Genomic DNA, 57671 nt, shown 5'->3' with positions numbered 1-57671 from the left:
GCGATGCTGGCAATAAAGGACATCCAGCCGATCGGCAAAGAACAGCAGATGGCTTTCTTCGGGGACCAGTTCCCCTTCGATGTAATGCCCCAGGCCATTGCGCCAGTGGGTATGATGGTAGCGAACAATCCTGTTCAATGGGCGAAAAAGCGGAATTCTGCTGAGTAATTCGCTGCCAATGAGCGCATGGTTGTTATGCTCATCATCAATGTAATTAAGCGGTTCAAGACGTGATTTTTCATTTAACCCACCGACATCATGGATGAGGGCCGCAAGAATGGTTTTACGCCGCTGAGCCGGTGAGAAATGAACTAAATTAGCCAGATGTGATGCGATAAACGCTGTTCTGACATGATGCAGATTCAGCTTGGGGTTTATCATATCAATGGTATTTGCGATGCTGGCTAATGTAGGAAGTAAATGTATCGTCATGATATCGTTATAATATAAAGTTAATGAAATAAATCTTAACGAGTTATTTTTTTTCGCTCGCAGCCATATTGCGGAAACGTTTGATTGCCGAATAAAATAGTATCATCATTGACGCGGTTTATATAGATGATTCTATCATTACTTTGATCGCTAAAGAGGATTTGTTGAGCGATATCTTCAGGCGTGTTATCGATGTTATGGCGAGTTATCTTGAAGCTGGTGACATGAAAAAGATGACTGTTATCCGAATTTTTTTGTAATGTGAAAGCGATGCTGCGTGAGATAATGTATTTATTTGTATTGCTGGATAGCAATCCTTCCAGGTTGATTATGAGGTGGTCTTTTGAAAACTCTGAAGATAGCAAGCCTTGTGAGCGCAGAGTATTAGAATTTATCTGCTGAGTGAAGTCAAATTGTGATTTACAAGAAAGTGACGTAGAGCTATTGATCCGAAAGTAAAAAATTAAAAATATAATCACTATTAGTATACAGATACCAAATGCTAAGAAATATTTACGCATTTTTAATTTCCTTATAGTAGTGACTGTGGCACTGCTGACTTTTAATACTGCAGTCGAGTATGAATATATCCATGTAAATCCCCAGCCCACGCGCCTCATTAGTTTGTCGCTTGAAGAAGTAGACTTTTTTTGGTGTCGAGCAATCAAGTCCGGAAGGTAACAGTTTGTTATTGTTGATATTATCTGGTATTTCAGAACCAGAGATGACATCTGGAGTGTAAATGGTGCATTTATCTTGCGTGATGAATGATTTAGGTGATTGTTTTTTATTGAAAAAATAAAAAATAAACGCCAGAATGCCCACAGAGAAAAGTAGAGTTAAAGCAAGAGCTTTACGATGTTGCCAGATGACACTGCGCTTAGGTGGTTCAGGTGAAAGGACCGGGAGAGTGAAAGATGTGTGGTAATCACTATCGGTGGTAATAATAATTTCATTAGAAATTTTAAAACCGATTCGTGGCACGGTAATAATCATATCCTTCTCAATACCAAGGTCGGAAAGGCTACGGCGCAGCGTTGATATGTATTGATTGAGATTGCTATTAGAAGGCCTCGCACCATATTTTTCAAAAACCGTCTGAAGAATATCAACACGAGAGATAATATCCCCCCGGTATTGTAACAGGCTACTAAGAAGGCGAGTCGATGTGGCCGATAGTTCAATACAATCGCCAGTCAACAAGTTGACCAGAGAGGCCTCCTCAGTATCAAAAGTAATAAATCCCTCTATATCGAACCGCATTTTTATCTCCACTCGGAATTAAAAATTCACTCTTTACATCAGTGTTTTTATCATAAAAAAAAGTGAATTTCAGATAAATGTACTATTTAGATTGAAATTTAAAGCTAATGTTGCCGTCTTTGTGTGGTCAATCCATACTGTCGTTCGTTGAATGACAGAAGGAGCTGACGCATGAAGATTGTAACTTCATCCTGTACCCCTGATTTACATCATGGTTCTGGTGCTGCTGCTGAAGGCTTAAGGCCATTGATGACCGCCATGGGTATCAATAAATTCTCTGGAGTGAATGTACCAGAGCAGGAGTATATTCTTATCGTATTAAAAGAACATGAGCCTGAGGGGCTACTTACTCGTGAATTAGCCGATAAATGTGAAATGTCAATATATAAAGTAAGACATTTACTATTGCCTTTGGAGACGTATGGCCAGGTGATTAGAATAAAGATTAAGAAACATCATAAGTGGTATTTTTATAATAAACATATTGACATAGGAAGTTATACTAACAAGAGGTAGATATGTTTGCAATAAAGATGGCTTTTTTTAGAGGGATTTTTATTCTTTTAATGTTTTTTAATAATTAAAACCTCGCGAAGTGACGGGAATATTCTTAATGGTGCTATCATCAACTATCTTAAATAGAGCGCGTTACTCTTTAAAGAGCCAGTTAATATTCAGTTTGAGGGGAGGTGATTCTAATGAAGAAATTTAATGTGAGAAGGTTATTGACGGTAATTGACTAATTGTTAATTATGTGTTGATGTTGTTTTGTTTATGTTGCAATTTGCCGGTTTTGTAATCGAACTCAATCTGTGTATGCTGCATGTGTTATGTCAGAAAAGGTCCGGCATTATTTTTCAGACAGTGATTATTATCTAAAGGCTTTTTTTAGTTCCACTGCTTCTCCAGACGCGTTCGTCTCCCAATCTGTTTATCAATAATTTCATGCAAAGTTGTCACGATCGAGAATATCTGTGATGACAAATCACTTTTACGAAAAAATTACGTGATCCAGTTCAATAATATTCAGCGTGAGATAGGCAGTCTTCTGGTTATTTATGCTGACAACTGTGGAGTGTGAGCGCTATTAGTCATGGTAGCCTTTGCATTCCAATATACTGGACAAAATTTACATGATATTGCCGGTAAGTTAATGGGTAGAGCAAGAGGACAGGGCAATTGAGATGTTACTTGATATTGAATAATAAAGCGGCAGCGTTAATCACGTTACTGTATGACGAAATATTATTGTTATCAAACACTCAGCTTGAAGGGAGTAAGAAATGGCTTACAGAATGATTTTAAACGAAACCTCTTATTTTGGTGCGGGATCGATTAGCTGCATTGTCGATGAAGTCAAAAAGCGCGGCTTCAAAAAAGCGCTGGTGGTCACGGATAAAGATCTGATTCGCTTTAAGGTTGCGACAAAAGTATTCGATATCCTCGACAGTGCCGGATTGGCCTACAGCATCTTTGATAGCGTGATTCCCAACCCGACTATTGAGGTTGTTCAGCAGGGCGTTGAAGCGTTTAAACAATCGGGTGCAGATTACCTGATCGCCATCGGCGGTGGTTCACCGCAGGATACCTGCAAGGCGATAGGGATTATCATTAATAATCCTGAGTTCGCCGATGTTCGTAGTCTGGAAGGCGGGGCTGATACCAAAAATGCCGCCGTACCGATGATTGCTATCCCGACTACAGCCGGCACCGCTGCTGAAGTGACCATCAACTACGTGATTACCGATGTCCAGAACCGACGCAAGTTTGTTTGCTATGACCCGCACGATATCCCGGTTGTGGCGATTATCGATGCCGAAATGATGGCCAGCATGCCTGCCAGCCTGAAGGCGGCGACTGGCGTCGATGCGCTGACTCACGCGATCGAAGGTTACATCACCAAAGGTGCATGGGAATTAACCGACATGATGCACCTTAAAGCCATCGAAGTGATTGGTCGTTCACTCCGTGCCTCGGTACAGGGCGATGCGCAGGGCGCGGAAGGCATGGCGCTGGGGCAATATATTGCCGGAATGGGCTTCTCTAACGTTGGTCTGGGGCTGGTTCATGGCATGGCGCACCCGTTGGGCGCTTTCTACGGTACGCCGCATGGTGTCGCCAACGCGGTGCTGTTGCCGCATCTCATGGCTTACAACGCTGAATTTACCGGTGAGAAGTATCGCGATATTGCAGTGGCCCTGGGGAACAAGCCGGCGGCGACCTTACCGATTGCCGAAGCGCGTCAGGCGGCCGTTGAGGCCGTGGCGCAACTTAACCGCGACGTTAATATCCCGGCGCGTCTGCGTGATGTGGGTATGAAAGAGGAAGATATCGATGCCCTCGCCGCCGCCGCGCTGGCGGACGTGTGCACTGGCGGTAACCCGCGCGATACGAATCTGGAAGAGATTAAAGCGCTGTATCGGGCGATTTTCTAAGGTAGCAATCTCAACCGTAGCCGGTAGAACTGTCTATCGGCTACGGTGTTATTTAGACTGGGCGTGTACGCTATATCCGAACTCGTTTACATCCAGTCATCAATCTCTGTCTGTTTTAGCCTTAATCTTGTCAATGGCGGTGCCGTTTTCCGACATCGCTTCATTAAGGACCTTAACCGCCGTGCTGGCATCGCGATTTTTAATCGATAGATAGATACGGAGTTCGCGTGTAGAAAGAGCATCCGTTGCCCAAGCCGCACTCCTACAGTGCTACAGAGAGTAATAGGGGCGTAGAAAGGGGTGTCGCCACCCCAAAAGGTTTTATATATGACTCAGACCGGGCAGCCTTTGGCGCGCAGTAAGCTATTGAAACGTTCGGGGTCGGTAGTGCCTGAGGAGTTGTTTGCGCGGATCTCCTCTTCACGCTGTGCGTGTTTTTGCACCTTCGGTAACAGGTCTTTCAACTCGTCGTAAGGAATGGCAATCACACCGTCAACGTCGGCAACGATTAAATCGCCAGGATTGACGAGCATACCGGCGCAGGAGATGGGGATATTGACCTGGCCTGGACCGTCTTTACTTGGCCCACGCAGCGTATTACCGCGCGCATAAACGGCGATACCGCCTTCAGCCCATTCGTTCAGATCGCGGATTGCGCCATCGATCACGAAGCCGACGATCTTTTTGGTCAACGCAGAGGTGCGCATCAGTCCGCCAATTAAGGCCTGGGTGAGATCGCCTGAACCATCAACCACAATGACGTCGCCCGGCTGTGCCATCTCAATGGCTTTATGGATCATCAGATTATCACCAGGTCTGACTTTTACCGTAATGGCGGGTCCACATAGCACCACGTTGTTATCCGCGTGGTAGGCCTGCAGGCCGATAGCGCCTACGCTGCGGCCCATTGCGTCACCAATGTTGGGCACAGGCAAGCGGCTGAAAGCCTCTATGGTGGCGGAGTCAGGCACGTTGTCCCGTGAGCCGATAAAGTAGCCAGCGGGCCACTCGCTGCGAGAAGTCATTATTTACTCTCCTTATTCATAGCTTCAGGATTTACACAGGCACGGATGTTGATCCGCTGCTGTTGTAAAAAGTCGAGACACTGCTGTGCGGCAGAACGGGCCACGGCATCCAGCGCTTCGGGAGTGGTTCCACCAATGTGTGGAGTCATAACAATGTTGCTGAACTGGCGGAAAGGGTGGTCCAGAGGCAGAGGCTCTATGGCTACAGTATCAAGGCCGGCTGCGGCCAGTTTGCCGTCGGTCAGAGCCTGCGCAAGGGCCGATTCGTCAATCAACTCTCCGCGCGAAGTATTGATAACGATGGCGCGGTCTGGCAGTTGGCCCAGAGTGTCGGCGTTGAGCATCAGGCGGGTGGCTTTGTTTACCGGGCAGTGCAGGCTGATGACGTTGCTCACTTGCAGCAGCTCTTGCAAAGAGGAGTACTGGACCGCGTCGGTATTGTCGCTTCCCTGCGGGATGGCCGGGTCAAAAAATGCCGTGCGCATGCCGATAGCCTTGGCAATGTGAGCGACGCGACGGCCAATTTCACCATAACCTATCAGTCCCAGCGTTTTTCCATATAGCTCAATACCCTGGCTGCTTCGAGTCCAGCGACCTGCGGCGATCTCCTGCTGGAAGAAAGGCAGTTGGCGCGCGGCGCTCAGCATCAGGCCGATAGCCAGCTCTGCAACGGACTGTGCATTGGTTGCCGGAGTGGTTAACACAGGTATACCGTGCGCAGTGGCAGCCGCAACGTCAATATTGGTCACGCCGACACCGTGCTTACAAATGATTTTAAGTGAAGGACAGGCCTCAATGGCCTTAGCCGACAGCGACACTGTACGGGAGATGACCGCATCATAGGCACGCGTGGACATCAGCTGTTCAACTTCTTTGTCGTCGTTCGCATCCTGCAAGTAATCCACTTCGCAGCCCGCGTCCGCTAAGACCTTGCGGCCTGCGGCACCGAGAGCCGGTGCGGTCATTAAAAACTTATAGGTCATACTCTACTCCAGTGCTATTTTTACTCATATTGGCACTGTTAAAAGATAAATAATAACGCCATAATTTTATTTATTGATTCCTATGAGGAATGGAATGGAACTGAAATACCTACACTATTTACTGGCTATTCAGGATACAGGGCATCTGGGACGCGCTGCTATAACCCTTGGTATCACTCAACCTGCTCTAACAAAATGCATTCAAAGACTGGAAAAAACCTATGCCACGCGGCTGACTTTAAAGGTCGGCAGAGGGATACGTTTGACCGAAGCGGGATTGCTACTTTGTGAGCGGGCTCAAAAAATTGTGCAGGATATGGAAGTTACTCAGCGTGACATGAGCGCCCTTGCCGAAGGAACTGCGGGGTATATTCGCCTCGGTGCGGCGGCAACGGCGGCAGAATTCATGCTGCCTCAGCTTGCTAAACGTCTGCTTGAAGAGGCGCCGAGTGTGCACCTGGATGTGAAAGTCGGCATGAATGACCTGTTGCAAAGCACCATGCGTGAGAAGCAGCTCGACATTATTTTGGGTTTTTTACCCGAAACTAGCAGCGAATTCATCTCCCGCCCCCTGCTTGATGACCCGGTGGTGCTGGTGGCGAACAAGGATCATCCACTGGCCGGTATACACCCGACCTCGGAGCAGTTGGACCGTTATAACTGGCTGCTGCCTTCCCGGAAGGTTGCGATTCGCCAATGGGTGGAACAGCGACTGAAACTTGGAGGTTACCCGCCGCCGAGGATCCAGATAGAGGCGAATTCGATAGCGACACTGCATTCGGTGATTGTTGAAACCAACCTGCTTAGTTTTATTTCACGACGCGCTCTGGAGGAGAGCCAACATGCCATTCCACTGGTTGAAATTCCGATGCCTCTATTAGTGATGCCGCGAACCTTTGGTCTGCAGTTTCACTCCTGGAGCGAACTTTCACCCGTTGCGCAAAAGTTTGTGCAGATTGCCGAGAAAATCTGGAACTACCAATAGCGGATAAAAAAGTGAAAAGTGTTGCGCTTAATTTGTCCTCTGGTAAACAAATGACTCAGGAAGGTGCGAATAAGCGGGCTATGTCTTCCCAACTGATTCGTTGGTTTAAATTTCTCGTGTCTGAACTGATTTTTTCTCCCGCAAACACCTCGAATTAGCCTATTTAGGCCATTTTCGCCATTTCAGGCGTTTTTCCCGGTTTTTAGTGAGCTCTCTCCCATTGACGTATCATCTGGTCCACCCGAAACAGGTTGGCCAGAGTGAATAACATCGCCAGCTGGTTATTGTTTTTCAGCAGCCCCTTATATATGGCTTTCACGAAGCCAAACTGCCGCTTGATGATGCGAAACGGGTGTTCTACTTTGGCCCGGATGCTGGCTTTCATGTATTCGATGTTGATGGCCACCTTGTTCTTACGCGGATGCAGCTTCAGGGTTCTTACCTTGCCAGGGCGCTCAGCGATCAGCCAGTCCACATCCACCTCGGCCAATTCTTCGCGCTGCGACGCTCCCTGGTAGCCTGCATCGGCTGAGACAAATTCTTCCTCTCCATGCAGCAGGTTGCCTAACTGATTGAGATCATGCTCGTTGGCTGCGATGGTGACCAGGCTGTGAGTCAGGCCACTCCTGGCATCAACACCAATGTGGGCCTTCATACCAAAGTGCCACTGATTGTCTTTCTTGGTCTGATGAATTTCAGGGTCGCGTTACTGCCGTTTGTTCTTGGTAGAGCTGGGTGCTTCAATGATGGTGGCATCGACCAGGGTGCCCCGGGTCGTCATGACGCCTGCTTCGGCCAGCCAGTGATTGATGGTCTTGAACAATTGGCGGGCCAGCTGATGCTGCTCCAGTAGGTGGCGGAAATTCATGATGGTGGTGCGGTCCGGCAGGGCGCTATCCAGAGATAACCTGGCGAACAGTCGCATGGGGGCGATTTCATACAGAGCATCCTCCATCGCGCCATCGCTCAGGTTGTACCAATGCTGCATGCAGTGAATACGTAACATGCTTTCCAGCGGGTAGGGCCGACGACCATTACCCGCTTTGGGGTAAACTGGCTCGATGACATCCATCATGTTTTGCCACGACAGCAATTGGTCCATGCGGGAGAGGAAAATATCTTTTCGGGTCTGACGACGCTTACTGCTGAATTCACTGTCGCCGAAGGTGAGTTGATGGTTCATGATGCCCCCTGGAGTGTAGCTCCGGATGAACATCCTGATCTCATATCACAGACTTATTCGCACCTTCCTTAGGTTCATCGCGGATAAGCGTGAACCCATAGAAAACGGCGGTAAAAGTGGTTAGTTTTGTATTCGCCAAAACACTCACCAGCCACTTAACCGCCGTCTGCAACGGGAACTCAGGGAGCCTGAACGGCACACACTGCGCCGTCTGATAACGGATGAATTCGCGCTGTTTAAAGGCCATCGTTACGCCACGGTTGTGATAGATGCGGATACAAAACGGGTGCTGTGGGTTGGCGAAGATCGCAGCCGGGTGGCCTTCCGTCCGTTCTTCACCTGGCTGGGTCAGGAAGGTTGTGCCGCTATCGAATCTGTCGCGATGGACATGAACACAGCGCTGGACCTGGAGGTGAGAGCGCAGTGCCCGCAGGCGGAAGTGGTCTATGACCTGTTCTATGTTGTGGCGAAGTTCGGCCGGGAAGTTATCGACAGAGTGAGGGTCGACCTGGCGAATCAGTTGCGTGACCACAGCAAGGCACGGAAGGTCATCAAACGCAGCCGCTGGTTGTTACTGCGCAATCCGGAGAATCTGCCGGTTGGACATGAAGTAAAACTGGCCGTGTTGCTGGAGGCGAACCAGCCGTTAAATACGGTGTACGTGATGAAAACAGCGCTGAAAGAGCGGTGGTATGCGCCGGATAAGGCAGTTGCACAGCACGCTGGGATGAGTGGTACAGGCAGTCACAGGAGAGTGGCATCAGGGCATTGCAGCACTTCGCGGAAAAGCTTAAGGGTTACGTGAGTGGCATAATCGCCAGTGCCACGCATCGTCTGAATACCAGCGTACTTGAGGGAATGAATAACAGGATCAAGGTGATAAAAAGGATGGCATATGGATACCGGGATAACGACTACTTTTTTATGAAGATAAAAGCGGCGTTTCCCGGTAAAGTGCGATGAACCTTTTTTTATGGGAAGTGAAACTAGTGGCTGTTTTTCTCGGCCAGTCTGCCTTTACCCATGCCAATGGCCAGAACCAGTAGCGCTCCGGCGATACCGGCAAAGAGCGGCAAGTGGTTGATAGACGCCATCTGCAGATGCGAAATTGCCGGGTCGGTCACAAACATGCTTCCTGCAATCCAGCCAATGAGCGCGCCACCGAGCATGATGATAATCGGAAAACGGTTAATTAATGCCAGTACCAGCTTGCTGCCAGCAATGATTATCGGGATGCTTATCACCACGCCTAGCGCCACCAACCAATAGTTGCCTTTACCCGCTGCGGCAACGGCCAGCACGTTATCCAGTGACATCACTACATCTGCCACGACGATGGTCATCGACGTCTTCCACAGACTGGTGGCACTTTTAATGTCACTCTCTTCCTCTTCGTTAGCCACCAGTTTAATGCCAATCCAAAGCAGTAAAAGGCCGCCAACCAGTTTGAGGTAAGGTAAATCCAGCAGTTTAACCGCCACGATCAATAAAACTACTCGTGCAACAATTGCGCCGGCTGTACCGATAATAATCGCCTTGTTGCGTTGATGAGGCGGCAACTTTCGGCAAGCCATGGCAATCACCACCGCGTTATCGCCACCCAATAGCAGGTCGATTACGATGATTTGTAGCAGGATGAAGATGACGTCCCATTGACCCAATAACCAAGTCATAAAACACTCTATGCAGCGTAGAAAGGAAATATCCCGGTAAGAAGTGAAACGACAATCATGAGTAAACTACTTACCAGAGACCATTTAAAGGTAAAGTATTGATTCTCGGAATAATCGAGTTTCAACATACTGACCACCAGATACGTTGACGCGACCAGCGGGCTCAGAATATGCACCGGTTGCCCCATGAGTGACGCACGCGCCATTTCGATGCCACTGATGCCGTGATGTTTTGCGGTATCAGCTAACACCGGCAGTACCCCAAAATAGAACACATCGTTGGAGACCAACCAGGTCATCGGAATGCTCAGTAGCGCCGTCACTACCGCCATATAGGGACCGAGTGCATTCGGGATCACCTCCAGCAGTGCGCTGCCAACCGCGTTGACCATGCCTGTTCCGGTAAAGACTCCGGTAAATACCCCAGCGGCAAAAATCAGACTGGATACCGCAAGAATTGGCGGGGCGTGCTGCTCGAGCTGCTCTTTCTGAGCCTGCAAGGCTGGAAAGTTAACCATCAGTGCCAGACAGGCGGCAATCATGAACAGATAGCTTAATGGCAACACTTCGACACATAAACCAATAATCAACAAAATCGTTAATGACCAATTAAAAATGAAGGTTTTCGGCCCCCGTGACCGGCCCTGCTCGTCGAGGGTATTCTCGGCGTTGAAGTTCAGATTAGTCCCCAGACGTGCGCGCTCTCGGCGGCCAAAGATGTAAGCCAGAACAAATGTCCATACCGCACAGGCTATCAGGGCAGGGATCATAGGCACAAACATGGTGCCAATATCGACGTGCATTGACGTGGCGGCTCGCGCCGTTGGCCCACCCCACGGCACCATGTTTCCCAACCCTGAGACTTGCAGTAACAGGCAACATACCATGGGTAAGGAGAGGCCGAGGCGCTTGTAAATCGGTAAGAAAGCCGAGAGTACGATGATGTAGATAGTCGCGCCATCACCGTCCAGCGCCACAATAAAGGCCAGTAGCACAGTGCCGAGGAAGATCATAACCGGGTCACCTTTTACCGCTTTAATCACGCGTTTGACCAGCGGATCGAACATCCCTGCTTCGGTCATGACCATGAAATAGAGCATGGCAAAAATAATCATGACACCGTTTGGTGCAACGGTTTTGATGCCGTCCATCATGTATTTACCGAGGTGGGCGTAGAAACCGCCGATCAGGGCAAAAACAGTCGGAATAATGATCAGGGCCGTTAATGCTGAAAGCCGCTTGGTCATTAAGCAAAAGATAAAGAAAATGAGCATCAATACACTCAGGATCACCAGCATCGCTTCATTCCTCAGTAGGGGGAAGTTAAAAGAGTTTTGTTAAATCGGTGTTTTAGTTGTTTGTTTCTTTTGGCTTATTTTAAAAGATTATGTCAGCAACAGTGAGGGAAGAGTGGTATCTGGTTTTATGAATCAATTCCTGTTGGGAATGATAGGGCATAAAATTTCATTGAATTTATAAACAAAAAGCAGGGGGGAGGGCGTACAAACGGCTGCCAGCCTTGATAGTCGGGGTTTTCTGTTTCGGTGCTCTGCTTGAGCCTGGATTGAAAGTGGTGAGTAACCTTGTAAAAATAAAGGTTTTTTTCGGTGAAATTGCGTTGTGACTTTGTGAGCAAGCACAAAAAATTCAACAGACAGGAGAACATCGACGGAGCCTGTCAGTAATTCTGTGTAACTGCCAATGTATTAAAGGTGATCGCTCAGGCGCTGAGGGATCCCCATAAATCAGCGCTAATAAACCAACACCATATTCTGGTAGGTTTTGGCCAGGTGATTAAGAACGGTGCCCAGCACCGTTCGTTTTAAAATTAGCGGTGTGTGTCGTAAGACATTCTCCGCTAACGTCAGATACGAGATTACCCGGCGCGTTTTAATGCTGTTGGCCTGGTATCTAAGATGCAACCCTTTATTTTCCGCGTGATAACCAATAAGCCACAGCACTATTGTGCTCAGTGTCGCCAGTAGGCTCAGCACCAGCACTCTTCCTGCCGAACGGCTGTAACTGGCACGCAGGCCGAACCCGAACCGCTCGCTTTTTTCATCCCGGAAGTTCTGCTCGATCTGCATTCGGCGGCTGTATAACTTCATGATTTATCGCGGCTTAAAGTCATTTGTGCTACTGAATATTAACCACGGTTCTTTTGCCGCCGAGCTGGCATCTTTTATCTGTGATGATCTGGCTATACCACAGCGAGAGCGTTTATTTTTCCGTCCTTTCGGCTCTTTTTTATGCAAATAAAAATGACCATCGCATCGGGCATATTTTGATCGGGCAAGCGTTCCCGGCCCCAGATATTCCGGTTTACTACTGGCCTGCAATTCCTGACGCCGGAACCAGTATTCCCCCTTACTGTCCAGCCGCATCCGGACATTGCCTCTGATGCGTCCGATAAAATCCCAGCCGAGATATTTTATGTGCTGGAACCCGTCATTCTGGAACCCTGCGTCCGTGACGATGATGACCCTTGCTTTTGGGTTTACCGCCTCGAAAAGAGTATTAAGAAAAGCTTGCTGTACCTTTGCGTTTTGCTGTTTTTCCAAAGGAACTATCCAGCTCAGCAAGGGCATCGAACGTCCGTCGCAAATCAGGCTGGTACGGAGCACGTGATGCTTCTGAGACGGATAGCCACTCCAGTCAACAGCGATGACACAAAGAGATAGCTGGCTCGTCAGCATGGCAATAATGTTTCTGAAAATCAGTGGGATACCGCGGTGAAAAGATTCATTGTCGAGCAGTCGGTCAACGCGTTTGATTTTATTTGTGACCTGAGCCGTGCCGGGTAAATAACGCCCGATACTGGTCAGCGTCAGTGATGCGCCATTGATGAGAGCAATGGTGGCATCCAGCAAAGCATTTTGTCGGTATTTGTGAAACGGTGCTAACGCGTCACGGAAAAAACTCTGACATACCTGGCGAGCAGGCATAGAGGCGATCTCATTGAATTGGTTGCACAAATCAGTAGATCACAAAACTCTATGCCTGTCTTTTTTTACCCGCCCATTACTGGGGATCCCTCAGCGCCTGAGCGATCATCTTTAATACGATGGCAGTTACACAGATTTATTTACAGGGTCAAGTCCGGATCTATGGCTGCAATTGATGACCAGCAAACCTACCACAACATATTTATACTCGTCATACTTCAAGTTGCATGTGTGTTGGCTACGTTCGCTCACCCGAATCACTTACTGGTGTAAGCTCATCGGGATTCACTCCCTTGCCGCCGTCCTGCAACTTGAAATATTTAGAGTATAGCCTGGCAAACAGGAGGCGACCATTCCATTAACAAAGCCGTATCAATAGAAACGTAACTAACAATGCGGTTTATCATGCACAACTGATTCAGGAAAAATCAACCCGAAGGTAAGCCAGCGTTGTGAACACTCCTTCTTTAGGGATATTACCTGTGGTGCCAACCGGGTAGGCATATAACGTCACATTTGAGCGATAGCTTTCATCCAGTTTAAATGGAACAATGCTGCTGCTATTATTTGGTATTAATGGCACATTGTCTTCATTAGTAACAACGACTCCCACATCTTTATTATCAGACTGAATAGCATTAGGAATATTCGTTGACGGACTCCCCTCAATGCGCATTGTCAGATTGGCTGTTGCACTCATATCGTTACATTTAATCGGTATATTGATTTGTTTCGACGTATAGTTGTCTGGTTTCTGCCCTGCCACCTTAAAGTCAGTTGCATAGAGTGCCCCTAAATCAACAACAACTTGAGTTCCAGCGTTAATAACGCAGTTTTGAGGAACGGTGACGGTACCATTCAGATAAATATTTGTTGTCGCAACCGGCCCATGAGATGTACCGCCGGTATCACCCATATTCCAGTATGTAGATGCCACCAACACATTGTTGATAGTTGACTGTCCGACTATTGATTTTTTTAAACGGACAGAAACCTGAATAACACCCCCCGTATTGTTACCACCCAGGCTTAAGTCCATCGTAGTGTTGCAGTTATATTGATCGGTGTCGCTATAATTTTTTTTTGGACCAAAAGGAACTGAAGAGTAACCTGTACGTGTAAATATTTTTGTCGCTACCTGCATTTCTTTATTTCCTGGGATGTCATAATAAATATAATCATCCACAGTTTGTGGGTTGCTGAGGGTCGTATCCCCCCATAACCAGATATTCCTATAGGGACCACCAGAACAGGTGCATGTCATCTTTGCATTTTGAACACCAGAATTCAAGTTTCCGGTAGAGAGTGCAGTGCCAGGAATGTTCTTCTCGGGATCGGTTACACTCATATTGGAGAAGTCATAGCTGGCTGTAGATGGACCACTGGCCAGAGAGCAAAAGCCATCATCAGCATAGACTGATTTTAATGATAATATGGAAATAACTGATAATACAATGGCTATATATTTCTTCATTATTCCTTTGCTCCAAGGATTGATGGATTTTCTTGTGTGCACGCTCAAGATAACATTTATATCAACCATCTGTGCTTAGTCTATTAATAGGCTTCAATAGGTGATACATAGCACTTACTCATAAGACGCCTCTAAGCAAAGGTTGTGTCCCGACAAGAAAAATCTTCATGACCATTATTAATGGGCGGTGTTCAAGAAAACTTCCGTATAATTTTGTATATATAATACACAAAATCAGGTGAAAATGAAAGGGGGGGGAATGAAATGGTAGCGGGAATAATTGATTGAAAAACACCTAACTCAGTGTTTTAATATATTTTTTTAAATTCATTTAATATTGACATTCATTATTTCGAGTTTTGGTAGCCATCACAATATGAAAGTGGGCTTTGTTAATGGAATGGTCGCCCCCTACATCTTATGCCACAGTGGGACGATAAATCGTCACTACCTGAGCGGAGCGGCCATCATGAACGTTAAGACTATCGGCATCGATTTGGCAAAAGAGGTTTTCCAGGTCCACGGAATTGACGAACACGGCAAGCGGTTGTTCAACAAGCAACTCAAACGAGCAAAAATGCTTTCCTTTTTTGCCAACATCCCTCCATGTTTGATGTGCTTCTGCCCACTTTTGGGCCGGCAAACTCATGTCGATGGGCCATAACGTCAAGCTGATGGCTCCTCAGTTCGTCAAGCCCTATGTCAAAACCAATAAGCATGATGCTGCAGACGCAGAGGCTATTTGCGAAGCCGTCACACGACCCAACATGCGGTTCGTGCCGGTCAAGACCCCTGAGCAGCAAGCCGTATTGTCGCTTCACCGGAGTCGTCAGAGTTTCATTAAGCAACGGACCGCTCAGGCGAATCAAATTCGGGGACTATTGGCTGAATTTGGCATCGTCGTGCCCCGGGGGATCCAGCCGCTACAGCGACAGTTACCTGAGCTCCTGGAAGATGCTGATAACTCGTTGCCATCTCTGTTCCGTGTACAGCTGAGTCTGTTACAGCACCATATGACATATCTGTTCGATGTCATCGCTACGCTCGACAAGCAGATTGAGCAGTGTTACCGCCAAAATGCGCTATGCCAGCGTATCAGCAAGATCCCAGGCATTGGCCCGATCACCGCCACCGCACTAATTGCGACTATCGGCAACGCCAGCAATGTCGAAAATAGCCGACAGTTGGCAGCCTGGCCAGGGCTGGTTCCACGTCAGCATTCAAGTGGTGGCAAACACGTCTTGCTCGGGATAAGCAAACGAGGGGATATTTATTTACGAACCTTACTCATTCACGGCGCCAGGGCTGTGTTGCAGTCGGTCAAACGTAAACAGGATGCTGTATCGGGATGGGCCAGTCGACTACTGGCACGCCGGAATAACAACATTGCCTCGGTAGCATTGGCTAATAAGAATGCGCGGATTGTGTGGGCACTATTGGCAAAAGTTCAGGAGTACTATGCACCAGTGATGAACGTTTAAGTATCTGAGTCAGTAAGACGGAAACAACACCACCGATTGTTCAGGCAAGCATGACGTGATGGCAGGACAGGTCAGACCGTGATGGGGAAAACCTGGTTTATTCAACGCATGACCTGATTCTACTTATCACTTCCGCTAAAAATGGGGGATTACCGTTACAGGATTATATAACGTGCGCGTTTTAACCCGGGCAGGCTTTATCAACGGAATGCCTGTCAAAATTAGCGCAATGAAAGACTGTATTGTGATCACGCCCCAACATACTCGAGAATTATGGGGATGCCTGGAAGGGATAAGTGTGGTGAATATCAATAAACAAAAAATCGCTCAGTGGTAAAAAACATTTCCGGGGGCGTTAAATGATACAGGCGATATCCCGATGATTAAGCGCGGGTAAACGTGACTGATTCTGCGTTCATTTTATCCTGAGCCGCCTTAATACCTGATGAGTGAAGGGCGGTATAGTCGTTAAGGCTATACCGCCTGTTTCAGGTTATCGGGCAATCAAGGCAAACACCCCCCAGCCAAAGTACTCTCGTGTGTACGTGACGTGGCGTTTGGGCGCAATTGGCAGTTCTGCCCGAACCTCTTGTGCAAAGTCATCGTCAGGGTTTTCCTCCAGCCAGCGACGCAGGGTCATCCATTTTGCCGCTTCGTATCTGTCCCAGCCTTCCTGGTCTGCCAGTACCATTTCCACCAGGTCATAGCCCTGCTCGTCGAAAGAGGCGACCAGGTCGGGCAGGGTGAGAAAATCGGACACCGACGGGACGCCACAGGCCTGCGCTATCTCGTCCGTTGCCGGAAGCTGACGCCAGTAGGGTTCACCGATAAGCATGATCCCGCCCGGTTTCAGGCTTTGCGCCAGCAATTCGACCGTCCCGGCAAAACCACCGGCAATCCATGTCGCGCCGACGCAGGCGGCCACATCGCATTTTTCTTCTGCTACATATCCGGCGGCGTCGTTGTGTATGAACTGAACCCGGCTGCCGACGCCGAGTTCTTCTGCGCGGCGTCTGGCCTGCTCGCTGAACAACGGGCTCATGTCGATACCGACGCCGGTAATGGCGTGATCCCGGGCCCAGGTACAAAGCATTTCCCCCGAGCCGCTGCCGAGATCCAGAATGCGGGTATCCGGCTTCATGCGCAGCACACGGCCCAGTGTGGCGTACTTCTCTTCGGTGAACGGGTTGTGGATGCGGTGTTCGCTTTCACTGATGGTAAAAATACGTGGGATATCCAATGCGGAATTCCTTTTATTGCGTTGAGTATTAAGAGGGCGTGGCTCTGAGGTTTTTGCTTTTTCAGCCAGCAGAGCAAACAGCTTTCCTTCAAATGTGTCGCTGACTGGCCAGTCGTGGCTTGCAGGAGGAGGAAGCAGGGTAAATCCGACACTACCGAGCAGGCTGACGTACTCGTCATCGCGCCAGGCCGTCATCTGGCTGCCGAAACGGGTGGTGTGACCGTTTGCCTCTATGGCCCAGAAATGTGTCGAGCTGGTCTTCGCTTCTTCATCCCAGCCATGTTCCGTCAGCAGCAGGTGAGGGACGGCCAGAAACAGCCCGTCCGGACAGCGTTGCCAGCTTGCTTCAGCCATTCCCTGACGCTTAACTTCGTCGAAAGTATGGACTTCAGTGAGTAGCCTGCCACCCGATTCCAGCCACAGCGCGCAGCGGCTGACGAGTGAGCGCGCGTCCGCCGTGCTGAAAACATTCAGTTCCCCGAAAGTCATCATGATGAAATCGAACGATTTATCCGGCCAGTATGAGCGAATATCCTGCTGAACATAGTCGATATTCAATCCGGCATTCTGCGCCTGCTGACGGGCCCAGCTCACGGATGCCGGTGAGAAATCCACGCCGGTGCAGTGAAATCCGCGCTCCGCTAAGCGGTGGGTATAAAAGCCGGGGCCGCAGCCGAGATCGAGGACGTGTGCGCCAGGGGATAACTGACTGGCGATCCACTCGACCTGCTGCTCAATGACGCTCTGCCTGCGGCTTGCCCAGTCGTGATCCTGAGACAAATGGTTCGCCAGCATGCGCTGGCTGAAGGCTGGTTCGTCCCAGGGGATTTTACTTTCCTCCTCTGACAGCTGGATGTGCCGGGATGCGGAAATAAGGGTGCTGATATCCATCATGCTCTCCTTAGCGGTTATCGGGCCGGGCGCGAACGTTGTTCAGCCCGGTGGTGTTAATGTGGTAGGGCTGACCGTTGACGGACCTGATCAGCTTTTTGGTTTTGAGTTTTTTGAAGGTGGCGAGGGTGCAGTCGGTGAGCAACAGCCCTTCGCGGGTGTAGCATTCAACGGCGGTGATGCGGCCTGATGTATTGCGGACGTGCGCAATGCGGCCACCTTTGGCGAGAACGTGTAAGGTACGTTGTTCCTGACGGGATAAATTCATACTGAAGAACCTGTTTAATCATCATGTGCAAAACGTGCAAACACACAGCGGTGTCCGCATTCGATTTCGGCGCATTGATAATCAGTCCGGCCTGAAAAGGACGGGGAGCTGATTATCGGATGATTACATTCTCCAGCATCAAAGCCTCGGATAGAGTTGAAAGATATTTACGGGAGCAATGATAACACCTGGTTTTTGTATGTGAATACCCAAGTATGAAATGTGTGATCCCAAAGGGAGCCGGTAAGGGCTCCCTTATTGAATCGGCGAGCAGGTCAACCGGGATGTGGCCAGCCTGAAGACTTAGGCAAAATACTCTCCAGGAAAACCGGGGCGGTTCATACTGTGGAGATATCAGATAAAGCAAAGCCTGAGTCGCCGGGGGAATTTCTGGGATAACAGCCCGATGGACCGTTTTTTTAGAAGCCTGAAAACAGAATGGGTGCCGGATAATGGATACGCTAATTTTAGCGAAGCCAGCACAGCGATAACGAACTACATAACAGGTTATTACAGCCAGCTCAGACCTCATCAATATAATGGTGGTTTGACGCCGAATGAATCAGAACGATTGTTCTGGAAAAACTCTAAAATCGTAGCCAATTTTTGTTGACCACTACATTGCTGGTTTATTAAATTCAGTATAGTTTCACTGTTGGTGTAACTATACTGAATTTAATAAACTAACTTAGCCATTCTGTCATGACCTTTTCCAGTGTATCCAGCGACTGCGTGCGCTTTTCCTCCGACATCCGGCCAATATTGCGCAGCTTCCATTGAACGGCTGGCAAATTCTGAATATGGGGCTCTGGCGCTAAATTCCAGTCAGGCTCGCCGCGTTTAAATGACATCAGGAAGTCGAAATCCTGCTGAGTGAAATGTGCTTTCAATGCGCTGAGCATTCTTTCCGGGACCTCTCTTAACGCTTCCAGTGATACCTTCTCAAAAGTCATACCGCTGAATTCATTTTGAAAGGGTTCGGTAATATCCTTCCAGCGTGGGTTAAGCACTTCGGACAATGGGCGATTATGGCTGAGCAAGTAAGCGATAAAACCATTGAAAATAGCGCGGTCGATTCCTTGTGTATCAAGGAGCATTTTGACGTCGTAGAAATCTCTGGGATGCTGGCGATCTAACGCAGCACATAGCTTGCCACCGTATAAATCGGGCAGTGAGACAACCAGGATCGCGGCAAAACCAAATTCTTCCTCCACGGCTTCGACGACGTCGCGTTCTTGCGGTGGATATAGTGTTCCCCGGGCAACTGGCGAGACTTCAATTTTAATTTGCGCGTCGTCAGTGGTGACAATGATGCGCATCTCATCGGGATTATGGGTTTGCAGCACTGCACGGATCCCGGCTTGCGCTTCCAGTTCAGCGGCGATACGGGTGAGTGCTTCTCGCAGGTTAGGCAACGCGACCTCTCTGCTTTCCAGCCGGATCCAGGACAGATCGATATCAACAGACAATCGGGGAAAATCACGGATGAATAAGTTGATCGCCGTTCCGCCTTTCAGCGCAAAACAGGGCTCGTTAGCGACATAGGGTAATGCTCGCACCAGCAGGGCAACCTGGCGGTAGTAGGGAGAGGTTTTATCCATGGTTTATTCCCTTCCTGGTAAAATTTTCGGGCACAGTTATCAGGTATTGCGTGTTCAGCTTGCCATTAACAACGATTTGTCGGTTGCCCGATCCCAGGTCGATTTTGCTGGTATCTACGCGTTTGAACCATGCATGTTCATAGAAACTGGCGAAAAATAGATACAGGCGCTTGGTTTGTACGGACTGGCTGAGCGTAAGCAGCTTCTCCACTTTACGTGGGTTGAGATTGACTAGTCCCTGAAAAAGCTCGGCAGCGTGCTCAAATGAGATTTCCTGAGGTACTGCGCTTAATAGCTCGTAGGCTGCCAGTTCTGGCGTACTGGCGGTTATTCTTTTTCCTTTAACCTCAAGCTCAGTTCGGTATTTTTCACCCAATTCAGGGAGCTTCAGAGCCGATACCACCAACCACTCAACGCCGGGAAATTCTTTAAACCATTTGGGCAATATCGCTTTGTTTTCAACGCTAAGCCAGCATTGACTCTGCTTAAGCTGTAGGTAATGGGAACGGCCCTGCCAGGAGAGACTGCTCAGTCCGGCCAGATGCACCGGCGCTTCAAGCTGGTTTTGCAGACACCATAGCGCATCACTCCAGTCTGGTTCTCGTCCTGCGCGCGTATAAACGCCAGCCCGCAGTTTTATTAACCAGCCATTTTGCGCGTATTTAAAGGCCAGAGAAGGCGATATGTTGTTCCGGGTTAGCCAGGATTGCAAAACCAGGCTTCCTGGAGAGGTATTTTGCAATAGCCAGTTTATTTTTGATGCCATAGATTCACTAATGGTTTAACTATAATAAAAAAAGTAAACTATTTAGTGAGTGAAAAGTCAATGTACGGCGTCTGTCGCAGCATAAATTTGCCCGCGAGAGTTGTATCAGTCCACGTCTATTCAAGTCTAATAAAGCAAAAAATCAGTAATAGCATCGGTCCGACAGAATCATTCCTCTGGTCTATGCGATCGAGAAATGCATATCGATTTGAGTATAATGAGCTATCTCCCATGGCATGAGTTTACCAGGTGAAGAAGTTACCGGATCGGTTATCAAGGGAAAGCATCATCGAAGCCATTCGCGCCTATGATGCAGGTGTAGCTCACCAGTTCAAAGCCGCGCTGCTGTACGAAGTCGAGTTTGAGGGGCGTCGCTATCCTTCAAAGGCTATCGTGGGGATTGCCGCTTCAATGGTCACGGGCTTTGAATTTACACCTGCGGATTTCAGCGGTGGGATCAAATCAAAATGCGTCAAGCTGCTGATGGAACAAGGGTTTCGCATTGTTGAAGATCATAAAGGCGGCATTGCTGCAGATGATTCTCTGTTCCCCGATGAGCTACTGCCGCAGGGCGAGTTCGTTGAAGGTGCGGCGGTTCAGGTGATAGTAAATCGCTATGAACGGGATCGTCATGCCCGCGAGGCTGCGCTGCGCTATCATGGCTATTTATGCATGGTTTGTGCCCTCGATATGTCAAAGAAGTACGGGAACATAGCGAAAGGATTTATCCATGTTCACCATCTGACTCCTCTGTCGGCAATTAAAGATGATTATCATCTGGACCCTAAAACCGATCTTATTCCGGTTTGCCCTAATTGCCATGCTATGTTGCATCGCCGAAATCCCCCGTTTACACCGCAAGAATTAAAAAAACTGATGGATGTAAAATAATTATTTTTTTTGCCTACAAGGAACTTGAAGGTGGCACTGTATAATATTTTTGATAAAAAACTCACAGCCCTGGAAAAAACGTCTTTCACTTCAGAAGGCCTCCAGGAACGATATGATTTACAAGCAGCGATCGAGAAAAATATCGATATTATCGCGCCAGATTGCATGGTGATCGCGGAAGAGTTTTCTGACTGGGAAGATAGCCGTCGTAGAATCGATCTGTTAGCCATTGATAAGCAGGCCAATCTTGTGGTCATCGAGTTGAAGCGAGATGAGATCGGTGCGCATATGGAGCTACAGGCGCTAAGATATGCGGCAATGATTTCCACAATGAGCTTTACTAAAGCGTGTGAATGCTATCAATCCTATTTGCTGAAGCATAATAAAGAGATAAATGCCAAAGATAGCTTACTTGAATTTGTTGACCTTGATGAGAGTGAACTCGTCGATTTTGGTAAGGATATTCGCATCATTCTTGCTTCTGCAGGTTTTAGCAAAGAGCTGACGACTACCGCAATATGGTTAAGGGATAAGGGTATCGATATTCGCTGCGTTCGCCTCACGCCGTATAGCTTTAAGGGTGAAGTTTTCATTAACGCCGAACAGATCATTCCGGTGCCGGAATTAGAAGAGTACCAGGTGAGATTCCGGGAGAAGCGAACAGAGCAAATAATCAGCAGCCAAAAATCAGAAAAAGATTACTCCGAGTATAAATATAATGGCGTGATTTATAATAAACGTAAGCTGGCCCTGGCACTTTTCACTGACTGGATTAGTAAACATAATCCCCAGGATCTTAATACGCTGAAATCTAAGCTAAGCGAAATTCTGATACACAGAACGATCGTCCTGGCCGAACAAATCCCGGAAGGCAGGCAAAACAGGTATCATATGCATGAAGATGCGCTGATCGAACTCCCATCCGGCGAACTTATTGCGATATCTAATCAATGGGGAATTGGCAATATCGAAAAGGTGATTGATTTTTTGCGGCGGGATGGTTTCATCATTGAGAAGCGCTAATAGCTTAGCAACGGCAAAACCCTCTGTCTCATATGGCAGAATGCTGCTGGTTGTAATGAGGGCTTAGCATAAGCCCTCATTTGAATTAAGCATTGATTTTTACCTTATGCGAGAGCCTTCAACCTCGCTTTCCCCGCAATCACCCCAATAAACTCCCGGACCTGCTTCTGCTTCCTCGCCGACAGCTTCTCCACCCGACGCATCGCTTCTCCCAGCTCGGGTTCCGGCTCAACCGCCGTCAGCACGATACAGCCCGCCATAACCCGAACCTCTACCTTCGCACCCGTCGCGAACCCGGCCGCCTCCAGCCACTGGCCCTTCATAACGATAGCCGGAATACGGGTATAATCCGGAAAGCGGCTCGCATAGCTCACGGTAAGCTGGCGCTTATTTTTCACCGGTGCTTCTGCATCGAATGAATCTGCAATACAATCGATCTCAGTCATAATTGCTATTCCTTATAAATAGTGATTGTGATGAGCGATGCGGACGTGCTTCAACATGTTCGCATCGCGCTAAATAACACCTGTAAATTTAGCCAGTAATAAAAATAAAGTCCAGCTGATAATAAAATTGAATAAGCACCTTCTGGGTTCTATTAAGAACCAGAAATAATATTTATATATTGGGGTGGTAAATAGAATCCATGAATAAGACTGGACTGTTATTAATAATTGAATAACTCAACAGGGATATTATTATCAACCGCCGTAACCTAACGTTTGCCTCGTTACTTAACTGCCAATGAAAGCCATTTTCCTGCCGCCGAAACCCATTCTCAATCCAGCCGATAGGCTGGTCCGACTCAGCGCTGATACCAGCCGGCCACGACTTCTGCCAGATCGTCCTCGACCGTATAAAAATAGCAGGCCGGAATTTTCAACACTTCCGCCAGTCGGCAGGCCAGCGCGAAATCCGGCGTATGGATACCGCGTTCATACTGATTCATCCGCGCGCTCGCCGTCGCCTCATCAATCCCGGCGAGGATGCCTAGCTTCTGCTGGGAAAGTCCCGTTCTAACGCGCGCTTCTTTTAAACGGTGCGGCAGCATGATGATCCTGAAAGACTGGAAACAGAATCACGATTTTGGTAGCTGTTAGTTGAAAATGTACTAAGTATTACTTAGTGTAAGTGATGAGGATTTGTACGACTTCGCTAACGTAAAGGAATGAATAAGATGAACAGAACTGATATGCATCCGGCTGATATCATTGCGCAATTAAAAAAACGCAACCTGTCACTGGCGGCAGTCTCGCGCCAGGCGGGGCTGAGCTCGTCGACGTTGGCCAACACCCTGGCTCGCCCGTGGCCGAAAGGCGAGTTTCTCATTGCCCAGGCGTTGGGCATCGACCCTGCGGAAATATGGCCCAGCCGCTACTACGATCGGCAGGGCAACCTGATAGACAGGAAGAAGCTGATTCGCGCAAGGTGTGAATGATTCACCGGCGGGCGCATGACGCTGATAGCCAGCCGCACTGGTGATATAACTGGCGGCCTGCCAGGCCGATCGGCGGAGGGGCTGGAGGGAACATCCCTGTTCCCGGCCCCCCTTTAAACCAGCAGCTCTGCCTGGCCGCTCAGCAGACTTTTATGCGCCGTCTCGCAAATCCGGCTAGCCTGTAGCCCGTCGTCTGCGCTGGCGGCATACGGAGTATGGGTTTTCACCGCTTTAATAAAGTCATTAATCGGGTCAATACCAAACCCGCTGGCGACGCCATCGCGGTAGGTAATAAAGTAGCTGTTCGGGGTTTTAACCGACTGCTGGCCGAAGATCTCCAGCCCGCGGTTTTGTGAATCGGAGCGGATCCAGGCGTTGTCACACAGCACCGCCATGCGCCCGTCGTTATCTTTCGGGAAAGCGGCGGGCAGGACCCAGCTGTTTTCAATCACCCACGAACTGCCGTCCTCCATCAGGAGGGTGCTTTGCACGCTGTCCCACGTGTCCAGCCCCTTGCTCGCCAGCAGCCGTTTCTGCCCGACCGCGTAAACCGATTTCACCTCCTGCCCGCTGATATAGCGCACCAGGTCGAAGCAGTGCGAGCCAAGGAACCACACCGGCGAACTCTGTGCCGACCAGGCCAGCCATTCGGTCGGAACGGCGATCACGTCATCCATATTGATATAGCCGCGCAGGATCTTGCCGCTTTCCGCCTTCTGTACCTCCATGCGCACGCGGAGCGCCGCCGGGTCCCAGCGCTTGTGAAAATCGACGCCGACGGTCACCCCGTGCGCCACGGCGGCGGCAATAATCGCCTCGCAGTCGGCGACCGAGGTCGCCAGCGGTTTCTCAATCAGCACATGCTTACCCTCGGCAATGGCCTGCAGCGCAGGTTCCTTATGGAAAGGATCGGAAGTCGCCACGGAAATGATATCCACCTGCTGTTTATCCAGCAGCGCGGACAGGCTGGCATAGCCCGGAATGCCCAGCTCATTCACCGCGGCATGGCACCGCTCCACGTTGTTGTCACACACCGCGACCAGCTCCACGTCCGGGTTATGCAGATAGGCGTTGATATGATGTTTGCCGTAAATTCCCGCGCCGACAACGGCCACTTTTAACTTGTTCATCATGACGTTCCTTTCAGATGTATTAAAACAGTCCCAGGGAAAATACCCAGCCAATCATCACGGCCAGCGGGCCGGTTAGCTGGCGGGAAAGTAAGAAGGCCGGTACGCCGCTGGCAATGGTCTCCGGTTTGGCCTCCTGCATCGAGAGGCCGACGGGGACGAAATCACAACCCACCTGCACGTTAATGGCGAACAGAGCGGGCAGGGCGAAGGCCGGCGAGATATTCCCCAGCCCAATCTGGGTGCCAATCATCACCCCTACTACCTGGGTAATCGCCGCGCCGGGCCCGAGAATGGGCGACAGAAAGGGGATGCCGCAGATCGCTGACAGCAGCAACAATCCCCACAGCGAGTTCGCCATTGGCGTCAGGGCGTGGGCGATTACGTTGCCCAACGATGTGGCCTGCACGATAGCAATCAGCACCGACACAAAGGCCATAAATGGGATCACCGTGCGCAACGACACGTCCACCGCCTCGCGGCTGGCGGCAAACAGCAGGGCAATCACGTATCCGGTCTTGTTGCCGAGCTTTTCCACCGCCAGAATCAGCATGTTGCCGGGCGTGGGGACGGACTGGGGCCTCGTGGCAGGCGGGGAAGGCTCGACAGTCGCCGTCTGCGGCTCGCTCGCTAACGTTTCCCGGGGGATGCGGGTAATCTGCGCCTCCCGCACGTCTGAAACGTAGTTGCCGGCGTTGATAAACTGCGCCAGAGGTCCGGTCTGGCCGGTGGGCATCACGTTAATCGTTTTGATACCTTTTTTGGGATACAGCCCGCAGCGCAGCGAACCGCCACAGTTGATCACCACGCACAGCGTCTCCTCATCCGGCGGAACGGCCTGAAAGCCGTTGATCACTTCCGATTGCGTAAGCTCACCCAGCCTGCGGGCGACGGGATGGATTTCGCGCCCGGTCAGCGAGACCACCTTCAGGCCGCTGCCGATTGGCAGCACCAGCCCGGAACCGTAACCCTCGCTGCCGGGAGCAACATTGACAACGTTCATCGCGTCCCCTCCTTAACGATCATATCCCCTTGTAATGCGACGAGCGCTGGCGCGTTCCCTGCCAGATGCACGGCGCCCGAATGGCGTGGCGTGCTGGCGCCGTCAAAGATGAAGGTCAGGTGTCCGAGTTCCAGCAGAGCCTGTAGGGCATGGCTGCCAACAGCGCTGATGGTGTAGTTTTCACTGTCGATAACTAACCGATCTCCCGCCAGTAGACGGGCATGCTCGTGCCGGAAAACCGGTCTCAGAGCGAGGGCATAGTCCAGGCAGTCCGCCGGGCCGTCGGCGCGGAAGGTAATCAGTAGGTTATCCGCCAGCCCGTCCGCTACGTGGGGGCCGATGCGTTCGATATGGGCCTGATAGATCATGCTGCACCTCCCGTTGCTTTATGGCGTAAGCGCAGGAACAGATACTCGGTGATCATGCCGCGCAGCAGGCCGATTATGATGGCGGCAGCGATATAGCGTAGCGCCAGCTCGGTTACCGGTAGCCCCAGCGTCTGGATCCCTGCGGCGACGCCGAGCCAGACAAACAGCTCCGAGGGCACCACGTGGGGAAACAGGCTGGTTAGCGGATGGGCGGTGGTGCCCAGAGCGTCTTCATAACCGGGTTTACTCTTTTCGGGCAGCAGCTTGCCGAGCGTCAACGCGCCGGGGCTGCTCATAAAAAACCAGCCGAGGATCGGCAGCAGGCCATAGGTCAGAATGCGCGAGCGGCCAAGCAGCGTCGCTACCCGCTCCATGCGCTGCTGGCCTACCAGCTTCATCAGAAAGTTAATGGCGAGCAGCAGGCAGATCAGCATCGGGATTATCCCGCTCATCATGTCGAGAAAGACCTTCCCGGCGAGCTGGAAGATATCGATAAAGCTTTCAGCAAGGGTAACCAGAAACATGGCGGCCTCCTTGCGTAGGGCGAGTGAGCAGTGCGGCAGCGGTGGTGATTTTCATAAGTAAAGTTCCCTGTGTTGGTTAAGGTTACAAACGAAACTCATTGTTTTAACGGGTTTATATTTGGATTCATCTGGAAACTAAAGCAGTTGCCTTTATTATGTCCCTGAGTTACGGAACGGCCAGGATTCCTATGTTTCACGCCTAATAAATTAGCTAGCTGCTATTTTTCTTCTTTTCTTCGGTCATAGCGCGTGAGCTACCGTAATGCGCTATGTTTTTTCCTGGGGAGCGTTGGATAATAAATTATCCCATTTTGGGATATTCATGAAAGCGATCAATATTCGATTTTGGGATATAGATCGAGAAAAACAACATGCCTTCTATTTATTCTGAAGAATATCAAATGGTTATAAAATTATTGCGCACGGCAAGGAAGGAGAAGGGGTTAACTCAGGTAAAGCTTGCCCAGGCGCTGGGGCGCCCACAATCATTTGTCGCCAAAATGGAGAGTGGCGAGAGGAGATTAGATGTCGTGGAATTTGCACATATTGCTGTCTTGCTTTCTATTGATCCGGCTAATATATTAAATATTATTATGTCGAAATATGGAACATAAGAGTTGAATCATTTTTCGAATCTTAAATTATTTGTGCTGGCTGGGAAATATTTGCATATTGCTACCTTTATTTTGGTCAGGGATAAGGACCCATAATAAGAGGGCTGTTATTAAAACGGCATTGACCCGCGCGATAGAGAGACGAGGCTAAAAAATATTATTCAAGCCTAATATACAGATAGCCATTATTGTTCTGCCCGGATTAACGAAACAAACGGCGCCAGTGCGCCGTAATGGTGGGGACGGTTAATCGCGGGTTTGCACCCAGAACGCGTGAATCAGGCCGGGAATATAGCCCAGCAGCGTCAGCACAATGTTAAGAATAAATGCCCAGCCGAAGCCTTTACCCAACAGCACGCCGAGCGGCGGCAGAATAATCGTCAATACAATTCTCCAGAACCCCATATACTCTCCCTATAAGAAAAATAACCGTTTTACCTGATTAAGCTTAGTAATTCTGCCCGAGACTGCCAGTTTGCCCGGCGGTTTTACTCTCCTTTACGCTGAAGGCGGGCGGTAACCGTCGCCGGAGATGGCGTCCTTTATTTATCTTAGCGCGGGCTGTGCGCGCAGTTCCTGAGGATGATTGCCGAAGCCTTCCCCCGCAGCGCGATGCCGATAGGCACCACTTTTATCAATGGTCACAAATTCCGGTTCGTCGTGGTGGCTAATGGCCTTGCGAAAGAAACGCAGCGCGGTTGCGGCATCCCGTTTAGCCGTCAGCAGGAAATCAATGGTCTGCCCTGCTGTATCGACTGCCCGGTACAGATATTTCCATTGTGCTTTAACTTTTATACAGGTTTCGTCCATGCGCCAACGGCAACCGATTGGGCGTTTACGCAGACGAAACGTCTTATCCAGCAAAGGGACGAGGCGGATGACCCAACGGTAAAGTGTGTAATGGTCAACGAGAATACCCCGCTCTGCCATCATCTCTTCCAGGTTCCGCAAACTCAATGAATAAGCCAGGTACCAGCGAACACATTGTGCAATAACATCGACGGGATAATGCAGGCGACTGAAGGCTTTTTGGATCAGAGACATGGTCAGACAACATCACAAAAAACTATATGTTACCTGACGCCGCCTTAATACGACAGAACCAATTAAATACTGTAACTGCGATGGTATTAGTTCTTGATAATATGTATCACTTGGTTTCTCTAATCCATCTCCATAATGTTGTTCGGTTTATTTTTAATATTTCCGCTGCAGATGAATAATTACCTCCAGATTTAAGAAGTGCATCGTTGATTAAAGCGAGTTTTTTATCTCGCGATGATTTTTCTCGCAATTTATCGAGAGAAGTCAATTTATGATGGCTATGTCTTTGAGGTTGCGTTGATGAGAAAACTTTTCTGGCAACAAAGTTTTCAATTTCCCTCGCATTTCCCCTCCATTCTTTTTCATTTAATAATGATAGCTCTTCATCACTAAAATAATAATCAAATTCGTAGTTGGCTTTATGTTTAGAGAAGAAATATTTAAGGAGCATGTTAATGTCTCCTTCTCTTTCTCTAAATGGAGGTAAATATAGCGTTAAGACATTCAATCTGTAGTACAAGTCTTCACGAAAGGATTTATTTAATACCGCGTGCTCCAGGTCTTTATTAGTAGCAGCGATTATCCTTACATCAACTGGAATGTTTTTATCAGAACCGAGACGGCGTACGGTCCTTTCCTGTATGAAACGCAGGAGCCTACCTTGATTGAGATAATCGAGTTCACCAATTTCATCCAGGAAAACCGTCCCTCCATGTGCCACTTCAAATAAACCAGGTTTCCCTTCCTTACTTGCCCCGGTAAATGCACCACTGACATACCCGAAAAGTTCACTCTCAAGCATTTCTCCAGGTAACGAGGCGCAGTTTATAGCAACAAACGGGCCGCAGCATCGTTCCGTATGATTATGAATACTTTGTGCAAAAACCTCTTTGCCTGTTCCAGTTTCACCAAGAATGAGAATGTTTAGGTTGCTGGAAGAGAAGTTTTTAGCTGTTTCAATGGCCGTTTTTATTTCGTCGCTTTCTCCTATGATTGTCTCAAAACGAAACTTAGCAACGTGTCCTTTTGCAAACAATTTTCGACGAATATTTTCCTCAGTTTTTACTATTTTTCCTGCTTCCTTAAACGTCACAACGGTGCCTAAGCTTACATTTTCGTTCACAATTGGAACAATGTTGCAAACCATTTTTTTTCCTGCAACATCAAGTATCTGATCAGCAAGCATTAGACTGTTTTTATTCAAATCCTCAAGTTTTAAATCTTGTATTACTGTAGACAGATGGCAATTGACTGCAGAAGACTCTGAAATTCCGGTTAGCACCTGAGCAGAGGGATTTATAGTACGAATTACTCCTTCATTGTCAGTGGTTATTACACCTTCATACGTATTTTCCAGTACAGTAGTAATCAACAGGTTTTTTTCTTGGGTAACCATAATTGCCGCTATGACCTGAGTAGCATGGCGGATGGCTAACATTATAGACTCTTTACTGATGGAAATTATGACGCAGGGTATACCAGTTGTCTTTGCATATTTTATAGTCACACCACCACCAATAATTCCTTTACACCCCGCTAACAGCGCAGTCTGAACGGTAGATTCCACATCGTTCTCAGTTTTGAGCATATAGGTTTTTAGCGTAACCCCCAGTAAGACTCCCATCCATTCCAAATCATAAACCATGTTCTCAAAACAGATAATGGCGAAGTTATCCCCGTACTTTCTGATACTTTCGACAGACCGGATAAGGTCCAGTGGTGAAATGGGAAGTTCAACAACCGGAAGCAGCGGGAAATGCTTTTTAAGGGTTCTTGCAACTTCAGCGCGGGCAATGATTATCTCACATCCATTATAAATCATCTTTTTTGCTATCAGAACAGCATCTGAAACAAGGCCGACCTGAATATCAACGCTTACATACTTAGTCAATATTTCAGCTGCAAATTTATGGATGTCATCATCAGGCACGATTAAACCAATTCTGTTTCTCATCTCTTAACCTTTAATAACTACAAAGAATATTTCCCCGAATGTCTGAGACATCTCTAACTGCCATTGCATCATTTATGCAACGAAAATTATTTAAATGCAACATTAAGGAAACGTTATTGCGGTGAATGCAACATTCATTTTATACAAAATACATAAAATCAATAAGATACAAATATGGCATGCTGTTTGCTAAAGATTATATGAATTGGTTTTTACATGAAATTACTAATGACAGAGGCAGATAAAGATGGGGCATTACTTTTTTAACGAGACAGTGACGATCGGTTTCAACGCGATGAGTCAGTGGGTGAGTGAGATTATGCAGGGGGCTGGCATGCTTAAAGAGGATGCTGATCTTGTCGCGGATACGTTAGTTGTTGCTGATGCGAGAGGGGTGTATTCACATGGGTGTCTCCGTGTACCACTCTATGTTGAACGCATTGAAAAAAAAGCCGTAAATCCAAAAGCTAAACCAGAACTGATCACTGAATGCGGCGCGTTAGCACTAGTAGATGGTAATAATGCTGCAGGCCAGGTGGTTTCTTACTTTGCTATGCAAAAAACAATTGAACTTGCTGAAAAATTTGGTATCGCGTTTGTTACTGCTCGCAACAGTAATCACAACGGTGCGGCAGCCTACTACTCAATGATGGCTTCAGCCAAAAATATGATTGGTATATGCATGTCTATCGGAGGTGGCAACCTGATGGCACCATATGGAGGCGCCGAACGAAGAATTGGCAATAACCCTTTAAGCGTGGCTCTACCTGCCATGAATCGCGAGCCCGTCGTGCTTGATATGGCGCAAAGTGTGGTTGCAAAAGGAAAGATCATGATGGCGAGAAAAACTCACTCGCTGATTCCGGCTGAATGGGCTTTAGATTCAGATGGAATGCCAACCACAGATCCTTTTGCTGCTACAGAAGGTTTTCTTCGTACCATGGGCGACTACAAAGGTTCGGGATTATCAGTGGTAATTGGGATGCTTTCTTCTATGGTCTCTCAGGCAGCTATAGGTCCCTCATTATTGGATGTTTATGAGGATTTTAGGCCTCTTAATAAAGGTCACACTTTTATTGCCATCAAATATGATGCATTAGTGGATCCGGAAACGTTCCGGGAAAACATGGATGAACAAATTTCATTTATAAAAGATGCCAAAAAAGCCAAAGGAGTATCAGAGATTTATCTACCTGGTGAAATGGAATCAATAACTTATGCAAAGCAATCTCGTAATGGAATTGTCATGGCTGGTGAAGTTATTTCTGAGTTGGTAAGGCTGAGTGAAAAGTTTGGTGTCGATATCCCATCTCAGGATATCAAAAACAATTAAAGCTCGCGTTCTGTATTTTCTGATGTGAAAACAGATAAAATAAGCGGGATTTTATATCTTATCTCCAAGCCGGTCTTGACCGGAATAAAAAAGTACCCAGGAGAATATATGTCATCCAGAATTAATACGTCATCCGGAGTAAAATGCTCCCGTCGCCCATTCTATCGTAAAATGGGATATCAACTGATTGGTGCGATTATTATTGGTATCGCACTTGGCCATTATTATCCTTTATATGGCGAGGCCATGAAACCACTCGGCTTTGGTTTCATAAAATTAGTGAAAATGCTGATAGCACCTATCGTTTTTTGTATGGTAGTGCATGGGCTTGCCAGCGTCAGCAACATTAAACAGGTTGGAAGAATAGGAATTAAGTCATTAATTTATTTCGAGATAGTAACCACGATCGCTCTGGTTTGTGGCTTGGTAGGTATGGCTTTGCTCCGACCTGGTGATGGACTCAATATTGATGTTGCCTCAATAGATACGTCATCATTGGCTGCGATTTCTGGAACAGTTAAGAAGATGGGAGGGATCACAGACTATCTTTTTCATATAATTCCTGACACTTTCATCAGCGCGTTTGCAGAAGGTCAAATCCTTCAGGTTCTCCTTCTGGCATTGCTCTTCGCATTTGCTTTGCATGCCCTAGGAGAAAAAGGAAAACCTTTAGTTAAGGTAGTCGATCTTTTCGGTCAGACTTTATTTGGTGCGATTAATTACATAATGAAGTTGGCTCCAATTGGCGCTTTTGGTGCTATCTCATTTACAATAGGAAAGTATGGTATTGAGTCACTTGGCTCACTTGCGTACCTGATTGCTTCTTATTACATCATCGCGATTTTCTTCCTGGTTGTGGTTATGGGCCTGATTGCACGATTTGCCGGATTTAATCTGTTTAAGTTTATGCGCTATATGAAAGATGAAATCTTAGTTGTATTGAGCACTTCTTCTTCGGAAGCCGTTTTACCACGAGTTATGCTTAAGCTTGAGCAGTTAGGAGTACCTAAGTCAGTTGTGGGATTGGTGGTTCCTACAGGTTATACATTCAATCAGGACGGTACATGCATCAACATGACAGTATTAGCAATTTTTATAGCTCAGGCTACTGATACACACCTTTCTCTTGCTGGGCAATTGGGATTGCTTGCAGTGCTGTTGCTGACTTCAAAAGGGGTAGCTGCAGTTACCGGGGGGTCACTTGTCGTGTTAACCGCGACTCTGGCAAGTACAAATTTCATTCCCGTCGCCGGGGTGGCAATTATCCTTGGTATTTATCAATTCATTTCGGTTGGTGGAGCAGTGTTAAACGCAATGGGTAACTGCGTAGCTACGATTGTTATCGCGAAGTGGGAAGGTGAAATTGACATGGAATTGCTTCGAGAGCGACTTGATAACCCTAATCTCGTTAAGCCTCTGACCGAAAGTGAAGATTTCGATTTATTTGATAGACAAGAGGGTTAAGGACCGATAGACAACTAAAGAAATTTACTTTTCTTCGGTTGTCACACCTGTAAATAAATCAGTGAATTCTGCAGGCTTATTTATTCTCCTTTAAACTGAACACCAACTAGTTGATTTTTTCTGATGAAGATACTTATTTTAGCTGATGATTTAACAGGATCTGCGGATTGTGTCGCTGGATTTGTACGTTCTGGACGCTCAGTCAGACTCGGACTCGGTTCAGATATATTAATTCAATCAGCAGATATCCTGGCTCTTGATCTTGATACCCGGCGCAGAACAAAAGTTGAAGCAGGTGATGTATGTGTTCAGGCTTACAGAAAGTTAATTCAACCCGGTACAATTTTATTTAAAAAAATTGATTCACTACTTCGTGGCAACTGGTCAGATGAAGTGGCGGCGTTATGCAATGAAGCCGGTCTGGCTATCATCGCGCCTGCTTATCCACTCATGGGCAGAACCGTGGTCAACGGGAGAGTTTATGTGCATGGTCACGACTTATCCACAACAGATGACTGGAAAATTGCCAAGTCGGGAGAAGAGACTGAGATTGGGCTGATACTTCGTGCATCTCATATAGAGAGCATAAGTCTCACTGATGCTGATGTTGCTCTTTATGCTGAACATCTTACAGATAAAATCCAGGAATGGGCAGAATCTGGTGTCAAAGCATTAATCATTGACTCCAGAATATCTCAGACGCTTCACACTGTTGCCGTCGCTGCAAGCAATGTTATATCTCCAGTCTTCCTTGTTGGTTCTGCTGGGCTTGCAAATGAGCTTGCAGAAATTGCTAATCCCGTTCCTGATAGCAGTTATGCCCCTTTTTTCGCTTCAAATGGCTCGACAGTTGTTGTCGTCGGCAGCTTATCTGCCATGACTTCTTCCCAGACACAAAACCTACAGCAACTGACATCCCAGGAAGAAATAGTTGTTCCGGCTTCAGTATTGAGAACCGGCGTAAGGCATCCGGAATGGCCTTTATTTCAGCGTCGGATTATGCAGTTAATAAAATTCAGAGACGATTTTATTTTGCGTATCGGAAAGGAAGAGCACGTGGATTACAGTGAAGGTAGACTGTTATCAGAAAGACTGGCTCTACTAATTGCTCCCTATATTAAAGTACTGAAAGGAATTATTCTCACTGGCGGTGAAACTGCTCGCGCAGTAATGGACGCAGCCCATATAAATGAACTAAGCGTTAAGTGCGAAATTACCCGAGGTGTGATGGCCAGTCGGCCATGCGAAACATCTAAATTATTATTCCCCTGGGTTATTACAAAAGCCGGTTCATTTGGTGATAGCACATCTTTGCATATGGCGTGGAACTGGCTGAAACATCTTCCTGAATATTCTAATTATCGAATCAATAATTAACAATCATACCCGGAGTTAAACATGAATACATTAAATCTACCTGTAGTTGGCATTACTATGGGCGATGCAGCTGGTGTCGGCCCTGAAGTGATTGTTAAAAGCCTACGCCATCCTAAGGTCTATATGCAATGTCGACCTCTTGTTATCGGTGACGCTGAAAGGATCAATCAGGCAATCAATATCACTAATTCCAGTTTAACCATCAAAATTATTAGCTCGCCAACAGAGGCTAATTACGAACCGGGGGTTATAGACTGCCTGGATCTTAACCTTATACCAGCTGATTTGCCTTTTGGGAAACTTTCAGCGGTTGCAGGAGATGCCGCATATCATTTTATTGCCAAAGCAGTTGAGCTAGCCCGAGATGGGCTTATAGATGCAATATGTACAGCACCTTTGAACAAAGAAGCACTGCATGCCGGTGGGCATAAATACCCAGGGCATACCGAGATGCTGGCTCATCTTACAGGCACTGAAGAGGTTTCAATGATGCTGGTTGCCCCGAAACTTCGCGTAATACATGTGACAACTCATATCGGTTTAATTGATGCCATTTCTCGTATAGAACCATTGCTTGTTGAGCGTGTCATTCAACGTGGTTACGACACCCTTCTTAAATCAGGCATCACCAATCCACGTATTGGGGTATGCGGAATAAACCCTCATGCTGGAGAAAATGGGCTTTTCGGTGCGGGTGAAGAAGAGCTAAAAATTGTACCCGCTGTGACGCGATGTCTTAACAAAGGAATTGATGTAACCGGACCTCTTCCCGCTGACACGCTTTTTTATAGAGCAGGACGAGGTGATTTTGATCTTGTCGTTGCAATGTATCATGACCAGGGGCATGGCCCCATAAAAGTATTAGGTCTTGAGGCGGGTGTGAACGTTACCGTTGGCTTAGACGTTATCAGAACATCCGTGGATCATGGCACAGCTTTTGATATAGCTGGAAAAGGTATCGCCGATGAAGGAAGCATGCTTGAGGCACTCAGACAAGGGGCGGAACTGGCGATTCGACGCAATTAAGTAATCCTAAAAATTTCTAGGATTCATTATTAATGATATCCGGCTAAAAAATTTTTCAGACTTCGTGAGCCGAGCAGAGTGCCGGGGGCATGTCGCACCGGCATTATTTAATGACTCCATATGTTCTTAGTGCTCCTTAAATATTCTAAAAATAGTGCTATCTCCGGTTATCACCGCCAGATAAATGTGGAGTCAAGGGGCAACTAAAAAACTGAGCCTAATAGTAGATCACTGAAGGGAACTCAATCCGGTTTGAGCGATCTGATCAATCGCCAAACATCACAAACCCTCACAACCGGACTAATCCTACCCACGATTAGTGGACACGCGACTAAGTGAGTAAACTCTCAACCAGAGGTGATGTGATGGACGCCCCTTCCCAGCCTAAGTTCTGCCACACTTATGCTGAATGTCTATTCGCAGAGGAACAACATCATGAACTCGATAAAAGTTGTCGGGATCGATTTAGCTAAGTCTGTTTTTCAGGTATGTGTCTGGATGAGTGATGGAACTGTTGCATCCAATCGAAAAATTCCCAGAAATAAACTTTTGGATACCCTTCGCCAGTTTCCAGCTAATACGTTGATTGCAATGGAAGCTTGCGCTACTTCGCATTACTGGGGACGAACCTTCAAGTCAATCGGGCTTCTCGTTCGCCTTATCCCAACCCAACATGTTAAGGCTTTTACCCGTCATCAGAAAAATGATGCTAATGACGCACTGGCGATCTGTGAGGCTGCGCTACGCCCTGGTATCCATTTTGTGACGATAAAAACCGTCGGGCAACAGGATATTAAAGCACTTCGCAGCGCCCGCCAGCTAATAAATCAGTATTTGCATAACACTGGGCGTCCATATATGACTCATGACAAAATCAGCATCAACCCTAAAACAGCCCCGTAAACAACATACGCCTGAATTTCGCAACGAAGCCCTGAAGCTTGCTGAGCGTATCGGCGTGGCTGCCGCTTCCCGTGAATTTAATCTGTATGAATCGCAGTTTTATGCCTGGTGCAGCAAGCTCAAAAATGCACATTTCTCTTCCGAACGTGAGCAGGATATGTCCGTTATCACAGAAGCCCTTGCTCGGTGTAGCACCGGACATCTCGTATTTTACGAGGATGAAGTGGATATCGACCTGAATCCAAAAATCGGTGCTGACTGGCAAAAAAAGGCCAGCAAAAACGTATCCCTACAACCCGGGAAAAATGAAAAACATTATCTTGCCGGAGTGCTACATGCCGGGACGGGAAGAGTGGATTACGTTAGTGGGACCCGTAAAAACTCAGACTGATTTATCAGTATGTTAAATCAGTTGAAAAACACGTACCGCAGTGCAAAAACGATCACACTAATCGTTGATAATTACATCATTCACAAGAGTCAAAAGAAGCTGGCATGGCTGAAGGAAAACCAAAAATTTATTGTTATTTATCAGCCGGGTTACACACCATGGATAAATAGAATAGAACTCCTCTGGCTGGCTGGCTGGCTGGCTGGCTGGCTGGCTGGCTGGCTGGCTGGCATTGCATGAAACGGTAACGCGTAACCATCGTTGCAGGACAATGTGGCAGCTACTGAAAAATGTCAGACAGTTTATGAAAGCCGCTTCACCTTTCCCCGGTAATCAGCAGGGATTAATAAAAGTGGAGCGATAATAGGCGCAGTTATTTAGAGTAAAGGCTTTACAGAGACGTATGAGACGCATTTCTTTCAGCCTAAAATTCACTTCGTCTCATAGCTAGAGAGAGTAATCAATGAACATCAGCCATTTTGACTTAAATACGTTGCGCATGTTCGTTACGGCGGCTGACTGCAGAAGCCTGACCAGAACGGCAGAAATCTCCAGCATTACACTTTCCGCGGTTAGCAAGCGTATCACCGAGCTTGAGCGTAATGTGAATTGTCAGCTGTTTATCAGGCAGCCCCGCGGACTTGAACTCACCACCGCTGGCTTAGGGCTTCTTCGACATGCCAGGGCTCTGCTGGACAGTGTCAATTCTATGGCCAGCGAGCTGAATGACTATGCGCGAGGCGCGATCGGTCATGTCCGCGTCGCTGCAAACGTTTCTGCTGTTATTCAGTTCCTGCCCGAAGATTTGGCAGCCTTCTTCCACTCAAATCCTGGTATCAACATATACCTTGAGGAGTCGCTGAGCGACGCGGTCATTGAGTCAGTTGACTCTGGTCGTGTGGATATCGGCATTTTCGCAGATAACGTTGATGCGACTGCGCTCAAGACCTTTCCGTGGCGTCAGGACAGGCTTGTTGTGTTAGTACCAACAGCTCATCCTCTCGCCTTGAATGACGAGATCTGGTTTAAAGATACACTTGCCTGGGATTATGTTGCGCTGAATCAGGGAAGTTCGCTACTCAGACGAATAACGGATACAGCCGTTAGCGCAGGTCGTTTACTGAAGATCAGCATTCAGGTCACCAGTTTTGATGCGGTGTGCCGAATGATCCAGGCCGGGCTGGGAATAGGTATTTTACCCTTAAAAGCCATCACGCCTGCTCTCCTTGGTTCATCGCTGAAAGCCATCACGCTGAAAGACGACTGGGCGCTACGAACGCTACGAATTGGAGTTAATGCCAAAAAAAGACCCCACCCTGAAGCCATTAAGCTTCTGGAGTTTTTGATGGGTGTCTCAGATTCAGCGTTTACTGAAGCGAACTAAGCTTTCCTCTTTTAGAAGTTATTAAAAACCCTATATTTTAAATTCTTTTAAAATCATAGCATTAATAAGAAAACAAAATAATCCTTCCCTTACCCTTTCCATTAAGGAAAGGGTAAGGGAAAAAATGTGAATTCCCATATTCCTTAAGCAGAGCCATGCTTTCTTACGTTACATAAATGTTAACGGAGGAAGCATGGCTTTACCACTTGAAGGGCTGCGCGTTATTGAAATGGGTCAGCTTATTGCCGGGCCGATGGCTGGCCGAATGTTGGCTGAATTTGGTGCTGATGTCATAAAGATAGAGCCGCCTGGCAAAGGCGACCCTTTACGTAAGTGGCGCATGCTGCATAGCGGAACGTCTGTCTGGTGGGCAGCACAGTCACGCAACAAACGCTCAGTCACGCTGGACCTGAGGCAGCCAGAAGGTCAGCAGATTGCCATATCACTTCTTAACTCGGCCGATGTACTGATCGAAAACTTTCGTCCAGGAACGCTGGAGAAATGGGGGCTCAGCTGGGAAACCCTGCATATGAATAATCCCGGGCTTATCGTTTTGAGTGTCTCAGGTTATGGACAAACGGGGCCTTATCGCGATCGGCCAGGCTTTGGTGTGATTGGCGAAGCGATGGGTGGCTTACGTCATCTTTCGGGCGAACCCGGCAGAACGCCGGTGCGCGTCGGCGTGTCAATCGGTGATTCCCTTTCTGCGCTACATGGCGTCATTGGCGTATTACTAGCCCTTCGAAGCCGGGAAGCTACCGGCCAGGGGCAGCAGATAGATGTGGCGTTGTATGAATCCGTATTTAACATGATGGAAAGCCTCATCCCTGAATACTCAGTTTTTGATCATATCCGTCAGCCCGCAGGCAGCAGCCTACCCGGTATTGCTCCTACAAATGCTTACAGATGTAAAGACGGAAAATATGCGCTTGTGGCCGGAAATGGCGACTCTATCTTTCAGCGTCTGATGCAGATCATTGAACGTCCTGATCTGGCCGCCGATCCGGCACTGGCACACAATGACGGGCGTGTGAAGCAGGTCATTTTGTTAGATGCGGCGATTGAAGAATGGACCCGTCAGCGCAACCTGAATGAAGTGCTGGCCTCATTGAATGAGGGCGGCATTCCGGCCGGAAAAATCTACGATGCATCTGACATCGCTAACGATCCTCACTATAAAGCTCGCGATATGCTTTTACCCGCGCATTTACCTGACGGCACGCCAGTTATTCTGCCCGGCATCGTCCCTAAACTACTGTCTACTCCCGGCAGGGTCAGGCATGAGGCACCTGAACTGGGTCAGCACACGGGAGAAGTGTTGTCTGAACTGGGTATTAATGCAAATCAAATCATAACATTGAAGGCAAAGGGGATCGTATGACTGTCCAGTTACACTCCGGATCCAGACGCATTTTCATGCAGGAAGTCTGTCCACGGGATGGATTACAGAATGAGGCCATCTTTGTAGAAACGCAGGACAAGATTGCGTTAATCGATCGCCTCAGCATGTGCGGCTTCGCTAAGGTAGAGGTAACTTCATTTACTTCTCCTAAAGCTATACCTGCGTTGAGAGATGCTGAAGCAGTAATGCAAGGGATACGCCGTGAAACCGGTGTCGAATACAGCGTGCTGGTGCCGAACCTGCGCGGTGCTGAACGTGCCATGGCCTGCCGGATTGATGAAGCTAACCTGGTCATGTCCGCGAGCGAAAGTCATAATAATACGAATTTGCGTATGAGCAGAGAAGCCTCTTTTTCGCAGCTAAGTCTGGTGATTCAAGAACTGAGGAACACGCCTGTTGCGATTAACCTTTCTTTGTCAGCAGCTTTTGGTTGTCCGTTTGAAGGCGACGTTTCGCAAAATACGGTCCTGAATTTTGTTGACCGCTTCGCCAGCCTGGGCGTCCGCGGCGTGACGTTATGTGATACCACAGGAATGGCCTTTCCGACCCAGGTCGCCTCTCTGTGTCGAGTAGTAAAACAGCATTTCCCGCATTTAGAGATCACCCTTCACTTCCACGACACCCGTGGGCTCGCGCTGGCTAATACCGCAGCCGCGCTATCTGAAGGCATTGATCGGTTTGATTCGTCAGCAGGTGGTCTCGGTGGTTGCCCCTACGCCCCGGGTGCAAGCGGTAACGTCTGTACAGAAGATATGGTGCATATGCTTGAGCTGATGGGTTATCAAACCAACGTGGATTTGTCCGCTCTCCTCGGGATATCACGTGAGCTTGAGCCTCTCATTGGTCATAAAGTGCATGGCGCAATTGTAAACGCTGGCCAGCGCTCTGACTTACACCAGATGCCAACGTCACTGGAACAAAATTTTAAGAGCTGCAATAAAACAGTGAGTCCGACATGATTGATCATATTGACCATATTGTACTCACCACCCGGGATATTAAAGCCTGCACTGATTTTTATACGCGCATACTGGGTATGAAACTGATGCAGTTTGGTGATAACAGAATTGCTTTCACGTTCGGTCAGCAAAAAATAAATATCCATGAATACGGCAAAGAAATAGAACCAAAAGCGCATATCCCTATGCCAGGTTCACTCGATATCTGCCTGATAAGTTCTTATTCGGTTGATAAAATAAAGGCGCATTTGGAGCAATGCGGTGTGGTGATTATTGAGGGTCCGGTAACCCGTACGGGTGCATGTGGTCCTATTACTTCATTTTACCTACGTGATCCTGACCTTAATCTTATTGAGATATCACAGTATCAAAAGCAGTCACCGGAGGCGATATGAAAATTGTGACGTTGGATGCGGGGACATTGCCCGTGCAGTTAGAAAAACCTGAAAGCTGTGATAACTGGATTTATCGGGAAAGTACGCGCGAAGAGGATATTGTGTCCGTGCTGGATAATGCCGAAATCGTTATAACCAACAAAGTTCCGTTGCGTAAAGGCACTCTGGAAAAATTACCTTCTCTTCGCTTTATCTGTGTTGCTGCCACAGGCTATGACTGTATCGATACAGACTATTGCAGGGAGCGCGGGATAGTGGTCAGTAATGTTCCTGGTTATTCGACACGTAGCGTCTCAGAAAGCGTGATTGCCTCTGTCTTTGCCCTGAGGCGCAACCTTATTGAATACTGCTGCGCGTCACATACCGAGTGGAGCTCATCCTTGCATTTTTGCCTGCATAAATCGCCCATCGGTGACATTCAGGAGGCAACTTTGGGCATTATCGGGCGCGGAGATATTGGCTGTGCTGTTGCCCGTCTCGCCAGATTACTCGGTATGAACGTATTGTTTGCAGAACGTCCCGGGCAAAGCAATGTGCGTGAGGGTTACGCACTTTTTGAGGACGTCATTTCGCAAAGCGATATCCTGACTTTACATTGCCCTCTCACTCCTGAAACGTATCAGATCATCAATCGCGATGTACTGATACGGATGAAACCCAGTGCGTTGCTTATAAACACGGCAAGAGGTGCTCTCATTAATGAAAATGATCTGGCCGATGCGCTCACCAGAGGAGAAATAGCTGGAGCAGCACTAGATGTCCTGACTAAAGAACCGCCTTCTCCTGAAAATAAACTTTTCCAGATTCCGCATAAAAACCTGCTCATTACCCCTCATGTTGCCTGGGCGAGCCAGACAAGTGTCAATAACCTGGTGAAAGGCATTAATTATAATCTTGCTGGCTTTTTTGGTGGCGTAATAAAAAACCGAGTTGTCTGATAAAAAATGGCGCGCTATGACACGCCTTTTAATACCCTACAAATGCACTATCTCAACCGAGGAAATATTATGTCTCAGAACATCGCTACCTCGAATAATAATAAGAAGTGGTATAAGCATCTTTATATACAAGTCATTATTGCAATTGCTATCGGTATAGGAATTGGTCATTTTTATCCCGGCATCGGCGTAGATTTAAAACCACTAGGGGATACGTTTATAAAGCTTATCCGGCTTCTTATCGCGCCCATTATTTTTTGCACTATAGTCAGTGGCATTGCCAGCATGAAAAGCCTGAAGAGTGTCGGTCAGGTAGGCTGGAAATCGCTGGTCTATTTTGAGGTGCTGACTACGCTTGCGCTCATTATAGGGTTAATCGGAGTCAACCTGATGGAGCCTGGTAAAGGAATGCATATCGATCCTGCATCGCTGGATGGCGGGGCAATCGCTTCCTACACCCAAGCGGCGCATGAACAATCCGTAACTGGCTTTCTGACCCATATTATCCCTGAAACTGTCTTCGGTGCATTTGCTGAAGGAAATATTCTTCAGGTCCTTTTTATCTCGATCCTGTTTGCTTTTGGTCTTCAGTTATTAGGGGATTTGGGTAAGTCACTGCTTAACACCATTGATTTAATTGCTAAAACATTTTTCAACATGCTCAAGATTGTGATGTATTTTGCCCCATTAGGTGCTATGGGTGCCATGGCGTTTACCATCGGTAAGTATGGCGTGGCATCGCTCTCTTCATACGGTGCCTTGCTGGTGTGCTATTACCTGACCGGCCTATTCTTTGTCTTTGTGGTGCTTAACGTGGTGGCTAAGCTGTGCGGGTTCAGTCTGTGGCGTTTTCTGCGTTATATCCGCGAGGAATTGGCGATTGTACTGGGGACCTCATCATCAGAATCAGCTTTGCCTCGACTGATGACGAAGCTGGAAAAACTCGGTTGCGATAAACCTGTTGTGGGTCTGGTCGTTCCTTCTGGCTACTGCTTCAACCTGGATGGTAGTTGCATCAACATGACGGTACTGGTCGTGTTCATCGCTCAGGCGCTGGATATTCACCTGTCAATACCGCATCAGATTTCCCTGCTGGTCATTCTTTTACTGACCTCGAAAGGGGCGGCAAGTGTCAGTGGTGGCGCATTTATAACACTTGCCGCTACGCTGGGATCGATGCATAGCGTTCCTGCTGCGGGCCTGGTACTGGTGCTTGGCGTGTATCGCTTTATTTCAGAAGGAGGTGCGTTGATTAATGTTATTGGCAACGGGGTTGCCACTCTGGTGATTTCCCGCTGGAACGGGTCACTGGATATAGAGAAACTGAACAGCGAGTTGGGAAACTTTGATGTGAAACAGTCTCTTCCATCAGGTTACGTACCCTCAGGGACTGCACCAAAGTATTCTAAGGAAGAGCACTTATCGTGATTAACTAAACAGAGGTCTAGATTCTGGCCTCTGTTTATAAACAGCCCTATCGACCTGCTCCCCGTTGATTAGTACACCCCGATGTTAGTAATGTCTTTATAAGCCACATGAGGACATCCCCATGAAGAAGCGTTTTTCCGACCAACAGATCATCAGTATTCTCCGCGAGGCTGAAGCCGGGATTTCTGCCCGCGAACTCTGCCGCAAGCATGCCATTTCCGACGCCACGTTTACACCTGGCGTAAGAAGTATGGCGGCATGGCGGTGCCTGAGGTTAAGCGCCTGAAGTCGCTTGAGGAAGAGAACGCCAGACTCAAGAAGCTGCTTGCCGGAGCCATGCTGGATAAGGAGGCGCTTCAGGTGGCTCTTGGGCGAAAGTACTGACGACAGACCAGAAGCGCGAAGCCGTGGTGTTGATGTGTGATGCGACCGGTCTGTCGCAACGTCGTGCCTGTAGACTCACAGGTTTGTCCCTGTCGACCTGCCGCTATGACGCTCAGCGTCCAGCTGCTGATGCCCATTTATCAGGGCGCATCACTGAGCTGGCACTGGAGCGCAGGCGTTTTGGCTACCGCCGCATATGGCAGTTACTGCGCCGTGAAGGGCTTCATGTTAATCACAAGCGCGTGTACCGCCTTTATCATCTGAACGGGCTGGGCGTTAAACGCAGACGACGTCGTAAAGGGCTGGCAACAGAACGTCTGCCGCTGCTACGCCCGGCGGCGCCCAATATGACCTGGTCGATGGATTTCGTCATGGATGCGCTGGCTACCGGTCGCAGGATCAAGTGCCTTACCTGCGTCGATGGCTTCACAAAGGAATGCCTGACTGTCACTGTTGCCTTTGGGATTTCAGGTGTGCAGGTCACGTGTATTCTGGACAGCATTGCGCTGTTTCGCAGCTATCCGGCTACGATAAGAACCGATCAGGGCCCGGAATTTACCTGCCGCGCGCTCGATCAATGGGCCTTTGAGCATGGCGTGGAGCTGCGACTTACCCAGCCCGGCAAGCCGACACAGAACGGATTTATTGAGAGTTTTCACGGACGCTTTCGCGATGAATGCCTGAATGAACACTGGTTCAGTGACGTCAGTCATGCCAGGAAAACCATCAGCGAATGGCGTCAGGATTATAACGAGTGCCGCCCGCACTCCACGCTGAATTATCAGACGCCGTCTGAATTTGCGGCGGGCTGGAGAAAGGGTAATTCTGAGAATGAAGGATCCGCCATGACTAACTGAGCGTTGTATCTAATCCCGGGGGGAGGTCAATACCAGTTGCCAGGAACGGTGATTAATAAACTAGTCATTCTGGTAACCTTTTAAAAACCTTTAGGAAGGCATTAGCATCTATAATTATTTACACCAATGCTAACCTGGAAACAAGTTGATAGTCTGTCTATGGATATTGCTGAAATAAATAGATATCCCTCGCATTTTGCGTATTGCGATATGGATTTTCTCCACCGGAACATAGTTAAATTCCGTTTGTTAATCTTTATTTGATTGGTTAATATTTGCGCGAAAAAATTTCTTCATTCGCCGAATATCTAACTCACTGATTTCAAAGACACTGGTAGCTAAGGGTGTAGTAATATGGATCGCTCAGATAACATCCAAAGCTTTATTATTGGGGAGAGGGCGGCGTTCGTCCCTTCCCGGCGGGTGATTGTTGATAAGCTAAATGCAAAAGAAATTAAGCTACATCTTCCTGCGAGCTGCTGTCTGGAAAAGTTACTCCGTCACCAGGGAGAGATTGTTTCTCAGGAAGAGCTGATCCTCTGCGGATGGGGGAGCAAGCGCAATGCCGGCGTGAGCCATAACACTTATTACCAGTGTATTTTACACCTCCGAAAATCCCTTGCGGTTTTAGGGTTTTCAGACGTTATTGATACGGTGCCAAGGCACGGGTTGAGGTTTAATAATAGCGTAAAAGTAGCATATCTGTATCCGGATGAAGATATTGATCTACAAATTGACAACAGTGTAAAAACCGACGTTGACGGCAAAGAGGCCCTGGCTCCGAATAATATCGCGGATGAAATTCCTGCCCTGGCAGAGGTTGATGATACTCTGGCGGTGTTTAATAGCACGCCCGAGGTATTACACGATCCAGTGGTAGATGAAATCAAGCCAGCAGATAGTTCGGTAAATAGTGATGGCAATAACAGAAGTAAATGGTTAAGAAATGTAGGGATAGTTGTCATTGTGGCGATGGCTTTACTGAGTATTTTTAATCATCACTATAGCGCCGGCGGTGATGCTTTTGCTGACTATGTCAAAATCTCTTCCGATGGCTGTACTCTATTTTCAGCCGGCCGCAATTATTCACCCGCTGAAATTAAGGGAATCCTCAGCGCCCTGGGGTTATCCTGTGTGAATAAAGAAGTGGTTTATTTTACTGCATCGCCAATGAATACACGATTAAACTTAATGTATTGCCCCGTATACGATAAAAAAAATCAAAACTGCCGCTCGCTGACGGTAATGAAGAACATGAAGGTAAAGTAATGCGAACAAAGATACACTACCTGGCTGTTTTACTGATAGCGACTGTATTTGCGGCGGTCTATTTTTTCACTACGGATGATTCAAATAATAAAATTGTATGCCAGAGTCGTCATACCTTACTGCATGATGGTTTTCGTCTGGACTCAAATTTTGGTTTCACCCTGGGTAATGATAAAGGCGAACTCACGGTGCATGCCATCGCCGCTGAGAATGGCGTGCAGTCGCAGGTTGGCAGGGTCATTAATTTTACATACGTGAAAAATAATGATGTTTACATACTTAAAAATCAGTATGTCGAGTACCTGAGTACCGATAACAGCAAAGGCAGCAATGTGGATTTTCATTTTCCTGCATTCTTTTATGAAGCAGGAAAAGAGCTTGCGCTGAAGATTGAGTACGATAAGTATAACAATCCTGTCATCTACTTACATAATATGCCGATGTTCTACTGTAAGAAATATAATCACGGTTAAATCATCCGGCAGGAATCTGCCTGTTATGGCCGGTTACGCAAAGAGCGCCATGGCCTGAAAGGACGATGATGGCCTTAGAGAATTTTTTGCTTATGGCATACGTAGGCTGGCAAGGTTGATAATATAAATAAATAGCTGTTCTGTTGCTCAAGTATTTTCACGTAAATATCTTTTTTGGGATAAACGAAAAACAAAGATTTATATTTCTCTGGACCTGCAGGCAAACGATTTTATTCCGTTCTATACTCTAAATAATTCAAGTTGCAGGACGGCGGCAAGGGAGTGAATCCCGATGAGCTTACACCAGTAAGTGATTCGGGTGAGCGAACGTAGCCAACACACATGCAACTTGAAGTATGACGAGTATATACCGTCAATTTTGCCAATATCGACAGCGGCGGAAGTAACTACAATAAATTTAACGTGCCGGCGTGGAAACTCTCCGCCTTCAGCGATTTTTATTCGCTGGTTATGATCGGCGACGATGGCGATATTCCGTGCGGGGCCATCATTAAAGCGCTGCCGGAGCTTGAAGCCAGCCGGATTAAGGCGATCGGTGAATTATTATTAAATAATAACCCGCTGCTGGCTCTCTACCGGCAGCGAGCGCTGACCTTTGAGTATCAAAAGATCGATCCCCAGGTGAGAGAAGAGGAGATGGAGGAGCTGCTGCGGGCGCATATTCAGCATCGAACCACGAAGATGTCGCCATCAACGTGCTAGCTCCTCCTGGCAGAGTGCGCGAGGGCGCGCGGGGCGGATAGCGATCCGGCCCGCACGCCGCTCGGTTATGCCCGCTGCGCCGGGCGCCGGTGCCGGTACAGCCACATCAGCTTATAGGCTGCCGGAATGATAAACAGCGACAGCAGCGGGGCGGTGATCATTCCGCCAATCATCGGCGCGGCGATGCGGCTCATCACCTCCGAACCGGCGCCGGTACCCCATAAAATCGGCAGCAGGCCAGCGATAATCACCGCCACGGTCATCGCCTTTGGCCGTACGCGCAGCACCGCGCCGCGGTACAGCGCTTCGTCAAGCTTATCAGCGCTGAAGGTTTCCGCGTTCTCCAGCGACGGCTCCGCTTCAATGGCGTGGCGCAGGTACATCAGCATCACTACGCCAAACTCCGCCGCCACCCCGGCAAGGGCGATAAAGCCGGTACCGGTCGCCACCGACAGATGGAACCCCATCCAGTAGAGGAACCAGATGCCGCCGACCAGCGCGAACGGCACGCTGGCGACGATCAGCAGCGCTTCGCCAAAGCGACGGAAGGCCAGGTACAGCAGGACGAAAATGATCATCAGCGTCATGGGGACCATCAGCTTCAGCTTCTGGTTGGCGCGTTCGAGCAGCTCAAACTGGCCGGAGTAGGAGACGCTGGTCCCCGGCTTCAGCTTCACGCCCTGGGCGATGGCCTGCTGCAGATCGTGCACCACCGACACCATGTCGCGATCCCTGGCGTCGATATAGATCCAGCTGGTCGGGCGGGCGTTCTCGGTTTTCAGCATCGACGGGCCGGTTACCACCTTGACCTCCGCCACGTCGCCGAGGACGATTTGCTGCTTCAGCGGAGTGAGGATCGGTAGCTGGCGCAGGGCCTCCGGGCTGTCGCGGTAGCTTTGCGGGTAGCGGATGTTGATCGGGTAGCGCTCGACGCCTTCTACCGTTTCGCCCACCATCGCGCCGCCGATGGCCGAGGAGACGAACAGCTGCACGTCGCCGACGCTCATGCCGTAGCGGGCGGCCTGCTCGCGGTTGATATCGATGTTGAGATAGCGCCCGCCGACCAGCCGCTCCGCCAGCGCCGAGGTGACGCCCGGCACGGTACGCGCCACCGCTTCAATCTGCTCGGCGCTCTCGTCGATATCGGCGAGGTTAGTGCCGGAGACCTTAATGCCGATCGGGCTCTTGATCCCGGTGGAGAGCATATCGATCCGGTTGCGGATCGGCGGCACCCACAGGTTGGCGAGTCCCGGCAGGCGCACGGCTTTATCCAGCTCCTCGACGATCTTCTCCATGGTCATCCCCGGGCGCCACTGATTCTGCGGCTTGAGCTGAATGGTGGTCTCGACCATCTCCAGCGGCGCGGAATCGGTGGCGGTCTCGGCCTTACCGGTCTTGCCGAACACGCGGGCCACTTCCGGCACCGTCATGATCAGCTTATCGGTCTTCTGCAGCATATCCGCCGCCTGCGAGGCGGAAATTCCCGGCAGGGTTGACGGCATATACAGCAGATCGCCTTCGTTGATCTGCGGCAGGAACTCGCCGCCCACCCGGCTTAGCGGCCAGATGACCGTCAGGATCGTTAGCGCCGCGACCAGCAGGGTCGCTTTCGGCCAGCGCAGCACCTTCAGCAGCAGCGGGTGATAAATGCGGATCAGGAAACGGTTGAGCGGGTTGCTGCTTTCCGCCGGGATCTTGCCGCGGATCCAGAATCCCATCAGGATCGGGATCGCCACGATCGCCAGCAGCGCCGCCCCGGCCATCGACCAGGTTTTGGTAAACGCCAGCGGGCCGAACAGCTTACCTTCCTGCCCTTCGAGGGTGAAAATCGGGATAAACGACAGAGTGATAATCAGCAGGCTGATAAACAGCGCCGGGCCGACCTCCACCGAAGCGTCGGTGATGATTTTCCAGCGCGTGTCGTTATCGGGCCGCTCTCCGGGATGCTGGTGATCCCACTCCTCCAGCCGCTTGTGGGCGTTTTCTATCATCACGATGGCGGCATCGACCATTGCCCCCACCGCAATCGCAATTCCGCCCAGCGACATGATGTTGGCGTTCAACCCCTGGAAATGCATCATGATAAAGGCGAAGCACAGGCCGAGCGGGAGAGAGATAATGGCGACCAGCGCCGAACGTAGGTGCCACAGGAACAGTGCGCAGACCAGCGCGACGACGATAAACTCCTCCAGTAGCTTCATGCTGAGGTTATCGATGGCCCGGTCGATCAGCTGGCTGCGGTCATAGGTAGTGACCACTTCAACCCCTTCCGGCAGGCTGCTCTGCAGGGACGCCAGTTTAGCCCTTACGGCCGAAATCACTTCGCGGGCGTTCTTGCCGGAGCGCAGGATCACCACGCCGCCGGCCACTTCGCCTTCGCCGTTCAGTTCGGCGATGCCGCGGCGCATTTCCGGGCCGATCTGCACCCTGGCGACGTCGCGCAGATAGACCGGCACGCCGCTGTCGCCGGTTGCCAGCACGATGTTGTTAAAGTCGTCGAGGCTTTGCAGATAGCCGCTGGCGCGCACCATATATTCGGCTTCCGCCAGCTCGACGGAAGAGCCGCCGGCCTCCTGGTTGGAGGCCTCCAGCGCCGATTTCACCGCCGCCAGGGTAATGCCGTACTGGGTCAGCTTCAGCGGGTCGACCACGACCTGATACTCTTTGACCACGCCGCCCACCGAGGCCACTTCCGAAACGTCCGAAATCGTTTTTAGCTCATATTTTAAAAACCAGTCCTGCAGCGAGCGCAGCTCCGCGAGGTCGTGCCTGCCGCTGCGGTCGACCAGCGCGTACTCGTAGATCCAGCCGACGCCGGTGGCATCCGGGCCCATTTCGGCGCTGACGCCAGCCGGAAGCTTGCCCTGTACCTGGTTGAGGTACTCCAGCACCCGCGAGCGCGCCCAGTAAGGATCGGTGCCGTCGGCAAAAATCACGTAGACGTAGGAGGCGCCGAACTGCGAGAAGCCGCGCACCGTTTTGGCTCCCGGTACCGAGAGCATGGTGGTGGTCAGCGGCCAGGTGACCTGGTTTTCGACGATTTGCGGTGCCTGGCCGGGGTAGCTGGTCTTGACGATCACCTGAACGTCAGAGAGATCCGGCAGGGCATCCACCGGCGTATGGACGATGGTCCACGTCCCCCAGATGCTGAGGAACAGCGCCCCCATCATCACCAGAAAGCGGTTGGCCACCGAGCGACGGATAATCCATTCAATCATTTGTCATCTCCTCAGTGCGCATGCGCCGCGCTATTCGGCACGTTCGGCGTCGTGGCGGTCGGCCGGGCGCGCATCCGATCCAGCGCGCCGGAGATATTGGCCTCGGAATCAATCAGGAACAGACCGCTGGCGACCACCTTCTCTCCTTCGTGAATGCCGGAGCGGATCGCCGTCATATCGCCGGACTGCTGGAAGACCGCGACCCGTTTCGGCACGAAGCGGCCGTCGCCGTCCACGGTGATAACCCGCTGCTCCGTGCCGCTGTCGATCAGCGCTTTCGACGGGATCAGCAGCATCGGCTGACTCTGCGCGTTCAGCTTCAGCCAGGCGGTCATTCCCGGCTTCAGCGCCTCGTCCGGATTATCGACCTGCAGACGCAGCTGCAGCGTGCGGGTAGCCGCATCCACGCCGGGCAGCATGCTCCATTTGCTGATGGTGAAGGCTTTGTCCGGCCATGCTGGAACGGAAAGGACAAACTGCGAGGCGTCTTTAATCAGCCAGGCGATGGATTCCGGCACCGAGGCGCTAATCCACACCGGGTCCATGCCCTGAATTTTAGCCACCACGTTATCTTTGGCGATGTTCATGCCGGTGCGAAGATCAAAGGCGGTAATCACGCCGTCAATCGGCGCTTTAAGGGTGAAGCGGGTCTGAATTTTGCGCGTCGCCTTCAGGCGGCGGATATCCTCATCCGGCATGCCGGCGAGGCGCAGCCGCTCGAGGATCCCCTCCACCTGGGTGGCGGTGCCGCCGGTTTCCTGCAGCAGCAGATATTCGCTCTGCGCCTCGACCCAGTCGGGAATGGTCAGGTCGATAAGCGGGGTGCCTTTCTTTATCTTATCCCCGACGGTCAGCGGGTAGACCCTGTCGATAAAGCCCGCCGAGCGCGCCTGGACGATGACAAACTGGTATTCGTTATAGCTGACGTTGGCCGGGAAGGTTCGGGCGTAGCTTAGCGGGCCGCGAACGACGGCGGCGGTTTTAACGCCCAGATTCTGGGTCTGCGTCGGGTCGATGCGTACGCCCGGCGCGGCTGAGGGCGGCGCCTCTTCATCGGCGTATTTGGCCACCAGGTCCATATCCATAAACGGCGATTTCCCCGGCTTATCAAACCGCGTATTGGGGTACATCGGGTCATACCAGAACAGGACTTTACGCGCCTGTCCGGCGGCAGGCTCCGCGTCGCCCTCAGGATGAGCGGGCGAAAGCCCGATATAGAGGCCCGCCGCAATCATGCCCCCAAGAGACATACTGCTGATAATGAGCGCAGCGGTTTTAAGTTTTAGAGAGACCATCGTAATGCGCTCCGTGAACACCTTATTAGTTAACGTGGATATCCTGTAATAAGGAGAGGTTGCCCTGCTGAATAAAGGTGAAGGCGACCTTATCGCCGGGCTTAACCGCGTTAAGCTGGGTTTGCGGAGTGATGGTGAAGCGCATGGTCATCGGCGGCCAGTTCACCGCCGGGATGGCGTCATGGTTGATGGTGACTTTTTTACCCTCCATATCAATGATTTTGACTTCGCCGGTGGCGCTGATGGCCTGCGCCTGCCCGGCGGCGGGCGCGGCGGGCATCATTTCGCCATGCTGGTGTCCGGCGGCCTGGGCGCCGGAGGCCACGGCGGACAGAAGAAGACCAAAAATGACCGTTTTTGCGACATGATTCATGATTAACACTCCTGATATTCAATAATGGGTTATTCCAGCCAGCCGCCGCCGAGGGCGGTAAAGAGCTGAATTTCGTTCACCTGGCGGGCGTAGTTGAGATCCAGCAGGGTCTGCTGCGTGGCGAACAGCGAACGTTCGGCGTCCAGCACTTCGATATAGCTGACCGCGCCGTGCTGATAGAGCGTTCCGGCGCGCTGGCGGGTGATTTGCAGGGAGGCGAGATAGCGCTGCTGGGCGCTGATTTGATCCGCCAGGCTCTGGCGCAGGGCCAGGGCGTCGGCCACCTCTTTAAAGGCGTTCTGGATTTTCTGTTCGTAATTCACCACCGACTGCTGCTGGCGGATTTCGGAGACGTCGAGGTTGGCCTGATTTCGCCCGGCGTTGAATATCGGCAGCTCGATTTTAGGGATGAAGTTCCACATCCCGCTGGCCGGATTAAACAGGCTGGAGAGGTCGGCGCTGCTGCCGGAAAGCGAACTGGTTAGCGTAATCGACGGGAAGAAGGCCGCCCGCGCGGCGCCGATATTGGCGTTCGCCGCCCGCAGCCCGTGCTCGGCCTCTAAAATATCGGGGCGCTGGAGCAGGATCTGCGAGGAGAGGGCGGGCGGCAGCCTGACGCTGTGAAGATCCGCCGCGCCGTCGGCCGCATCGTCCGGCAGGCGCTGATAGCTGCCCAGCAGCAGCTGCAGGGCGTTGTTGGCCTGCGCCAGCTCGCCTTCCCGCCTGGCGATGTCGGCGCGGGTGCTTTCAATCACCCCGCGCGCCTGCTCCAGCGCCAGCACGCTGCTGCTGCCGGTCAGCAGCTGTTTCTCTACAAAAGCGTAGGACTGGCGGTAGTTTTTTAACGTCTCGCGGGCTACGGCGAGCTGCGCTGCGGCCAGTCGCTGGTTGAAGTAGCTTTGTGACACGTTCGAAATCAATAAGATGTGCACCGCGCGCTGGGCTTCCACGCTGGCGAAAAAGGTCTGCCGCTGCGCTTCGCTCATGTTTTTCAGGCGGCCGAAGAAGTCGAGATCGAAGCTGAGGTTCAGTCCGGCCTGATAGTCGCTGCTGGTGGTGGTATCGCCTTTAAGCTTCCCGCCGTAGGTGGTGCTGGTGGAGGCGTCGAGCTGCGGATAGCGGTCGGCATCGGTCACGCCGTACTGCGCCCGCGCCTCCTGCACTTTCAGGGTCGCCATGCGCAAGTCCCGGTTATTGACAAGGGCGGTGGCAATCAGCGCTTTAACCTGTGGGTCGGCGAAAAACGCGCGCCAGCCGGTCTCCTGATAGCCCGCAGGCGGCGCCACCAGTTTGTTCTGGCTGAGGGAGAACTGCTGCGGCACCGGCGAGGGCGGCTGGCGGTAGTCCGGGGCTAAGGAGAGACAGCCCGTCAGGATAAAAATAACGCTGAGCGAAATAAGCTTTAACTGGCGCATAGTGGCAGGTTTATCGGCTATCAGGGAATGCCCTGTACTTTACGCAACGGCGTCTGTTTGACGCGTGACGGGAAAATGACAAAGCTGTCATTTTCCTGAGAATTCATTGCTATCCGGTTGCGCTCCTCTAAAATTGAAAGCCCGCACAACCGGCGCGTGAAGGAGCAGGTGATGAAGATTTTGATCGTCGAAGATGAGATGAAAACCGGTGAGTACCTGACGAAAGGGCTGACGGAAGCCGGTTTTGTTGTCGATCTGGCGGATAACGGTCTGAACGGCTATCACCTGGCGATGACCAGCGATTATGACCTGCTGATCCTCGACATTATGCTGCCGGATGTGAACGGCTGGGATATCGTCAGAATGCTGCGATCTGCCGATAAAGGCATGCCGATCCTGCTGCTGACCGCGCTGGGGACCGTTGAGCATCGGGTGAAGGGGCTTGAGCTCGGGGCCGATGATTATCTGGTCAAGCCCTTTGCCTTTGCCGAGCTGCTGGCGCGGGTGAGGACGCTCCTGCGTCGCGGGGCGGCGACGATCGTTGAGAGCCAGTTCCAGGTGGCGGATTTAACGCTCGACCTGGTCAGCCGCAGGGTGACCCGCGCGGGCGCGCGCATCACATTGACCAGCAAAGAGTTTACGCTGCTGGAGTTCTTTATCCGCCATCAGGGGGAGGTGCTGCCCCGTTCGCTAATCGCCTCCCAGGTTTGGGATATGAATTTTGACAGCGACACCAACGCCATCGACGTGGCGGTGAAGCGGCTGCGGGGCAAAATCGATAATGACTTTGAACCTAAGCTTATCCAGACCGTGCGCGGCGTCGGCTACGTGCTCGAGGTGCCGGATGGTGATTAAGCTGCTGCGGCGGCCCTTTTCGCTGGCGACGCGGCTGACCTTTTTTATCAGCCTGGCGACGATAGTGGCCTTTTTCGCCTTCACCTGGATAATGATCCACTCGGTAAAGGCGCACTTTGAAGAGCGAGACGCCCACGACCTCAGGCAGCTAGCCACCACCCTTGAGACGGTGCTCAACCACGCCGACTATCCTCAGGCGCGGCGGCTGGAGATCTTAAAGAACGTGATCGATGGCTACGCCAACGTCTTTATTTGCCTCGATGACGGCAGCGGGCAGACCCTTTTCCAGTCACCGAACGGCCCGGATCTCAGCCATATTATGAGCACGCCGGGCATTGCCGCCAGGCTGCAGGATGGCAACGTTATCTCGTGGGTAGATCCGCATCCGCGGGCGTTAACCCATGATAACCACCAGATGCAGACCCGCTCCTGGCGGCTGATTATGCTGCCGCTTGGCCGCGCGGCGGACGGCAGGCCGGCCTACCGCCTGCTTATGGCTCTGTCGATCGATTTTCATCTCCACTATATTAACGAGCTGAAGGCGAGGCTGATTTCGGCGGCGACGATTATCAGCATCCTTATCTTCTTTATTGTGCTGTTCGTGGTCTATCACGGGCATAAGCCGATTCGCCGGGTCAGCCGACAGATTCAAAACATTACCTCCCGCGACCTCGACGTGCGCTTAAACCCGCAGTCGGTGCCGATTGAGCTGGAGCGGCTGGTGCTGTCGTTTAACCATATGCTGGAACGTATCGAGGATGTGTTTACCCGTCAGTCCAACTTTTCCGCGGATATTGCCCATGAGATCCGCACGCCGATAACCAACCTGGTGACCCAGACGGAGATCGCGCTCAGTCAGACCCGCAGTCAGAAAGAGCTGGAGGATGTGCTGTACTCCAATCTGGAAGAGTTCTCGCGGATGTCGCGGATGGTCAGCGATATGCTGTTTCTGGCGCAGGCCGACAACAATCAGCTGATCCCGGAGCTAAAAGCGCTGAATCTGGCCGATGAGGTCAGCAAGGTCTTCGATTTCTTTGAGGCCTGGGCTGAGGATCGAGAAGTGGCCCTGCACTTTAGCGGCAGCGCCTGCTGGGTGGTTGGCGACCCGCTGATGCTGCGCCGGGCGATGAGTAATTTGCTCTCTAACGCCATTCGCTATACGCCGGGCGGCCGGGCGGTCACCGTTCACCTGACGGAGGCCGATGCCCGGGTTCAGCTGATCGTTGAGAATCCGGGAGCGCCGATACCTGCAGAACATCTGTCGCGGCTTTTCGACCGCTTCTACCGCGTCGATCCCTCCCGCCAGCGTAAAGGCGAGGGGAGCGGCATTGGCCTGGCTATCGTTAAATCGATCGTCACGGCGCACCGCGGCAGCGTGGCGGTAGAGTCCGACGCGCGCTCAACCCGCTTTATTCTGACGCTGCCAAAACGGGCGTAATAAAAGCAGGTAATAAAAGCAGACCATAAAAAGAAGCCTGGCGGTGCCAGGCTTTGGGAGGCTTACTCTTCGAAGTACCAGTAACCCTGGTTGATAAGGCGCGTTAGCTCGGCGATAAAGTCCGGGTTATGCAGTCCCTTGCCCAGCTCATCTTTACTCAGCGAGGTGTAGCGGCACAGCGCGTCCAGCGCGTCGGCATCGGTGATTGCCAGCGCTTCGCTGTTCACAAAGAAGCTGTCGCCGATATGCAGGACGCGCAGGCCGCTCAGGCGGGCCAGCGTTTCGCCGCCGTTGAGGGCATCAACAATCTCTTCTTCTGTATAAGGCGGCTCGGCCGGCGCGATGTCCAGATCGTGACGCGGGGTGGTGGCAAAGCGGCCAAACCACTGGGTAAAGTCCTCCGGCTGGCTAATCATGTCGATCATCATCCCGCGCAGACGGTCGAGCTCATACTCTTCAACCCGGCCAGGATGTTCGCGACAGGTCAGGTCCGGATCGCTGTAGTGCTCGCCGCCAAGATCGTTTTCCAGCGCGTAGTCGGCAAAGCTGCTGATCAGGTCGCGACCATTCGGCCCGCGGAAGCCAACGGAGTAGTTGAGCGCCGTTTCGTGGGTGATGCCGTCGTGCGGGAATCCTGGTGGGATATAAAGGATATCGCCCGGTTCGAGATCTTCATCAATAATCGGTGGGAACGGATCGACGTGCAGCAGCGCCGGGTGCGGGCAGAACTGACGCATCGGCAGCTTGTCGCCCACGCGCCAGCGGCGGCTGCCCATACCCTGAATAATGAAGACATCATACTGGTCGATGTGCGGGCCAACGCCGCCGCCCGGGACCGAGAAGGAGATCATCAGGTCATCAAGGCGCCAGTCAGGCAGCACGCGGAACGGGCGAACCAGCTCGGCGGCAGGCATATGCCAGTGGTTGACCGCCTGCGCCAGCAGCGACCAGCCGGTTTCGCCCAGGCCATCAAAATGTTCGAACGGCCCGTTGCTGGCCTGCCACTGCTCGTTTACCAGGCTGACCAGCCGGCTGTCGACTTCCGGTTCCATGGCCAGACCCGCCAGCTCGTCCGGGGTGATCGGATCGACGAAGTTCGGGAAAGCATTCTTTAATACTACCGGCTGCTTTTGCCAGTACTTCTCTAAAAACTCGGGCCAGTTAATGTTCAGTTGATAAGCCATAGATTCACACCAGTAAGGAGAAACGGTCCTGATTATAGAAAGGTGTGAGCCGAGGACGCCTTGTCGTGAGTCAAAGCGGCTGCTTAATCCGCCGTTTATGGCTCCTCTACGCCAGCGGCTGCCGTCTGCGTGCGGGACGCCATACATTTTTTGAAAAAACCGCCTTGAGACGGAAATAGGCCGCAGGCCGCGCCAGTCCTGGATTTCAGCGGTATCAGCTATTCGTGAGATGGCTGGGAAAGTTCAAATAATGAGCGCTTGATAGGTTTTTTGTATTTTAAGGCTTGCCATACCAAAAGAACTCCCTATAATGCGCTCCCACTGACACGGAAAATGTGAACAACTTCACAGATTAAGCCGGTTCGGTTGAAGAGAAAAATCCTAAATTAAGGGTTGACTCTGAAAGAGGAAAGCGTAATATACGCCACCTCGCAACGGTGAGCGAAAGCCGCGTTGCACTGCTCTTTAACAATTTATCAGACAATCTGTGTGGGCACTCAAAGTGACATGGATTCTTAACGTCCTCGGACGAAAAATGAATACCAAGTCTCTG

48 protein-coding genes and 10 pseudogenes (1 of these 58 running past the window's edge) are annotated in these 57671 nt (G+C 50.0%); 29 read left to right on the top strand and 29 right to left on the bottom strand.

Annotated elements, in window-relative coordinates; translation table 11 throughout:
* The 3 genes in view from GVK32_RS20240 to GVK32_RS20230 are tightly spaced (at most 35 nt apart) and all read right to left on the bottom strand, a layout consistent with a single transcriptional unit that may run on beyond the window.
* Positions 1-432, bottom strand: the start of a protein-coding gene (locus tag GVK32_RS20240; RefSeq protein WP_159872611.1) for an HD-GYP domain-containing protein. It extends 765 nt beyond the left edge of the window; the window shows 432 of its 1197 coding nt (coding positions 1-432); the start codon lies at positions 430-432; its stop codon lies off the left edge, out of view.
* 35 nt (positions 433-467) lie between these two features.
* Complete coding sequence (locus tag GVK32_RS20235) at positions 468-953, bottom strand: FidL-like protein (protein WP_159872609.1); 486 nt, start codon at positions 951-953, stop codon at positions 468-470.
* Complete coding sequence (locus tag GVK32_RS20230; RefSeq protein WP_159872607.1) at positions 946-1695, bottom strand: winged helix-turn-helix domain-containing protein; 750 nt, start codon at positions 1693-1695, stop codon at positions 946-948. Before GVK32_RS20230 ends, GVK32_RS20235 begins: the two co-directional genes overlap by 8 nt.
* 171 nt (positions 1696-1866) lie before the next feature.
* Between GVK32_RS20230 and GVK32_RS20225 the strand changes: the two genes are divergently transcribed.
* Complete coding sequence (locus tag GVK32_RS20225) at positions 1867-2211, top strand: FaeA/PapI family transcriptional regulator (protein ID WP_159872605.1); 345 nt, start codon at positions 1867-1869, stop codon at positions 2209-2211.
* Between the two features lie 767 nt (positions 2212-2978).
* A complete protein-coding gene (gene fucO, locus GVK32_RS20220) occupies positions 2979-4130 on the top strand; it encodes a lactaldehyde reductase (RefSeq protein WP_159872603.1) in 1152 nt (383 codons plus the stop codon).
* Between the two features lie 332 nt (positions 4131-4462).
* On the opposite strand, the gene GVK32_RS20215 is transcribed toward fucO, so the two are convergent.
* Both GVK32_RS20215 and GVK32_RS20210 read right to left on the bottom strand, forming a co-directional pair.
* Entirely contained in the window at positions 4463-5155 is a 693-nt protein-coding gene (locus GVK32_RS20215) for an RraA family protein (protein WP_159872602.1), read from the bottom strand.
* Positions 5155-6138 (bottom strand): hydroxyacid dehydrogenase, encoded by a 984-nt coding sequence (locus GVK32_RS20210; protein ID WP_159872601.1) that lies wholly within the window; start codon positions 6136-6138, stop codon positions 5155-5157. The genes GVK32_RS20215 and GVK32_RS20210 overlap by 1 nt, the downstream gene beginning before the upstream one ends.
* A gap of 94 nt (positions 6139-6232) precedes the next feature.
* On the opposite strand from GVK32_RS20210, the gene GVK32_RS20205 reads away from it, so the two are divergent.
* On the top strand, positions 6233-7123 hold the full coding sequence (locus GVK32_RS20205; protein ID WP_159872600.1) for a LysR family transcriptional regulator: 891 nt from the start codon (positions 6233-6235) through the stop codon (positions 7121-7123).
* A 202-nt stretch (positions 7124-7325) separates the two neighbouring features.
* On the opposite strand, the pseudogene GVK32_RS20200 reads toward GVK32_RS20205, so the two are convergent.
* Together GVK32_RS20200 and GVK32_RS29565 are read right to left on the bottom strand one after the other, a co-directional pair.
* Positions 7326-8306: pseudogene (locus GVK32_RS20200) on the bottom strand (IS5 family transposase).
* A 40-nt stretch (positions 8307-8346) separates the two neighbouring features.
* Positions 8347-8553 carry a hypothetical protein gene (locus GVK32_RS29565; RefSeq protein ID WP_159943642.1) on the bottom strand — a complete coding sequence of 69 codons (207 nt, stop codon included), beginning with the start codon at positions 8551-8553 and terminating at the stop codon, positions 8347-8349.
* Here GVK32_RS29565 and GVK32_RS20195 point away from each other — a divergent pair.
* Positions 8467-9269, top strand: a pseudogene (locus GVK32_RS20195) (ISL3 family transposase); the annotation flags it as partial. The gene GVK32_RS29565 and the pseudogene GVK32_RS20195 sit on opposite strands and share 87 nt — an antisense overlap.
* A 23-nt stretch (positions 9270-9292) precedes the next feature.
* Here GVK32_RS20195 and GVK32_RS20190 read toward each other — a convergent pair.
* The 4 genes and pseudogenes from GVK32_RS20190 to GVK32_RS20175 form a co-directional block, all read right to left on the bottom strand.
* A complete protein-coding gene (locus GVK32_RS20190; RefSeq protein ID WP_159872599.1) occupies positions 9293-9979 on the bottom strand; it encodes a TerC family protein in 687 nt (228 codons plus the stop codon).
* Positions 9980-9987: 8 nt separating this feature from the next.
* Positions 9988-11277, bottom strand: a complete 1290-nt coding sequence (locus GVK32_RS20185; protein ID WP_159872598.1) for a CitMHS family transporter — start codon at positions 11275-11277, stop codon at positions 9988-9990.
* A 453-nt stretch (positions 11278-11730) separates the two neighbouring features.
* Positions 11731-12924 (bottom strand): annotated as a pseudogene (locus tag GVK32_RS20180) (IS4 family transposase).
* A gap of 418 nt (positions 12925-13342) precedes the next feature.
* Positions 13343-14398 carry a fimbrial protein gene (locus tag GVK32_RS20175; RefSeq protein WP_159872597.1) on the bottom strand — a complete coding sequence of 352 codons (1056 nt, stop codon included), beginning with the start codon at positions 14396-14398 and terminating at the stop codon, positions 13343-13345.
* Between the two features lie 469 nt (positions 14399-14867).
* On the opposite strand from GVK32_RS20175, the pseudogene GVK32_RS20170 reads away from it, so the two are divergent.
* Positions 14868-15879: pseudogene (locus GVK32_RS20170) on the top strand (IS110 family transposase).
* 181 nt (positions 15880-16060) lie between these two features.
* Positions 16061-16216, top strand: a pseudogene (locus GVK32_RS29245) (SymE family type I addiction module toxin); the annotation flags it as partial.
* 156 nt (positions 16217-16372) lie between these two features.
* On the opposite strand, the gene GVK32_RS20165 reads toward GVK32_RS29245, so the two are convergent.
* Together GVK32_RS20165 and GVK32_RS20160 are read right to left on the bottom strand one after the other, a co-directional pair.
* Positions 16373-18013, bottom strand: a complete 1641-nt coding sequence (locus GVK32_RS20165) for a class I SAM-dependent methyltransferase (protein WP_159872596.1) — start codon at positions 18011-18013, stop codon at positions 16373-16375.
* Positions 18014-18020: 7 nt separating this feature from the next.
* Positions 18021-18278 (bottom strand): YjhX family toxin, encoded by a 258-nt coding sequence (locus GVK32_RS20160; RefSeq protein ID WP_159872595.1) that lies wholly within the window; start codon positions 18276-18278, stop codon positions 18021-18023.
* Positions 18279-18612: 334 nt separating this feature from the next.
* Between GVK32_RS20160 and GVK32_RS20155 the strand changes: the two are divergent.
* Positions 18613-18891 (top strand): annotated as a pseudogene (locus GVK32_RS20155) (integrase core domain-containing protein); the annotation flags it as partial.
* 70 nt (positions 18892-18961) lie between these two features.
* On the opposite strand, the gene GVK32_RS20150 reads toward GVK32_RS20155, so the two are convergent.
* The gene (locus tag GVK32_RS20150) at positions 18962-19879 is read right to left on the bottom strand and encodes a nucleotidyl transferase AbiEii/AbiGii toxin family protein (RefSeq protein WP_159872594.1); all 918 of its coding nucleotides are present in this window, start codon (positions 19877-19879) and stop codon (positions 18962-18964) included.
* Positions 19872-20645 (bottom strand): type IV toxin-antitoxin system AbiEi family antitoxin, encoded by a 774-nt coding sequence (locus GVK32_RS20145; protein ID WP_159872592.1) that lies wholly within the window; start codon positions 20643-20645, stop codon positions 19872-19874. The genes GVK32_RS20150 and GVK32_RS20145 overlap by 8 nt, the downstream gene beginning before the upstream one ends.
* 249 nt (positions 20646-20894) lie before the next feature.
* Between GVK32_RS20145 and GVK32_RS20140 the strand changes: the two genes are divergently transcribed.
* Positions 20895-21536 (top strand): HNH endonuclease, encoded by a 642-nt coding sequence (locus GVK32_RS20140; RefSeq protein WP_159872590.1) that lies wholly within the window; start codon positions 20895-20897, stop codon positions 21534-21536.
* 30 nt (positions 21537-21566) lie between these two features.
* Complete coding sequence (locus tag GVK32_RS20135) at positions 21567-22559, top strand: hypothetical protein (protein ID WP_159872588.1); 993 nt, start codon at positions 21567-21569, stop codon at positions 22557-22559.
* Between the two features lie 104 nt (positions 22560-22663).
* Here the strand turns inward: GVK32_RS20135 and symE are convergent, their stop codons facing one another.
* Together symE and GVK32_RS20125 are read right to left on the bottom strand one after the other, a co-directional pair.
* Positions 22664-23005 (bottom strand): endoribonuclease SymE, encoded by a 342-nt coding sequence (gene symE, locus GVK32_RS20130; RefSeq protein WP_159872586.1) that lies wholly within the window; start codon positions 23003-23005, stop codon positions 22664-22666.
* Between the two features lie 359 nt (positions 23006-23364).
* A complete protein-coding gene (locus GVK32_RS20125) occupies positions 23365-23610 on the bottom strand; it encodes a helix-turn-helix transcriptional regulator (protein WP_159872584.1) in 246 nt (81 codons plus the stop codon).
* A 126-nt stretch (positions 23611-23736) separates the two neighbouring features.
* Here GVK32_RS20125 and GVK32_RS20120 point away from each other — a divergent pair, with 126 nt between their 5' ends.
* Complete coding sequence (locus GVK32_RS20120) at positions 23737-23997, top strand: helix-turn-helix transcriptional regulator (RefSeq protein ID WP_159872582.1); 261 nt, start codon at positions 23737-23739, stop codon at positions 23995-23997.
* Positions 23998-24110: 113 nt separating this feature from the next.
* On the opposite strand, the gene GVK32_RS20115 is transcribed toward GVK32_RS20120, so the two are convergent.
* From GVK32_RS20115 to GVK32_RS20100, 4 genes are read right to left on the bottom strand one after another with little or no spacing between them, the layout of a single operon-like run.
* Positions 24111-25127 carry a Gfo/Idh/MocA family protein gene (locus GVK32_RS20115; RefSeq protein WP_159872580.1) on the bottom strand — a complete coding sequence of 339 codons (1017 nt, stop codon included), beginning with the start codon at positions 25125-25127 and terminating at the stop codon, positions 24111-24113.
* Positions 25128-25149: 22 nt separating this feature from the next.
* Complete coding sequence (locus GVK32_RS20110; RefSeq protein ID WP_159872578.1) at positions 25150-26130, bottom strand: PTS glucitol/sorbitol transporter subunit IIB; 981 nt, start codon at positions 26128-26130, stop codon at positions 25150-25152.
* Positions 26127-26498 (bottom strand): PTS glucitol/sorbitol transporter subunit IIA, encoded by a 372-nt coding sequence (locus GVK32_RS20105; protein ID WP_159872576.1) that lies wholly within the window; start codon positions 26496-26498, stop codon positions 26127-26129. Before GVK32_RS20105 ends, GVK32_RS20110 begins: the two co-directional genes overlap by 4 nt.
* Positions 26495-27022: a PTS glucitol/sorbitol transporter subunit IIC gene (locus GVK32_RS20100; protein WP_159872574.1), complete on the bottom strand. Its 528-nt coding sequence runs from the start codon at positions 27020-27022 to the stop codon at positions 26495-26497. The genes GVK32_RS20105 and GVK32_RS20100 overlap by 4 nt, the downstream gene beginning before the upstream one ends.
* Positions 27023-27393: 371 nt before the next feature.
* On the opposite strand from GVK32_RS20100, the gene GVK32_RS20095 reads away from it, so the two are divergent.
* A complete protein-coding gene (locus GVK32_RS20095; protein ID WP_134525184.1) occupies positions 27394-27636 on the top strand; it encodes a helix-turn-helix domain-containing protein in 243 nt (80 codons plus the stop codon).
* Between the two features lie 246 nt (positions 27637-27882).
* Here the strand turns inward: GVK32_RS20095 and GVK32_RS20090 are convergent, their stop codons facing one another.
* The 3 genes and pseudogenes from GVK32_RS20090 to GVK32_RS20080 all read right to left on the bottom strand — a co-directional run bounded on the left by GVK32_RS20090 (position 27883) and on the right by GVK32_RS20080 (position 30634).
* Positions 27883-28041 (bottom strand): YqaE/Pmp3 family membrane protein, encoded by a 159-nt coding sequence (locus GVK32_RS20090; protein WP_015585265.1) that lies wholly within the window; start codon positions 28039-28041, stop codon positions 27883-27885.
* Between the two features lie 216 nt (positions 28042-28257).
* A pseudogene (locus GVK32_RS20085) lies at positions 28258-28680 on the bottom strand (IS6 family transposase); the annotation flags it as partial.
* Positions 28681-28786: 106 nt separating this feature from the next.
* Positions 28787-30634, bottom strand: a complete 1848-nt coding sequence (locus GVK32_RS20080) for a sigma 54-interacting transcriptional regulator (protein WP_159872572.1) — start codon at positions 30632-30634, stop codon at positions 28787-28789.
* 247 nt (positions 30635-30881) lie between these two features.
* Here GVK32_RS20080 and GVK32_RS20075 point away from each other — a divergent pair, with 247 nt between their 5' ends.
* From GVK32_RS20075 to GVK32_RS19995, 16 genes and pseudogenes are all read left to right on the top strand, one after another.
* On the top strand, positions 30882-31967 hold the full coding sequence (locus GVK32_RS20075; RefSeq protein WP_159872570.1) for an Ldh family oxidoreductase: 1086 nt from the start codon (positions 30882-30884) through the stop codon (positions 31965-31967).
* Between the two features lie 108 nt (positions 31968-32075).
* Positions 32076-33431, top strand: coding sequence for a C4-dicarboxylate transporter DctA (dctA, locus tag GVK32_RS20070; RefSeq protein ID WP_159872568.1), 1356 nt, complete (start codon positions 32076-32078; stop codon positions 33429-33431).
* A 123-nt stretch (positions 33432-33554) separates the two neighbouring features.
* Positions 33555-34808, top strand: a complete 1254-nt coding sequence (locus tag GVK32_RS20065; RefSeq protein ID WP_159872566.1) for a four-carbon acid sugar kinase family protein — start codon at positions 33555-33557, stop codon at positions 34806-34808.
* Positions 34809-34829: 21 nt separating this feature from the next.
* Positions 34830-35834, top strand: coding sequence for a 4-hydroxythreonine-4-phosphate dehydrogenase PdxA (gene pdxA / locus GVK32_RS20060; protein WP_159872564.1), 1005 nt, complete (start codon positions 34830-34832; stop codon positions 35832-35834).
* Positions 35835-36269: 435 nt separating this feature from the next.
* Positions 36270-36665, top strand: a pseudogene (locus GVK32_RS20055) (transposase); the annotation flags it as partial.
* A 34-nt stretch (positions 36666-36699) separates the two neighbouring features.
* A pseudogene (locus GVK32_RS29240) lies at positions 36700-37492 on the top strand (IS630 family transposase).
* 99 nt (positions 37493-37591) lie between these two features.
* A complete protein-coding gene (locus GVK32_RS20040; protein WP_159873943.1) occupies positions 37592-38512 on the top strand; it encodes a LysR family transcriptional regulator in 921 nt (306 codons plus the stop codon).
* 193 nt (positions 38513-38705) lie between these two features.
* Complete coding sequence (locus tag GVK32_RS20035; protein ID WP_159873941.1) at positions 38706-39893, top strand: CaiB/BaiF CoA-transferase family protein; 1188 nt, start codon at positions 38706-38708, stop codon at positions 39891-39893.
* Complete coding sequence (locus tag GVK32_RS20030; RefSeq protein WP_159873939.1) at positions 39890-40873, top strand: hydroxymethylglutaryl-CoA lyase; 984 nt, start codon at positions 39890-39892, stop codon at positions 40871-40873. Before GVK32_RS20035 ends, GVK32_RS20030 begins: the two co-directional genes overlap by 4 nt.
* A complete protein-coding gene (locus tag GVK32_RS20025) occupies positions 40870-41268 on the top strand; it encodes a VOC family protein (protein WP_159873937.1) in 399 nt (132 codons plus the stop codon). The genes GVK32_RS20030 and GVK32_RS20025 overlap by 4 nt, the downstream gene beginning before the upstream one ends.
* Entirely contained in the window at positions 41265-42206 is a 942-nt protein-coding gene (locus tag GVK32_RS20020; RefSeq protein ID WP_159873935.1) for a D-2-hydroxyacid dehydrogenase, read from the top strand. Before GVK32_RS20025 ends, GVK32_RS20020 begins: the two co-directional genes overlap by 4 nt.
* A gap of 69 nt (positions 42207-42275) precedes the next feature.
* A complete protein-coding gene (dctA, locus tag GVK32_RS20015; RefSeq protein WP_159873933.1) occupies positions 42276-43634 on the top strand; it encodes a C4-dicarboxylate transporter DctA in 1359 nt (452 codons plus the stop codon).
* A gap of 121 nt (positions 43635-43755) precedes the next feature.
* A pseudogene (locus GVK32_RS20010) lies at positions 43756-44875 on the top strand (IS3 family transposase).
* 354 nt (positions 44876-45229) lie between these two features.
* Positions 45230-46144: a transcriptional regulator gene (locus GVK32_RS20005; RefSeq protein WP_159873931.1), complete on the top strand. Its 915-nt coding sequence runs from the start codon at positions 45230-45232 to the stop codon at positions 46142-46144.
* Complete coding sequence (locus tag GVK32_RS20000) at positions 46144-46617, top strand: hypothetical protein (RefSeq protein WP_159873929.1); 474 nt, start codon at positions 46144-46146, stop codon at positions 46615-46617. The genes GVK32_RS20005 and GVK32_RS20000 overlap by 1 nt, the downstream gene beginning before the upstream one ends.
* A gap of 423 nt (positions 46618-47040) precedes the next feature.
* Entirely contained in the window at positions 47041-47340 is a 300-nt protein-coding gene (locus tag GVK32_RS19995) for a hypothetical protein (RefSeq protein ID WP_159873927.1), read from the top strand.
* A gap of 65 nt (positions 47341-47405) precedes the next feature.
* Here the strand turns inward: GVK32_RS19995 and GVK32_RS19990 are convergent, their stop codons facing one another.
* The 4 genes from GVK32_RS19990 to GVK32_RS19975 are packed head-to-tail and all read right to left on the bottom strand — an operon-like array spanning position 47406 to position 53641.
* Positions 47406-50558, bottom strand: coding sequence for a CusA/CzcA family heavy metal efflux RND transporter (locus GVK32_RS19990; RefSeq protein ID WP_159873925.1), 3153 nt, complete (start codon positions 50556-50558; stop codon positions 47406-47408).
* 11 nt (positions 50559-50569) lie between these two features.
* Entirely contained in the window at positions 50570-51853 is a 1284-nt protein-coding gene (locus GVK32_RS19985) for an efflux RND transporter periplasmic adaptor subunit (protein ID WP_159873923.1), read from the bottom strand.
* Between the two features lie 25 nt (positions 51854-51878).
* Entirely contained in the window at positions 51879-52226 is a 348-nt protein-coding gene (cusF, locus tag GVK32_RS19980; protein ID WP_159873921.1) for a cation efflux system protein CusF, read from the bottom strand.
* Between the two features lie 29 nt (positions 52227-52255).
* Positions 52256-53641 (bottom strand): Cu(I)/Ag(I) efflux RND transporter outer membrane protein, encoded by a 1386-nt coding sequence (locus GVK32_RS19975; RefSeq protein ID WP_159873919.1) that lies wholly within the window; start codon positions 53639-53641, stop codon positions 52256-52258.
* Positions 53642-53812: 171 nt separating this feature from the next.
* Between GVK32_RS19975 and GVK32_RS19970 the strand changes: the two genes are divergently transcribed.
* The gene (locus GVK32_RS19970) at positions 53813-54496 is read left to right on the top strand and encodes a copper/silver response regulator transcription factor (RefSeq protein ID WP_045853224.1); all 684 of its coding nucleotides are present in this window, start codon (positions 53813-53815) and stop codon (positions 54494-54496) included.
* Complete coding sequence (locus GVK32_RS19965; protein ID WP_159873917.1) at positions 54486-55934, top strand: Cu(+)/Ag(+) sensor histidine kinase; 1449 nt, start codon at positions 54486-54488, stop codon at positions 55932-55934. Before GVK32_RS19970 ends, GVK32_RS19965 begins: the two co-directional genes overlap by 11 nt.
* A gap of 62 nt (positions 55935-55996) precedes the next feature.
* Here the strand turns inward: GVK32_RS19965 and GVK32_RS19960 are convergent, their stop codons facing one another.
* Entirely contained in the window at positions 55997-57118 is a 1122-nt protein-coding gene (locus GVK32_RS19960) for a cupin domain-containing protein (RefSeq protein WP_159873915.1), read from the bottom strand.
* Between the last annotated feature and the right edge of the window lie 553 nt (positions 57119-57671).

Origin of the sequence: Klebsiella sp. 18074 (genome assembly GCF_902705905.1) — a bacterium.
GTDB lineage: Bacteria > Pseudomonadota > Gammaproteobacteria > Enterobacterales > Enterobacteriaceae > Klebsiella > Klebsiella terrigena.
Note: the sequence above shows the minus strand (reverse complement) of the source record. Positions and strands in the feature narration are given on the sequence as shown.

Excerpts from the sequence above, each read along its gene's own strand:
- GVK32_RS20230 (WP_159872607.1), bottom strand. The coding sequence starts at position 1,695 with ATGCGGTTCGATATAGAGGGATTTATTACTTTTGATACTGAGGAGGCC.
- GVK32_RS20175 (WP_159872597.1), bottom strand. The coding sequence starts at position 14,398 with ATGAAGAAATATATAGCCATTGTATTATCAGTTATTTCCATATTATCA.
- GVK32_RS20210 (WP_159872601.1), bottom strand. The coding sequence starts at position 6,138 with ATGACCTATAAGTTTTTAATGACCGCACCGGCTCTCGGTGCCGCAGGC.
- GVK32_RS20215 (WP_159872602.1), bottom strand. The coding sequence starts at position 5,155 with ATGACTTCTCGCAGCGAGTGGCCCGCTGGCTACTTTATCGGCTCACGG.
- GVK32_RS20030 (WP_159873939.1), top strand. The coding sequence starts at position 39,890 with ATGACTGTCCAGTTACACTCCGGATCCAGACGCATTTTCATGCAGGAA.
- GVK32_RS20125 (WP_159872584.1), bottom strand. The coding sequence starts at position 23,610 with ATGCTGCCGCACCGTTTAAAAGAAGCGCGCGTTAGAACGGGACTTTCC.
- GVK32_RS20165 (WP_159872596.1), bottom strand. The coding sequence starts at position 18,013 with ATGATGGATATCAGCACCCTTATTTCCGCATCCCGGCACATCCAGCTG.
- dctA (WP_159873933.1), top strand. The coding sequence starts at position 42,276 with ATGTCTCAGAACATCGCTACCTCGAATAATAATAAGAAGTGGTATAAG.
- GVK32_RS20080 (WP_159872572.1), bottom strand. The coding sequence starts at position 30,634 with ATGAGAAACAGAATTGGTTTAATCGTGCCTGATGATGACATCCATAAA.
- GVK32_RS20235 (WP_159872609.1), bottom strand. The coding sequence starts at position 953 with ATGCGTAAATATTTCTTAGCATTTGGTATCTGTATACTAATAGTGATT.
- GVK32_RS20040 (WP_159873943.1), top strand. The coding sequence starts at position 37,592 with ATGAACATCAGCCATTTTGACTTAAATACGTTGCGCATGTTCGTTACG.
- GVK32_RS20145 (WP_159872592.1), bottom strand. The coding sequence starts at position 20,645 with ATGGCATCAAAAATAAACTGGCTATTGCAAAATACCTCTCCAGGAAGC.
- GVK32_RS20075 (WP_159872570.1), top strand. The coding sequence starts at position 30,882 with ATGGGGCATTACTTTTTTAACGAGACAGTGACGATCGGTTTCAACGCG.
- GVK32_RS20100 (WP_159872574.1), bottom strand. The coding sequence starts at position 27,022 with ATGTTTCTGGTTACCCTTGCTGAAAGCTTTATCGATATCTTCCAGCTC.
- pdxA (WP_159872564.1), top strand. The coding sequence starts at position 34,830 with ATGAATACATTAAATCTACCTGTAGTTGGCATTACTATGGGCGATGCA.
- GVK32_RS20205 (WP_159872600.1), top strand. The coding sequence starts at position 6,233 with ATGGAACTGAAATACCTACACTATTTACTGGCTATTCAGGATACAGGG.
- GVK32_RS20025 (WP_159873937.1), top strand. The coding sequence starts at position 40,870 with ATGATTGATCATATTGACCATATTGTACTCACCACCCGGGATATTAAA.
- GVK32_RS19975 (WP_159873919.1), bottom strand. The coding sequence starts at position 53,641 with ATGCGCCAGTTAAAGCTTATTTCGCTCAGCGTTATTTTTATCCTGACG.
- GVK32_RS20110 (WP_159872578.1), bottom strand. The coding sequence starts at position 26,130 with ATGAACGTTGTCAATGTTGCTCCCGGCAGCGAGGGTTACGGTTCCGGG.
- symE (WP_159872586.1), bottom strand. The coding sequence starts at position 23,005 with ATGACTGAGATCGATTGTATTGCAGATTCATTCGATGCAGAAGCACCG.
- cusF (WP_159873921.1), bottom strand. The coding sequence starts at position 52,226 with ATGAATCATGTCGCAAAAACGGTCATTTTTGGTCTTCTTCTGTCCGCC.
- GVK32_RS20095 (WP_134525184.1), top strand. The coding sequence starts at position 27,394 with ATGCCTTCTATTTATTCTGAAGAATATCAAATGGTTATAAAATTATTG.
- GVK32_RS20020 (WP_159873935.1), top strand. The coding sequence starts at position 41,265 with ATGAAAATTGTGACGTTGGATGCGGGGACATTGCCCGTGCAGTTAGAA.
- GVK32_RS19960 (WP_159873915.1), bottom strand. The coding sequence starts at position 57,118 with ATGGCTTATCAACTGAACATTAACTGGCCCGAGTTTTTAGAGAAGTAC.
- GVK32_RS20000 (WP_159873929.1), top strand. The coding sequence starts at position 46,144 with ATGCGAACAAAGATACACTACCTGGCTGTTTTACTGATAGCGACTGTA.
- GVK32_RS19965 (WP_159873917.1), top strand. The coding sequence starts at position 54,486 with ATGGTGATTAAGCTGCTGCGGCGGCCCTTTTCGCTGGCGACGCGGCTG.
- GVK32_RS19990 (WP_159873925.1), bottom strand. The coding sequence starts at position 50,558 with ATGATTGAATGGATTATCCGTCGCTCGGTGGCCAACCGCTTTCTGGTG.
- GVK32_RS20005 (WP_159873931.1), top strand. The coding sequence starts at position 45,230 with ATGGATCGCTCAGATAACATCCAAAGCTTTATTATTGGGGAGAGGGCG.
- GVK32_RS20035 (WP_159873941.1), top strand. The coding sequence starts at position 38,706 with ATGGCTTTACCACTTGAAGGGCTGCGCGTTATTGAAATGGGTCAGCTT.
- GVK32_RS20185 (WP_159872598.1), bottom strand. The coding sequence starts at position 11,277 with ATGCTGGTGATCCTGAGTGTATTGATGCTCATTTTCTTTATCTTTTGC.
- fucO (WP_159872603.1), top strand. The coding sequence starts at position 2,979 with ATGGCTTACAGAATGATTTTAAACGAAACCTCTTATTTTGGTGCGGGA.
- GVK32_RS29565 (WP_159943642.1), bottom strand. The coding sequence starts at position 8,553 with ATGGCCTTTAAACAGCGCGAATTCATCCGTTATCAGACGGCGCAGTGT.
- GVK32_RS20160 (WP_159872595.1), bottom strand. The coding sequence starts at position 18,278 with ATGAATTTATCCCGTCAGGAACAACGTACCTTACACGTTCTCGCCAAA.
- GVK32_RS20150 (WP_159872594.1), bottom strand. The coding sequence starts at position 19,879 with ATGGATAAAACCTCTCCCTACTACCGCCAGGTTGCCCTGCTGGTGCGA.
- GVK32_RS20120 (WP_159872582.1), top strand. The coding sequence starts at position 23,737 with ATGAACAGAACTGATATGCATCCGGCTGATATCATTGCGCAATTAAAA.
- GVK32_RS20115 (WP_159872580.1), bottom strand. The coding sequence starts at position 25,127 with ATGAACAAGTTAAAAGTGGCCGTTGTCGGCGCGGGAATTTACGGCAAA.
- GVK32_RS19985 (WP_159873923.1), bottom strand. The coding sequence starts at position 51,853 with ATGGTCTCTCTAAAACTTAAAACCGCTGCGCTCATTATCAGCAGTATG.
- dctA (WP_159872568.1), top strand. The coding sequence starts at position 32,076 with ATGTCATCCAGAATTAATACGTCATCCGGAGTAAAATGCTCCCGTCGC.
- GVK32_RS20065 (WP_159872566.1), top strand. The coding sequence starts at position 33,555 with ATGAAGATACTTATTTTAGCTGATGATTTAACAGGATCTGCGGATTGT.
- GVK32_RS20225 (WP_159872605.1), top strand. The coding sequence starts at position 1,867 with ATGAAGATTGTAACTTCATCCTGTACCCCTGATTTACATCATGGTTCT.
- GVK32_RS19970 (WP_045853224.1), top strand. The coding sequence starts at position 53,813 with ATGAAGATTTTGATCGTCGAAGATGAGATGAAAACCGGTGAGTACCTG.
- GVK32_RS20105 (WP_159872576.1), bottom strand. The coding sequence starts at position 26,498 with ATGATCTATCAGGCCCATATCGAACGCATCGGCCCCCACGTAGCGGAC.
- GVK32_RS20190 (WP_159872599.1), bottom strand. The coding sequence starts at position 9,979 with ATGACTTGGTTATTGGGTCAATGGGACGTCATCTTCATCCTGCTACAA.
- GVK32_RS20090 (WP_015585265.1), bottom strand. The coding sequence starts at position 28,041 with ATGGGGTTCTGGAGAATTGTATTGACGATTATTCTGCCGCCGCTCGGC.